This is a genomic window from Martinezella multihospitum (assembly GCF_900094585.1).
Classification (GTDB): Bacteria; Pseudomonadota; Alphaproteobacteria; order Rhizobiales; family Rhizobiaceae; genus Rhizobium; species Rhizobium multihospitium.
The window spans coordinates 1-56,282 of sequence record NZ_FMAG01000007.1; the positions used below are offsets into that span (position 1 = coordinate 1).

The following is a 56,282-nucleotide window of genomic DNA, read 5'->3' on the forward strand; positions in this document are numbered from 1 at the left end:
CTAGAGCGTTTCTGATTTTGTTTGAATCGTGGATTCCCTTTTGGTGTCGAATGTGATTCAAGATGCTGGCTGAGAGGAGGTCAGCATTGATGGTCGCACCTCTTTCGAATGATCTGCGTGAACGTGTGGTTGGTGCTGTTGTGGCGGGAGAGAGCTGCCGCTCGGTGGCGGCGCGGTTTGGTGTCTCGGTCTCATCTGTTGTGAAGTGGTCGCAGCGGTATCGCCGCAGCGGTTCCGTCGCGCCCGGTCAGATGGGAGGGCATCGCAAACGCCTTTTGGAACCGCATCGCGCTTTCATTGCCGAGCGGATTGCACAGACCCCGCAGATCAGCCTGCACGGCCTCAAGGACGAACTGGCGGTGAGAGGCGTCATCGTCTCACATGACGCCGTTTGGCGTTTCCTGCGCCGCGAGGGACTGCGCTTCAAAAAAAACGATGTTTGCCCTTGAGCAGGCGCGCACTGACATCGTCCGTCGGCGCAAGCGCTGGCAGTCATGGCAGACGCGACTTGATCCTCGAAGGCTCGTGTTCATCGACGAAACCTGGATTAAAACCAATATGGCTCCGCTGTACGGCTGGGGTGTTAAGGGTAAGCGCCTGCGTGGTTTTGCTCCGCATGGCCATTGGCGCACATTGACCTTCGTCGGCGCGCTACGGGCCGATTGTCTCACCGCACCCTGCGTCTTCGACGGCCCGATCAATGGCCAATGCTTCAAGGCCTATGTCGAGCAACAACTCGTCCCGACGCTGCGACCAGGCGACATCGTCATCATGGACAATCTGGGCAGCCACAAATCCAGGCAGATACGCCAGTTGATCAAGGCCGCCGGCGCAAGGCTCTGGTTTCTGCCGCCCTATTCACCAGACCTCAATCCAATCGAACAGGCTTTCGCCAAGATCAAACATTGGATGCGAAAAGCACAAACACGCACCATCGAAGACACCTGGCGATATCTCGGCTCACTCGTCCAGACAATCGGTCCACACGAGTGCGCCAGTTACATTGTCAATGCTGGATACGCTTCAAACAAAATATGAAACGCTCTAGATCGCCGTGCATGCTGGCCTTGTGGCATCCGCGTCGCATCCTCACTCGTGATTCAAAGGAAGTGCTTTATTCGATAGGGGCGCTTGTGCGTGGATCCTCGGGTCAAGCCCGAGGATGACGGCGTGTGTGAGAAGTGAGGAGGCCCAAGCGAGTCAAGTCCGGGCCGAAGATCGTCGCCACCCTCCGGCCCCAAACCAGACGACCTTGTAGATCACACCCTCTCCACAAACCCATCCAGCACGCGCTTCTGCCCGGCGCGGTCGAATTCGATCGTCAGCTTGTTGCCCTCGATCTCTGAAACATTGCCGTTGCCGAACTTGATGTGGAAGACGCGGTCGCCGACCATGAATTTCGAGGGTTCGGAGGAGGTGGATTTGGCCACCAGCTCGCCGTCGATGGTGCGCACTTTCGGACCGCTTTCGCCATAGCCGATGCGCTCGACGGCGTGGCCGGAGCGGCTGCCCCAGTTGTCGCGGGTCGCGTCATTACGGTTGGCCTGCGCGCGCTTCCAGCCCGGTGTGGAATAGCTGTTGGCGAAGGGATCGGCCTTGTCGAAGCGGGACTGGCCGTAGCCGCCGCGGCCATACCCGCCATAGGATTGCTCGACTTCGGCGACCTGGACGTGCGTTTCCGGCAGTTCGTCGAGGAAGCGGGAGGGAATGGTGGATTGCCAGAGGCCGTGGATGCGGCGGTTGGAAACGAACCAGATGTGGCAGCGGCGCTTGGCGCGGGTGATGCCGACATAGGCGAGGCGGCGCTCTTCTTCGAGACCGGCGCGGCCGCTTTCATCGAGCGAGCGCTGGTGCGGAAACAGGCCTTCCTCCCAGCCGGGCAGGAACACGGTGTCGAATTCCAGACCCTTGGCGGAATGCAGCGTCATGATGGAGACGGCGTCGAGATTTTCGTTCTGCTCGGCATCCATGACAAGCGACACGTGCTCGAGAAAGCCGCGCATGGATTCGAAACTGTCCATGGAGCGGATCAGTTCCTTCAGGTTTTCCAGGCGTCCCGGCGCTTCGGCCGATTTGTCGTTCTTCCACATGTCCGTATAGCCGGACTCTTCGAGGATCTGCTCGGCAAGTTCGGTATGCGGCGTGTTTTCGAGCAGGCCCTGCCAGCGGCGGAAGGACTGCACGACGTCGAACAGCGCCTTGCGCGCCTTCGGCTTCATCTCGTCCGTCTCGATGATGTCGCCCGCCGCCGCCAGCATCGGGATGTCGCGGGCGCGGGCATAATCATGAAGCGCGCGCACGGTGGTATCGCCGAGACCGCGCTTCGGGGTGTTGACGATGCGTTCGAAGGCGAGATCGTCGGCCGGCTGGCAGACGAGGCGGAAATAGGCCATGGCATCGCGAATTTCGAGGCGCTCGTAGAAGCGCGGGCCGCCGACGACACGGTAGTTGAGGCCGAGCGTGACGAAACGATCTTCGAATTCGCGCATCTGGAAGGAAGCGCGCACGAGGATGGCGATGTCGTTGAGATTGTGCTTGCTGCGCTGAAGCTGCTCGATCTCTTCGCCGATCGCGCGGGCTTCCTCCTCGGAATCCCAGGAAGCGTGCACCTGCACCTTGATGTCGTCGGGGTCGGAGCGGTCGGTGAACAGCGTCTTGCCGAGCCGGCCCTCATTATGGGCGATCAGATGCGCGGCGGCACCGAGAATATGCTCGGTGGAGCGGTAGTTGCGCTCGAGCTTGATGACCTTGGCGCCCGGAAAATCCTTTTCGAAGCGCAGGATGTTGTCCACCTCGGCGCCACGCCAGCCGTAGATCGACTGGTCGTCGTCGCCGACGCAGCAGACATTCTGCAGCTCGCCCTTCGGTCGCTGCGCCAGCAGGCGAAGCCACATGTATTGCGCCGTGTTGGTGTCCTGATACTCGTCGACCAGAATGTAGCGGAAGCGCTGGTGATAATCCTTGAGGATATCAGGATTCTGCCGGAACATATTGATCGGATGCATCAAAAGATCGCCGAAGTCGCAAGCGTTCAGCGTCTTCAGGCGGTTCTGATAGGCGGCATAGAGCTCGCGGCCCTTGCCGTTGGCAAAGGCGCGGGCGTCGCCTTCCGGAATCTCGGAGGGGCTCAGGCCCTTGTTCTTCCAGGTGTCGATCATTCCGGCGAACTGCTTGGCCGGCCAGCGCTTGTCGTCGAGCCCTTCGGCCTGGATCAGCTGCTTGATCAGGCGGATGACATCGTCGGTGTCGAGAATGGTGAAGCTGGAGGTCAGGCCGACCAGCTCGGCATGACGGCGCAGCAGTTTGACGCCGATCGAGTGGAAGGTGCCGAGCCAGGGCATGCCTTCGACCGCACCGCCGACGAGCAGCGCGATACGTTCCTTCATCTCGCGGGCCGCCTTGTTGGTGAAGGTGACGGCAAGGATCTGGCTGGGGAAGGCGCGGTTTGTGGACAGGATATGCGCGATGCGGGTCGTCAGCACGCGCGTCTTGCCGGTGCCGGCGCCCGCGAGCACCAGTACGGGGCCGTCGAGCGTTTCCACTGCTTCCGCCTGCTCGGCGTTGAGGCCGGAGAGATAGTCGGGCCGACGGCCGCTGTCGCGCGCCGCCATGGCGCGGGCGGCAATGCCGCCGCCGTTGCTGCCGGCAGCCGGCGCAGAACGGCGCGGCGCCGTGTGCTCCGGCTCCTCATCAAAGAAGGGAATATCGTCATGTCCAATGGTCATGCGGCCCAATGTAATGATTCTACCCTGAAAGGCAAAAGAAACGGGCCGAAAATAGAACAAAAAGTGCACATTCACAGGCAGGAAAGACGGCAGAAGGAGCCGTTTCATATCTCGAACCTTCCTGTTTGCGGCTCTATGAAACGTCTCGTTGTCCGCGCCAAGATTACAACTTTGTCATAATCTGTGGCAAAACTTGCCGCATATGCTCAAAAACACGATATTGCAGCAAATCGGGCACAATCTTGCTTTATAGAGCCGTCCGAGCCGAATTTGGCCCCCTGTAAGTGCGCTGGGTGTGTAAGGGGCCGTACGAAATCAACGACGCGATTTCATCGCCTCTGACAACGAGCCGGAGACGTGCATGACCGCCTGGAAGCAGCTTTCCTTGTCTTTTCTTTTGCTGGCAGCCGGCATTGCCGCTGTCGTGGCCTTCGTGCCCAGTGCGGCGGGCCTGCTGCAGAAGGTCGGTGTTCCCGAGACCGTCGTGGCCTGGATTGCTCCGCGCGATGACGCGGCGGACGGAAAGGCGGAGACAAAGACAAGCTCTGGCGGACGGCGTGGCCAGAACATACCGCTTGTCGTCACGGAACCGGTGGTCAGCGGCATCGTCAATGATCGCCTCAGCGCCATCGGCACCGGCGATGCGATCCGCTCAGTCGTTGTCATGCCGCAGGCGGCGGGCACGATCCGCGAAATTCTCATCAAGTCTGGCGACAGGGTCAAGCAGGGTCAGGTGCTGGCGCGTCTCGATGACGACGAGCAGATCATCGCTCGCGGCCAGGCGGAAGTGGCGCTGAAGAGCGCTGTCGAAAAATCGCAGCTCTACCGCAATATCAAATCCACCGTCTCGCGCATGGATGTGTTCGATGCCGAGATCGTCGAGCAGGGCACCAAGCTGGCGTTGCAATCGGCGGAACTGGCGCTGAAGCGCCGTGACATCGTCGCGCCCATCGACGGCATCGTCGGCATCGTTCCGGTCGTTATCGGCGACAATGTCACGACGACGACGAATATCGTCATGCTGGACGACCGCTCTGAAATCCTGGTGGATTACTGGGTACCGGAGCGCTTTGCCAACACCGTCAAGGTAGACCAGCCGGTGGAGGCGACCTCGGTGGCGCTGCCGGGACGCGCATTTACAGGTGCAGTCGAGGCGGTCGATAATCGTGTCGATGGTGCGAGCCGGACCTTGCGCGTGCGTGCCCGCATCGACAACGCCTCGGATGTGCTGCGTGCCGGCATGTCCTTCAATGTCGGCATGCGCTTTGCCGGCGAATCCTACCCCTCTGTCGATCCGCTTGCGGTGCAATGGGATGGGGCAGGCGCGCATGTCTGGCGCATCGTCGACGGCAAGTCGTCGAAGGTGCGCATCAGCGTCGTGCAGCGCAATCCGGATGCGGTTCTTGTCAGGGGCGATCTCCATAATGGCGATCTCATCGTCGTCGAGGGATTGCAGCGCGTGACGGAAGGCGGTGAGGTTCGCTTCGCCCGTGATGTCGCTCAATCCAAGGAGGTCATCACCCAATGACACCTCATGGTGATGACGCGACGGAAGCCAGCTCGGCTGCGGCCAAGCAATCCTTTACGGCGCTTTTCGTCCGCCGGCCGATCCTGGCTCTTGTTTTCAATACGCTGCTGGTCGTGGCCGGCCTTGCCGCCTATTTCGGCGTCGAAGTGCGTGAGTTGCCAGACGTCGACCGTCCGGTTGTCACTGTGAGGACCGTATTCGATGGCGCATCGCCGCAGACGGTGGATCAGGAGCTGACGAAGATCATCGAAGGGGCGGTCGCCCGCGTCAGCGGCCTGAAATCTGTTTCCTCCAGCTCGTCTTTCGGGCAGAGCCGGGTGACGCTGGAGTTTTCGGATGCGACCGACCTTTCGGTTGCCGCCAACGATGTCCGCGACGCCATTGGCCGTATCACCGAGCAATTGCCCGATCAGGCGGATGCCCCGCAGATCGTCAAGGCGGATTCGGATTCGCAGCCGATCATGCGCCTTGCCGTCACGTCGAACACGCTGACGATGGACGACCTCACTCAGCTCGTCGACAAGGAAATCACCGATCGGCTGGCCTCGGTTGAAGGCGTCGCCGATGTCGAGCTCTATGGCGACCAGGAAAAGATCTTCCGCATCGACGTCGATCAGGCCGCGCTTGCGGGCAGGGGGCTGACGATCGGCGATCTGACGACGGCGCTTGCGACCGCTGCGCTCGACGTGCCGGCCGGATCGTTGAAGAGCGCGCGCCAGGATATCGTCGTGCGCGCCACGGCTGCCTTGCAGACGCCAGAGGATTTTTCCCGCCTGATCATTAAGGATCGCGTGCGGCTCTCCGATGTCGCGACCGTGACGCTCGGGCCGAGGGACGGCACGACCGCGTTGCGTTCGAATGGCGTGCAGGGCGTCGGCCTCGGCATTATCCGTCAGGCTCAGTCGAACACGCTGAATATTTCCGATGGCGTGAAGGCTGTGGTCGCACAGCTTTCGAAATCGCTGCCCGAAGGCACGCGCATCGCTATTACCAGCGACGACGCCGTGTTCATTCAGGGCGCCATCCATGAGGTCGTGCTGGCACTGGTGCTTTCGGCGTTGATCGTTACCGTCGTCATCTATCTTTTTCTGCGCGACTGGCGGGCGACGCTGATACCGGTCGTCACCATGCCGGTAGCGCTCATCGGCACGCTTGCCGCGCTCTACATGGTCGGCTTCTCGGTCAATATCCTGACGCTGCTGGCGATCGTGCTGGCAACCGGCCTCGTGGTCGACGACGCCATCGTCGTGCTTGAGAATATCGTTCGTCGTCGGGCCGAGAAGATCGGGCCGCGGGCAGCCGCCGTGCTCGGTACGCGCGAAGTCTTCTTCGCCGTCATTGCGACGACGGCAACACTTGCCGCTGTGTTCATTCCGCTCTCCTTCCTGCCGGGGCAGGTGGGTGGCCTGTTCCGTGAGTTCGGTTTCGTGCTTGCCTTCTCCGTCGGCCTGTCGTCGATCGTGGCGCTGACACTCTGCCCGATGCTCGCTTCTCGCATGCTGACTAAGGAGATGCGTGAGGAACACGGAGCGCTCGGCCGTTTCGGCGAGCTTTTTTCCGGCGTCTATCGCCGCACGCTAAGGGCCTGTCTCAACGCGCCTTTCGTCGTCATCGTCTTCTGCGTCATGTTTGCGGCCGCTGCGGTCTTCGCTTTCACGAACGTCAGAAGCGAACTGACGCCGAACGAAGACCGCGCCATGGTCATGCTGCGTCTCACGACGCCGCAAGGCGCCGGCCTCGACTATACCAAGGATCAATTGCAGCGCGTGGAAGAACGGTTGCAGCCGCTGATTGATAGCGGCGACATAAGAAATATCTACGCGATTTCGGGCATGAACAGCCAGAAGAACAGCGGCTTCATGGTGCTGACGCTGGCGCCCTGGGGCGAGCGTCATCGCACGCAGCAGGAGATCGTCACCGATATCAACCGCGCCATGGCCGGCGTGCCGGCTCTGCGCGGCAATGTCATCCAGGCCAACAGCCTGCGTATCCGTGGCGCCGGCAGTGGCGTGCAGATGGCTCTCATCGGCAACAATCACGAGGCGCTGACCGAGGCCGCACTGAAGCTCGTGCAGGAACTTGACAAGACGGGCCGGTTCGACACGCCGCGGCTGAACAATGAGCCGACGCAGGCCCAGGTCTCCGTCACCATCGACCGCGAGCGCGCTTCCGATCTCGGCGTCGATATATCAGGTCTTTCGGTCGCGCTGCAGTCGTTGCTGGAAGGACGTTCGGTCGTCGACGTGTTCGTCGCAGGCGAATCCTATCCGGTGCTGCTGACCTCGACGATGCGGCCGATCGACGATCCGACAGATCTCGAAAACGTCTTCCTGAAGACCGGCGACGGCAAGATCGTGCCGATGTCGGTGATCGCTTCCCTGAAGGAGAATGCGGTCGCGCCGCAGCTGACCCGCGAGCAGCAGCTCGCTTCGGTCGCGATCACCGCAGGCCTCAAGAGCGGCATGTCGCTCGGGCAGGCGGTCGAGGAAGTGACGCGAATCGCAACGCCGCTATTGCCGTCGGGGTCGAGGTTGATGCCCCTCACCGAAGCGGCGACACTTGAGGAAAATTCCAGCGGCATGATGCTCACCTTCGGCTTCGCCATCGTCATCATCTTCCTGGTGCTGGCTGCGCAGTTCGAAAGCGTGCTGTCGTCTGTTATCATCATGTCCACGGTGCCGCTCGGCCTTGCCTGCGCCGTCTTTGCGCTCGTCATCACCGGGTCGAGCCTGAATATCTACAGCCAGATCGGCCTGGTGCTGCTTGTCGGTGTCATGGCGAAGAACGGCATTCTGATCGTCGAGTTCGCCAATCAGCTTCGCGACAAGGGCGAAAGCGTGCGCGAGGCGATCGAAAAGGCCTGCGCACTGCGTCTGCGTCCGGTCATGATGACGATGATCGCGACCATCCTTGGCGGCGTGCCACTTGTCTTTGCCCAGGGGGCCGGCGCAGAAGCGCGCATCGCGCTCGGTTGGGTGATCGTCGGCGGTCTCGGTTTCGCGACCCTGGTGACACTTTACATCACGCCGGTCGCCTATCTGCTGATTGCGCGTTTCGCGAAGCCGCAGACGCATGAGGAGCAGCGGTTGCATGGCGAGATGTCGGATGCGGCGCTGCGAGCGAAGCTCGTCAATCTTCGGGCGGCGGAGTAGGGCGGGCACGGTTGAGTTGAGTTCGCCACATGCCCTGCGCTTATTTATGGTGAATCATGCGTTGATCTTAGCGCTTTCTTAAGCATGTTTGCTAATCATAGCGGTATGTAACCGCTGGAGTGCAGGCGTTGTTTTGCCTCGCTCCCCGTTCGCCGACACGCTCGGCCCGCGCGCATGAGCGCCCGCGGCAAGGTTTCAATGTCTCCTTGTATTTGTTGCGTATTGTTGCGTCCGGAGTTCATGTGCCGTGAGTATTTTTTCGACCTTCATCAGGGTCAGTCCCTCTGTGAATACAGCGCTGGAAGTGCTGAGGGACACTCAGACCAAACTGGGCAATGCCGAACGACAGATGTCGTCGGGCCTGCGGGTTCAGTCGGCCAGAGACAATGCCACCTACTGGAAAATCTCGACTTTGACGCATACGGACATCGGCGCGATTTCGTCGGTTCAGGATGCGCTTGGTCTCGCCGCCTCGACCGTCAGCACCGCTTCCACGGGTGTCAGCAGCGCGATCGACGTCGTGACCGAGATCAGGACGAAGCTCGTCAGCGCCTATGAGACCAGCATCGACAAAACGAAGCTCAATGACGAGATCACGGAGCTCAAGCAGCAGCTGCGCAGCGTCGGGGAGTCGGCGACGTTCAACGGGGTCAACTGGACCGTGCTGCAAGACGGCGCGGACCCGACTGACCCCCATGAGATTCCCGGCTCCCTTATCCGGGGCACCAACGGCACCGTGACGATCGGTATGCTGAGTTATGCAGGCGTCAGCTCGACGACAGGCCCAATCACCTCGGCCGATGCCCGCTATCTGATAGACGATCAGTCGAGCGGCACCGGCGGATATGGCGTGCTGACGTCGACATCTTTCGCCACCGAAGCCGGAGCGGCCAAGAATTATGTGCTGGTCAGCAGCCAGAACGGCAATACGAGCGGCCAAGTGGAGATCTCACTCGACGCGAATACGACCCAGGGCGCCATTGTCGACATGGTCAATACCGTAACGGGAATGCTGAACCAGCTCAAGACGATCGGATCCGCCTTCGGCTCCCTCGAATCGCGCATCAATCTTCAGACCGAGTTCGCCAAGACTCTCAACGATTCGCTGACCAGCGGCGTCGGCAAACTCGTGGATGCCGATATGGAGCAGCAGTCGAGCAAGGTTCTGGCGCTGCAGGCTCAGCAACAACTCGGGCTGCAATCTCTGTCGATTGCCAATGCGAGCTACAATACGGTTCTGCAACTCTTCCAGAACCACTGATTGTAGCGGGCGGCTGAAATTAATAGGGCCGGCGGCTGGATGGCTCCGTACGTCCGCATAAGCCGGCTTCGGCAAAGCTTTGCCGACGCTCTGTGCACAGGGGACAAAGGGCTAGATAAGATTTCTCTTCATGATATTGCCGCAATGCTTCATATCTGCTGCGGCCATCGAACCGGAGAGCGACGATTCTATGATCAAGAAAATTGCCATTTTTGCCCTAGCGACAGCCTTTTTGAACGCATGCACCACCACTGATCCTTATACGGGTGAGCAGAAGGTATCCAATACCGCCGGCGGCGCAGCTATCGGTGCCGGCGTCGGTGCCGTTGCCGGTCTTCTGATCGGTCATTCGCCGGCCTCGCGCCGCAATGCCGCGTTGATCGGCGCCGGCGTCGGTGCGCTCGCGGGTGCGGGCATCGGCAACTACATGGACCAGCAGGAATCCGAGCTGCGTGCGCAGCTGCAGGGCACCGGCGTTTCGGTGACCCGCGTCGGCGACCGCATCATCCTCAACATGCCGTCGGCGATCACCTTCGATATCGACCAGGATGCGATCAAGCCAGAATTCTTCCCGACGCTGAATTCGGTCGCGATCGTTTTGCGCAAGTTCAACCGCACGCTGATCGACGTCAATGGTCATACGGATTCGACCGGCAGCCTGCAGCATAACCAGGATCTGTCCGAACGCCGCGCCGGATCGGTTGCCTCCTACCTCGGCAGCCAGGGCATCGATCAGCGCCGCATGTCGGCCATCGGTTTCGGCCCGTCGCAGCCGGTTGCAACGAATGCGAACGAGGCTGGCCGCGCCCAGAACCGTCGCGTCGAAATCCAGATCGCACCGATCACGCAGAACGGCTAAGCCTTTTCAACAAAAACGGCCGGGTCTCATCATCCGGCCGTTTTCTTTGCGCATCCGATCACGCATGCATGCTCGCGCCCTTGGTGATCTTGTCGACGATCTTCTTGTCTGCGCGCAAGGCGATGCCGACGACCTTGGCATCTTCGGGTGCGAATTCTGAGAAGACGGCGCGATTTGCGACGTCATGGCCGGTCGCAAACATTTCCTCGATGAAGATGGAAGACGTGACGCCGCGCTCCAGCGAGCGACGATGAATGGCGGCGATATTGTCCTGATCGGCGGATAGAACGATAACCGGCTGGATCGACAATGCGTTGTAGACGTTGCCGGCGCGATCGCGATAGGGTTCGCCGATGATGTCGGGATGCTGCCCGGCAATGCCTGTCGACAAGAAGGCAGTTACGTTCAGCTTTTGCCAGGATTGAAGGTCGCTTCGCAAAACGATCGCGATTTTGGTATCGAACATCGATGGTCACTTTCATGCAGTCTGGGAATGGGACATTGCACGACGATGTAGCCGGACAGATCTTCGAGGGTCTTGAACGTTTGTGCGTGACGCCGGATGCCAACCGCATTCTGTCGGCGCCGGCCTATCCGGGCATCGAGCGCATCCAGGCGCAGTTCCGGGGCGATGCCTTCGATCTGCACCGGCACGATACCTACGCGCTCGGCGTCACCATGCGCGGCGTTCAGACATTCCGCTATCGCGGCGAGCAGCGCTACAGCCTGCCGGGGCGGGTGATCATCCTGCATCCGGACGAGCTGCATGATGGCGGAGCGGCGACGGAGGACGGGCTTGTCTATCGCATGCTCTATCTGGAGCCATCGGTCATGTTTCAATGCCTTGAGGCGGCGCGTGTCGGCCTGCCTTTCGTCGATGATCCCGTGGTGGAAGACAATCGTCTCGCCCGCTTGTTGCTGGCGGCGCTCGGCGAGCTCGATCGCGAGCTGGATGAGCTCTTCGTCGACGACTTCGTCTCGCGGCTCACCGACGGTCTCGTCCAGCATGCCCGTTTGCCGCAACGGCCCCTGGGCGCCATTGCCTGGGGGCAGGTGAAGACTGCGCGGGATTATCTCGAGGCGCATGTCACGCGGGGTGTGCGCTCGCAGGAACTGGAACGCGTCACCGGTCTCGATCGTTTTGCGCTGGCGCGGCATTTCCGCGCCGCCTTTGCGACAAGCCCGCATCGGTTCCTGCTGATGCGGCGGCTGCAACAGGCAAAGGCGATGATCGGCGCGGGAGAGCCGATAGCGGAGGTGGCTGCAGCAACCGGATTTGCCGATCAGAGCCATCTGAGCCGGCATTTCAAGAAGGCGTTCGGCATTGCTCCAGGTGCCTGGAACAATATGGTTCAGAGAGCCGGTTAGCGGGGCCTGCCGGCTCTCAATGAAGGCCGAGGAACTGCTTGAGCTCCGGCGTTTGCGGATTGGCAAAGACCTCGCCCGGCGGTCCGATTTCATGCACGCGGCCCTGGTGCATGAAGACGACACGGGAGCAGACGTCCCGGGCGAATTTCATCTCGTGAGTCACCATCAGCAATGTCATGCCTTCGCTTGCCAGTTCGCGGACGACAGCGAGAACCTCGGCGACGAGCTCAGGATCGAGGGCCGAGGTGATTTCATCGCAGAGCAGCGCGATCGGCTGCATGGCGAGCGCCCTGGCTATAGCGACGCGCTGCTGCTGGCCGCCGGAGAGTTCATCCGGATAGGCGTCGAACTTGTGGCCGAGGCCGACACGGTCGAGCATCCGTCGTGCCATGGCCTCGGCTTCGGCCTTGGCGGTCTTCTTGACGACCATCTGTGAGAGCATGACGTTACGTCCCGCGCTCAGGTGCGGGAAGAGATTGAACTGCTGGAAGATCATGCCGACCTTCAGCCGCAGCGCCTTCAAATGCAGGTCGTCAGGCAAAAGCTGCGCGCCGGCGACGGAGATCGAACCGTCATTGATCGTTTCCAGCCCGTTGATGCAGCGTAGCAGCGTTGACTTTCCAGAGCCGCTCTTGCCGATGATGGCGATGACCTCGCCGGGTTCGACATCGAGGTTGATGCCCTTCAGGACTTCGTTAGTGCCGAAGCTCTTGCGGACTTCAGTGATTTCGATGAGCGACATTGAGCTTCCTCTCCAGGATCTGGCTGCTTTTCGACAGCGGCCAGCACAGGGCAAAATAGATGAGCGCGACGAAGCCGTAGACGGTGAAGGGCTGGAAGGTCGCATTGGTGATAACGGTGCCGGCCTTCGAAAGCTCGACAAAACCGATGATGGAGGTGAGGGCCGTGCCTTTGACCACTTGCACGGAAAAACCGACGGTCGGCGGCACGGCGATGCGCAGCGCCTGTGGCAGGATCACATGGCGCATCTGCTGGATATAGCCCATGCCAAGGCTGGCCGAAGCCTCCCATTGCCCCTTGGCGACGGCCTCGACGCAGCCGCGCCAGATTTCCGTCAGGAAGGCAGCCGACCAGAGCGTCAGCGCAACGCCGGCGGCCAGCCAGGCCGGTACGTCGATGCCGAACAAGCCCAGACCGAAGAAGGCCAGGAAGAGCTGCATCAGCAGCGGCGTGCCCTGAAACAGCTCGACGAAATATCTGACGGCGATGCGGCCGGCTTTGGCCTTGCCGATGCGCAGGAACAGCAGGATTGCGCCGACGATGGCGCCACCGACAAAGGAGACTAGGGAGAGGAGGATCGTCCAACGCGCTGCCAGCAACAGGCCGCGCAGAATATCCCAGGTGGTGAACTGGATCATTGGCGCACCCTGCGTGGAAAGATCAGCACGCCCACGGCCGCGAGCGCTTGCCGGAGCAGGATCGCCAGCGCGAGATAGATCGCCGTGGAAACGAAATAGGCTTCGAAGGCGCGGAACGAGCGCGACTGGATGAAGTTTGCCGCGAAGGTCAGATCTTCGGCGGCGATCTGCGAGACGACCGAGGAGCCGAGCATGACGATAACGACCTGTGACGAAAGCGCCGGCCAGATGCGTTGCAGGGATGGCACGAGAACGACATGCCGGAAGGTCTCGAACCGGGTCATGGCAAGGCTGGCGCCGGCTTCGAACTGGCCGCGCGGCGTCGCCTGGATGCCGGCGCGGATGATCTCGCAGCTATAGGCGCCGAGATTGATGACCATGGCGAGATTGGCGGCGGTCATCTCGTTCATCTGAACGCCAATGCCGGGCAGGCCGAAGAAAATGAAGAAGAGCTGGATCAGAAACGGCGTGTTGCGGATCAGCTCGACATAGATGGCGACGAAGGGCTTGAGCCAGACCGGACCGAGCGCGCGCGCCCAGGCGCAGGCGATGCCTAGGATGATGCCAAGCACAGCGCCGATAAGGGTCAGCTCCACCGTGACGAGAACGCCCTTGACCAGCGTGGGATAGTAATCGGCCAGCCAGCCGAAGTCGAAATGATAGCGCATGGATGGAGCCTCGCTCTGACCGATCACGCCGCCGGATGACGGCGCGATCGGTCGTGCGTTGATTAGAAGCCTGCCGGCAGGTCGGCGCCCAGCCACTTCTGCGACATCTTGTTCAGAGTCCCATCTGCCTTGGCGGCAGTAATGATCTCATCGACCTTCTTCTGCAGTGCCTGCTCGTTCTTGTTGAGCCCGATGTAGCAGGGGGAGTTGGTGATGAGGAATTTCATCTCCGGCTTCTTCGGCGGGTTCTTGGCGAGAATGGCGGCGGCGACAACGTTGCCGGTCGCGACCAGCTGGACCTGTCCGGACAGGAAGGCAGAGATGGTGCCGTTGTTGTCTTCGTAGCGCTTGATCGTCGCATCCTGGGGCGCGACCTTGGTCAATGCCAGATCCTCGATCGCGCCGCGCGTGACGCCGATCGTTTTTCCGGACAGGTCTTCCGGCTTTGCGGCACTGACGTCGCCAGGTCCGAAAACGCCGTTGAAGAAGGGTGCGTAAGCGTCGGAGAAATCGATGACCTTTTCACGATCCGGATTCTTGCCAAGGCTCGAGATCACCAGATCGACCTTGTTCGTCTGCAGGTAGGGAATGCGGTTGGCGCTGGTGACAGGGACAAGCTCCGTCTTCACGCCGAGTTTCTCGCCGATCAGATTGGCCATGTCGATGTCGTAGCCCATCGGCGCCATATCCGTGCCAACGCTGCCAAAGGGCGGGAAGTCCTGCGGAACGGCGACGCGGAGCGTGCCGCGGGAAGCTATGTCGCCCAGAGCATCCGCCCGAGCTGCGTCAGGGGCGGAAACCGACCCCATCGCGAGCATCGCAATTCCGAGTGCCATGAGCATTTGTCTGCGCTTCATCGAATATCCTTCCAATTGGGCTGTGTGAAAGCTGGAAGGCAAAAAGCAAGACCCGTGCCAGTCGCTGGAGCAATGCCGACGTTCCGTCGATTGCAGATCCAGACCTCCAGGTTGTTTGTTCCCGATGACCGGTTTGCGTCGCGTCCTGCTGAAAAAATGGGCAGTTTCTGTTCGCGAGTTTATTGAGGTTCTTGTCCGGCTATGTCGCTCAAGTCGATCCAGATCAAAGATTGAGAGGTGGGAGGGTGCGACAGTTGTGGTTGATTTTCATCACTGGACAGCGCCGCGCCGATGTCCCATAGAACCGATAAAAGGGTTAACGCCCTTCGATGATCGCGATGGGAGATTCGGATTATGGTTCTGGCTGATGCGAAGGCGGGAGCACGTAACGAGGCGGGCATAACGGCTGTTCTCGGCATTCTCAAACAGGCTTTCGGAGAGCGCTTCCAGACTGGTGAAAGTTTTCGCGCCCAGCACGCTCACACCACGACCTATATCCCATCGCAGCTCCCGGACGGTGTGGTTTTTGCCGAAACGCGGGAAGACGTGCAGACCGTCGTCAAGGCATGCGCCGAGCATAAGGTTCCGGTCATTCCCTTCGGGACGGGATCTTCGCTTGAGGGCCAGGTGAATGCGCCGCAAGGCGGTATTTCCATCGATTTCAGCCGCATGAGCCGTATTCTCGAAGTCAATGCCGAGGATCTGGATTGCACGGTCGAGCCCGGCGTCACCCGCGAGCAACTCAACACTTATCTGCGCGACACCGGTCTGTTCTTTCCGATCGATCCGGGTGCCAATGCCTCGATCGGCGGCATGGCATCGACGCGCGCATCGGGCACGAATGCCGTACGTTATGGCACGATGAAGGACAATGTGCTGTCCGTGACCGTGGTGACCGCCAATGGCGAGGAAATCCGCACCGCTCGGCGCGCGAAGAAATCATCCGCCGGCTACGATCTGACGCGACTTTTCGTCGGTGCCGAGGGCACGCTCGGCGTACTGACTTCTATCACGCTCCGCCTGCAGGGTATTCCGCAGAAGATCGCCGGGGGCGCCTGCGCCTTTCCGGATATCAAGGCGGCTTGCGATGCCGTCATCATGACGATCCAGATGGGTATTCCTGTCGCGCGTATCGAGCTGCTCGATGCCATGCAGATGCGGGCCTGCAACCGTTATTCCGGCCTGACCTATGATGAGAAGCCGACGCTTTTCCTTGAATTCCACGGCACCGACGAGACCGTTGCACTGCAATCGGCACAATTTGCCGAGATTGCGGCCGAATGCGGTGGCGGCGAATTCCTTTGGACAAGCAACGCAGAAGAACGCAACAAGCTCTGGAAGGCCCGTCATGACGCGTATTGGGCCTGCCGGGCACTAGCACCCGAGTTGGCCGCCCTGTCGACGGATGTCTGCGTGCCGATCTCGCGCCTTGCCGAATGCGTCGCGGAAACCCAGGCCGATATCGAGGCGCATGGCCTGCTGGCACCGATCGTCGGCCATGCCGGTGATGGCAATTTCCATGTGCTCGTCCTGTTCGACGATAAGACGCCGGAGGGTATCGCTGTCGTCGAAGATTTCGTCGCGCGCCTCAATGCGCGCGCGCTCGCCATGGACGGCACATGCACGGGCGAACATGGGATAGGGCAGGGGAAGATGGCGTTTCTCGAGCAGGAACTCGGCGATGCGGTCGATCTGATGCGCCAGATCAAGGAGTCGCTCGATCCGGATGCCATTTTCAATCCAGGGAAGATATTCCGCAGGCACTGAAAGATGGAATATTTTCATGATCTTGGCTTGCTACAGGCTGGAATGACGCTAGGCTGCAGCCGCACTTTTCCGGTTTTTGTCATGAAAAGCCACATGTAGGTGCTAGATGGGTGGCATACCTCTTAAAAAGAGCTGCTGTGGCAGGCAGGGATCGGGTAGAACTGTGCATATTCTAGGTTATGCCGTGTATGCGCTCTGATAAGCGACGCCTGCATATGTTGGGAATGAAGATTGGAGACGATACGCGTTGTTAGGTAGGGTCCTGGTTTTTCTGGGTGGATTGCTTGTGGTGGTGCTGTTCGTGGCGCTGCTCGCTCCGCTCTTCATAGACTGGACCGATTTTCGCAAGAATTTCGAGGATCAGGCGAGCCGCATCATCGGCAAGAAGGTGACCGTTCATGGCACCGTGGATGCCCGCCTCCTGCCGTTCCCATCGGTGACGCTGCATGATGTCCGCGTTGGTCAGGAGGCCGACGGCACGCCGCTGGTACAGATTGCCGAATTCTCCATGGATGCGGAACTTGCGCCTTTCCTGTCCGGCGAAGCGCTGATCTTCGACATGCGGGTGTCCAAGCCCAAGGTACGGCTGCGGCTGCTGAAGGATGGCACGCTCGACTGGATGCGCGGCAGCCAACCGGAAATTCCTGCGAAGTCCGTGGTGCTCGAAAGCGTTCACGTCGAAGACGGCGATATTCTCTTCATCGACGAGCAAACGGGCAGAACCCGGCATGTCACGGGCCTGAACGCCCAGATGTCGGCGCGGTCGCTGGCCGGGCCATGGCGCATCGAAGGCGATGCGGCGCTCGACAACGAGCATGGCAATTTTACGATTTCCAGCAGCCAGCCTGACGATAACGGCGTCTTGCGCGTCCGCACCCGGCTGATGCCGGACCGCCATCCGTTGAACGTCGATCTCGACGGCGAGCTGAAGCTGGTCAACAGCAAGCCCGATTACATGGGTTCCTTCACGGCCGGCGTGAACGACAAGCAGGCCCGTGATTCAGCCGATCAGAAGGTGCAGCCCCGCATCAAGGGCCGTTTCGAGCTGACGAATGATCGCATTCGCGTCCCTGAGTACCGGCTCGAAGTCGGCGCCGATGACGACCCTTATGTCGTTACCGGCGAGGCGACGCTGGATACGGGTTCCAAGCCGGAATTCCTGCTGACGGCCGATGGCCAGCAGATCGACGTCAATCGTCTCGGCAGCAACAAGGGCACCAACGGCAAGACCAATCGCAACCCGGCGATCTCGGCGCGGCAGCGCCTGAACAGCCTGATTGCGATCGCCGCCGAAGTCCCTGTGCCGCAGGTCCCCGGCAAGGCGACCTTCCGGTTGCCGGCGATTGTGGCGGGCGACACCACCATACGCGACGTGCAACTCGATCTTGAGCCGGCGGGAACGGGATGGAAGATAGATCATGCGATCGGCATGATGCCTGGACGCACGCAGGTCGAGGCGCGGGGCAATCTTATGCTGCGGGGCGAGCCGAATTTCATCGGCAATCTGGTCGTCGCGTCCAACCAGCCCTCAGGATTGGCATCATGGCTTGTGGGGTCCGTCGATCCGTCGATCCGGCAGCTGCGCCAGGCCGGCTTCTCTGCCGATGTCAGCCTGCAGCATGACGAGCAGCGCTTCGAAAACCTAGAGATCGCAATCGGTTCGGCCACGCTGAAAGGCCGGATCGATCGCCAGAGCGGGACAGACAAGGTCCCGCCAAAGCTTGCCGTCGACCTGACCGGCGATGCCCTCGACCTTGACGCGCTAAGGGCGCTGACCGGGCTCTTTACTGGCCAGGATACGGGGGAATCCCTCTTCGATCATCGGATCACGGCGCATCTGCAGGCCGGAAAATTCATGGCTTTCGGCGTGCCTGCCGATAATGTCGATACCTCATTTTCCGTGGCCGACGGCGCTCTGACGCTCGACAAGCTTTCGGTGCGCAATGTTGCCGGCGCCGAAATCACCGCAACTGGCCGTGCTGACGGTTCGCCTTCCGACTACAAGGGATCGGGCGAGATCACCTTCAAGGCCGCCGATCCGGGGCCGTTTTTCGAAATGCTGCGCCAGCATCTGCCGCATCATCCCGTCATGGACCGGTTGGTGCGCAACGCCGCATGGTATGGAAACACTGCTCTTCGCGGCGCAGTGACGCTCGGCGGGGATCAGGACAACGCACTGACGGTGACGCTTGCCGGCGTTTCCAACGGCAGCCGCGTCAATTTCGATTATCGCATGTCCGATCTCTCGGCTTTCACGGGCAAGGGCACCACGACACTAGAGGGAACGCTGGAAAATTCGGTGACGTCGATCCTGTTCGGCCAGGCGGGTCTCGATCCGTTGCCTGTTGAAGCCGATGCCAATGGTCGTCTGACGCTGAAAGTGTCCGCAAGCGGTACCGATCCGGCGGATGCCGCACTCACCTTTGCGACCGACAAGACATCGTTTACCGCAAACGGCAAGGTGGATGTCCGTCCTGCTACCTTCCTCAACGGCAACGTAGCGCTATCGCTCGAAAGCGCCGACATCGATCCTTATTTCGTGATGAACGGCATCGGTATTCCGCAGATGGGCGCCGGTTTGCCGGTGAAGTTTCAGGCCAATGCCGCCCTAAACCCGGACAAGATCGTGTTTTCGGACATGAAGGGACTGTTTGCCGACAACAACATGTCCGGCACGCTGACCGTCGATCGGAAGGCGCTGAATCTCAGGGCGTCAGGTGAATTGTCGCTCGACAAGGCGGATCTCGATTGGCTGGCGGAAGCCATCTACGGGCCGATGAGCGATCCGAAAACGGGCGCTCTCAACCAGGATAAGCTCGGCCTGCCTGCCTTCAGCGGGATGGATATCGGCGTCAAGCTTTCCGCAAAGCAGGTTTGGCCCGGCATATTCGGTCCGATTTCGAATTTCACCGCCAATGCGAGCTACAAGGGCGAAGAATTGCGGCTTAACGATCTGACGGGCGGCTGGAATGGCGGCACGTTGACCGGAAGCGCGATGCTTGCCAATTCCGACGGTACCGGTCTGCTGCAGACGAAGCTCAGCCTGGCCAACGGCGATCTCGCTGTTGTCGCCTGGCAACGCGACGGAGCACCGCTTGCCACCGGTCGCTTCGGCCTTGCGATGAATGCCGAGGCGAGTGGCAAGAGCATTGCCGACCTTGCGGCCAATGCCAGCGGCTCGGGCGAAATTAAGCTCGGCGAAACGCATGTGCGTGGTCTCAATCTCTCCGTCCTGCCGCCGCTCCTTTCGGCGACGGACCAGATCCAGGGCGATATCACCGCCGCCAAGGTGCTGCCGATCGTCCAGACGCTGCTCAACAATGGCGAGGCTGTTCTCCCGGCGACGAGCATCCCTTTCAACATTTCCGCGGGCGTGGCGCGGGCGACCAATATTGCCGCCAGCAATGATCTGGCAAAGCTTTCGGGCAATGCCGAAATCAGTCTGCCGGATGAGCGTATGCGCGGCTCTCTCGGCATCGATTTCAACGCTGGCACCGAAGCACAGAGCGGCGCGGAACCGGCCTTGCGCCTCGATTTCGCCGGACCGCTGGCCTCACCTGGCCGGACAATGGATGTGACTGATGTGACCAGCTTCCTGTCGGTCCGGGCATTCGAGCGCGAACGCCGCCGTGTCGAGCGCCTCCAGGCCAATGTGCTTGAAAAGCAGAGGCTGCGGCGCGAGGTCGCGCTGTACAAGTATGTGGCAGGCGCGCGCGAGGCTCAGCGCCAGCGCGATGCCGCCATAGAGCAGCAGCGCCGTGCCGAAGAGGAGCGGCTGCGCGATCTAGCCCGGCAGGCGGCTGCGCAAAAGCAGGCGGAGGAAGAGGCGCGTGCCAAGCAGGCAGCCGAAGAGGAGGCCAAGGCCAGGGCGGCGGCCGACGCGCGAGCCAAGGCCGAAACTCAGCATCCGCCGGCGCCGCAAACGACCGCACCGTTGAACTTCAATGAATTGCCGGGGGTTGCCCAATAGGCTGGGCAATTGCAAACCGATCTACGCCGGGCGGCTGAAGCACGCTCACGGCATTGTCGCAAGTTTCCCGCAGCCGTCAGTTGCGGTCCTTCAGCCATCTGAGGACATAGAGGCGAAGTGCCGAGGAGAGATTGCTGCCGGCTTCGCGCCCGTCGTCGATCTCGGAGATCAGCGCCGCGAGCGACGTGCCGCGCGCGCTGGCGATAGCCTTCAGTTCTGTCCAGAAGGCATCCTCAAGGGAAAAGCTTGTGCGATGGCCATGCAGCGTCGCGGAATGTTTACGGATCATCAGCGGATCGATCAAAAATCGGAAATGGCGGGATATTTTTGAAAGTGATTCAAAATGCGGAAGTAAGCAACTGATTTCTGAAGTTTTTTATCTCGGGGTCTAAACTAGTCTTCGGTCTTCTTGGTTTCGATTCGCCCGGCCTCGTGCGTCTTTGCGGCCTTTTCGTTAAGCGTCGTCGTCAGCTTCTTCTCGGCCTTGGTTCGCCCAAAGGCGATGCGGTTCTGCTCCGCCTGCTTTTCCTTGTCCGAGCGGGCCTGCTTCTTGCGAAATTGGCGCAGATTGACGATTTCGGCGCTCATCGATCTCTTCCGTTACCGATATGAAAAAGGGGAAGCGGATGCTTCCCCTGCAATGCCTACTGCTTCTTGCGGAATGCGTCGAGAGAGACGACCGATCCCGGCTTCTTTTCTTCGCCTTCCTTGGCTGCCGCCGCCGGCGCTTCCTCACCTTCGACCGGCACCGGATAGGCAGTGATTTCGCTGGAGGAAGTCTCTTCTTCGTCGTCGGCCAACGGGACGTCGAACTCCAGCTCGAAATTGACGGAAGGGTCGTAGAATCCGCGGATGGCGTTGAAGGGGACGACCAGCTTTTCCGGAACATCGGAGAAGGAGAGGCCGATCTCGAACTGGCTCTCGGTGATTTTCAGGTCCCAGAACTGATGCTGGATGACGATGGTCATCTGCTCCGGATACTTCGACTTCAGGTGCTGCGAAATGCGCACGCCGGGAGCACCGGTCAGAAAAGTGATGAAGAAATGGTGGTCACCGGGCAGGCGGCCTGTAGCGCCGACCTCGGTCAGCACCTTGCGGATCACTCCACGCAGGGCGTCCTGTGCCAAAATGTCGTAGCGGATATGATCCTGCCCCATGCTTTCCTGTCTTTCGTTGGCCATGTTTTTTATAGGCTTATGCCACGCTGAACGCCGCCGGAAAAGCCCTATGCGCGAGTCACCGCCTGTCGATCTATAATATAGCACTGGAGAAGAAGGTGAAGGCTTCTGTTGCCAGGTGCCTTCGAACCCCGCCTAAGAGTGCGACCCCTTAGGACTTTATTTGAAGTGTCACACCGCGATTAAGCAGCGAGACGAGCTTCCGCATAGTTGTCGTTTGCAACTACAATTTTAGCCCGATAACGGCGGTACAATGCCGAGCGAAAAGTCGATCTTTACACCCTTGTCGATCCTGTTTCGCCCCCATCAAAAGCCGGTCTGACGCCAGTCTTGCCGGCCGGTTTTTGGTGGAGGCGCCGGGTACCGCCCCCGGGTCCAATAGGTTTATTACACCGCTCATTTATCGCCATAGCCGGCCCGAAGACCGGCAAGGGTGATATAGTGTTTTCCGCGGGCGAAGGGAAGGGCAATTGTCATATTAACGTCGCGGAAACATCGGTTTGCCTGCGCGGCTCGGTGATTTGCCTGTATTACGTTTCCTAGTGGTTGGTTTCGCCGCGGCTTGTCATTAAAATTGCGAAAAAGGAATCGGCAGGCTGTCGCCCAGGCATCCCTATGGCCGGAAATTTCAAGCGATTTCGGAGCGGAAGATGGCTCGTCACCCAGAGTATCAATATCTCGACCTGATGGCGCACCTGCTCGAACATGGTGATCGCCGCATCGATCGAACCGGCGTCGGCACCTTGAGCGGGCTTGGCGCTATGATGCGTTTCGATCTTTCGAAGGGGCAGATCCCGATCTTCACGACGAAGCGCGTCTACTGGAAGCTCGCCGTCAAGGAAATGCTGTGGTTCCTGACCGGCGACACCAATATCCGCAATCTCCTGAAAGAGAACGTTCGGATCTGGACCGACTGGCCGCTAGCGAAATATCGCAAGGCGACGGGCGAGGATATCGATCAGCTTGCCTTCGAGAAGCGTGTCCTCGAGGATGAGGCTTTCGCTCTCCAGTGGGGCGATCTCGGCCCTGTCTATGGCAAGCAGTGGCGGCAGTGGCGCGATGCCGAGGGCCGGGTGCATGACCAGCTCGCGTCGGTCATCAAGGATCTCAAAACTAATCCAAGCAGCCGCCGCATGATCTTCCATGCATGGAATGTCGGAGAGCTTGCCGACATGGCGCTGCATCCCTGCCATATGGTCTATCAATTCCATGTGTCGAACATCTCGGGCGAGGGGGGCAAGCGGCCGCGTCTCAGCCTGATGGTGTTCCAGCGCTCCTGCGACCTCTTCCTCGGCAATCCCTTCAACATCTGCCAGCAGGCGGCCCTGCTCGCCATGGTCGCGCAGCAGGTCGATATGGATATGGGAGAGCTGGTCTGGTCGGGCGGTGACGTCCACCTCTATCTCAACCATCTGGATGCGATCCGCGAGCAGCTCAGCCGCGAGCCGAAGCCGTTCCCGACCTTGCGACTGCTGCGCCGGCCCGACAGCATCGACGATTATCGCATCGAGGATTTCGAGGTTCTGGGCTATGAGCCGCATGCCGCGATTGCGGCCGAAGTCGCGGTTTAGGCGTTTCGACCAGCAACGAGAACGGCGCCGCTGACGAGCAGCAATGCTCCGACAAGCTGCCATGCGCTGAAGCCGGCCATCGTCTTTCCGGAGATGGCGGCGTCGAATGCCAGGCCGGTCAGGAGCTGGCTTGCGACGAGCACGGCGATGGTGGGGGCCGCGCCAAGCCGTTGATATCCGAGGATGCCGGCAAAGACGAAGAACGAGCCGAGCAGGCCCGGCAGCAAGGCCCACGGCCTGACGGCGCCGGCCGCTTCCGCAAGGCCGGCGAGGCCGTTGCGGGAAATCAGGATCGCAAGCAATGCGGTCAGCCCGACCGAGGAGTTGATGACCAGCGTGATCAGCACGGTCGATACCGACTGGGTGATCCGCACCATCAGCGCGTTCTGCACAACCAGCGATATGCCGGCGAGAATGAGCGTTGCCACCGTAATCGGCATGATGTTTGAGCCTCAGACTGTTGGCTTGCTGTCCGGTTCTGTGCGCTGATCGAGCAGGAGCTGGAGAAATGCCAGATCCAGCCAGCGTCCGAACTTGGTGCCGACTTGCGGCAGAAGGCCGACCTGCTGGAAGCCGAGCTTTTCGTGCAGCCGGATCGAAGCCTCATTGCCCGCCTCGATGCCCGCAACCATCGCATGTTTGCCGATCGCCCGGGCGCGCTCGATCAATTCGATCATCAGCGCCTTGCCGATGCCGCCGCGATATTGATCGTTGCGGACGTAGACGGAGTGCTCGACCGTATGCCGGTAGCCGTCGAAGGCGCGCCAGTCGCCGAACGAGGCATAGCCAATGACGTCGCCGCGATCGTCTGTGGCCACCAGCACGGGATAGCCGAGCTTATGCCGATCCTGCAGCCACTGCCGGCGGTTGGCGATATCGACCAGCGTTTCGTTCCAGATCGCGGCGGTATTAGCGACTGCATCATTGTAGATCGCGGTTATCCCCGCGAGATCCTCGTCTCTCGCATCGCGAATTTGCATTGGTTGGCTCCGTAGGGCATCCACTAAATTGGATGAATATGTGTTTTGTTGCTCTATCCTGTCATACACCGATTTCCATATCTGTCTACTATATTATTACGAAAATCCAGGAAAACAAAACGCTGCCGATGGTTTGTATCTCGGCAACTGCAATAAAATATGCAGAATTTTCAATAGCCAAGTTACTCTTTGAGTGAAGCTGCACTTCTTTTCCATGCTGTCGAGACCTGTGCGAGGCGATCTTTCGAAGGTGCGGGGCATCGATTGTCATCTCAGCCGAAGTCCACTATAGTAAAACGCATGTCTCAACTTGATGATATCGACAGGCGCATCGGCGCACGCATTCGCATCGAACGGGAAAGCCGTGGCTGGTCGCTGACGGAGCTGGCCGAACGCTCGACCGTATCCCGTGCCATGATCCACAAGATCGAGCGTGGCGAAAGCAGCCCGACAGCGACGCTGCTCGGCAAGCTTTCCGGTGCCTTCAGCCTGAGCATGTCGACCTTGATGGCACGTGCGGAGATGCAGCAGGGCCGATTTCTCCGAAAGGAAGAGCAGCCCATCTGGGTCGATCCGCAGACGGGCTATGAGCGCCGGCACGTTTCCCCGAAGTCGGACCTGCCGCTCGATCTCGTCCGCATCGAATTGCCCGCGGGGGCGGAAGTTCCGATGCCTGCATCGGCCTATGCCTTCATGCGACAGCTCATCTGGGTGCTGGAGGGACGGCTGACCTTTATCGAGGGAGACGCCAGGCATCTGATGTCGGCGGGCGATTGCCTGGAGCTTGGTCCGCCGACGGATTGCATCTTCCAGAATGAAAGCGAGGAGCCGTGCATTTACGCCGTCCTCGTGCTTCGCAACGCTTGACGGTCGGCGCTAAACTTAGCGTTACCGCAAGGCATTGCGCTCGTCCGGCCGGACGATAGGCGATATGCTGCCGTCTTCCTCGATCGGAGAAGGAGATTGGCCGTGGAGATCGCAGTCATCGGAGCCGGCGCCATGGGAAGTGCCATTGGCCGGCGTTTGGTCGAAAACGGGGCGAGGGTGCTCACCTATCTCGAAGGACGCTCGGCTTCGACTATCGAGCGGGCGAAAGCAGCTGGCATGGAGCCGGTCGGATTGGACGCTATCGCCGCGTCGCGTCTTATTCTTTCCATCGTTCCGCCCTCTGAGGCGATTGCCGTCGCTGAGCAGATTGCTGGCGAGATGCGGCGCAGCGGAAGCAAGGCAACATATATGGATTGCAATGCGATCTCGCCGAAGACCATGGCGGAGGTTGCGGCGATCTTCGGCGGCGATTGCGGCGCGGTTCTGGATGGCTCGATTATCGGCGGTCCGCCGAAGCCTGGCCAGAAGGGGCCGAAGCTCTATGTAAGCGACGATGCGGCCAACGACAGCGGCGTACTTGTCGAGTACGGACTTCAGGTCCGCCGCATCGATGGAGCGATCGGCGCGGCCTCGGCACTGAAGATGTGCTACGCCGGCATCAACAAGGGCGTGACGGGCCTCGGCACCGCCATGCTGCTTGCCGCGATCCGTTCGGGCGCCGATGTTGCCCTGAAACGCGAACTTCAGGAAAGCCTGCCGGACCTTGATGCGAAATTCGTCCACGGCATTCCGGACATGTATCCGAAAGCCTATCGCTGGGTCGCGGAGATGGAGGAGATTTCCGAGTTCCTCGGCGAGGGTGATCCAGCCGCCTTGATCTTCAAAGGCATGGCTGGGCTCTATCGGAAGATGGCGAGGGATCGTGAAGAGGGAGGCATTTTGGCCGGTCAGCTCGATAAATTGAACAGCGGCGCCTGATACTAGGCCGTGACAGGTGCGTTCTATCTGCCGTTGCGGCCATCATGATGTAAAGTCGCCGGACCGACTCGCATTGGCGTCGGTGAGGCAGACTGAGGGAGACGTATGACCCAGCCGATCAAAACCATCGTCGTTGCCGTATCGCGCAACGGCATCATTGGGCGCGAGGGCGATATGCCCTGGCGGCTGTCGTCCGATCTCAAGCGCTTCAAGGCGATGACGCTCGGCAAACCCGTGATCATGGGGCGGAAGACCTTCCAGTCGATCGGCAGGCCCTTGCCTGGCCGGCCCAATGTCATCATCACCCGTGACGCCGATTTTTCGGCGGAAGGGGTTGTCGTTGCGCATTCGCTCGACGAAGCGATCGAGGCCGCATCCCGTTTGGCCAAAGAGAGCAATGCGGACGAGATCTGCATTCTCGGCGGCGGCGAAATCTATCGGCAGGCGATCGGTCTGGCTGACCGGCTGCTGGTGACCCATGTGGAAGCGGATGTGGAGGGCGATACCCCCTTTCCGAAGATCGATCCCGGCATCTGGCAAGCCGATGGCGAGCTTGCCGTACCGGCCGGAGAAAAGGACACTTATCCGACGCGTTTCGTTCGCTATTTCAGGCGAAAAGCATAAAAGCAGCCCCCAAAAAGCAAATATTTTCCAACGAATCCGACGAACTTCCTGAAGTCGCGTTGAAAGCAGGTGCTTCGATACCTATAACGGGAAACAATCGCTGCCACCCGCGGATTTCGAGCTAAGAAATCCGTGGATGCGGCGCGATGCTGGGAGTCAACAAACAAAGAGGTTTTGATGCCTTGGAGCAATCAGAATGGCGGCGGCGGTGGCCCATGGGGCGGCGGTGGCGGCGGTGGAAATAATCAGGGACCTTGGGGGCAAGGACCGAACCGGCCGCGGGGAAGCGGCAACGGAGGGCCTCCGGATCTCGAGGATATTATTCGCCGCGGCCAGGACCGGTTGAAAGGTTTCGTGCCCGGTGGCTTCAACGCAGGCGTCGTTCTCATCATCATCGCAGTGATCGCCGTTTTCTGGCTGATCCAGTGCATTTATACCGTGCAGCCAGACGAGCGAGGCGTTGAACTGCGCTTTGGCAAGCCGCGCGAGGAAGTCTCGATGCCAGGCCTGCATTTCCATTTCTGGCCTATGGATCGTGTCGAATTCGTCAAGGTTACCGAGCAGCAGCGCAATATCGGCGGCCGCTCCTCGGCCGGCTCGACGGCGGGGCTGATGCTGACGGGCGATCAGAATATCGTCAATGTGCAGTTCTCGGTTCTCTATACCGTGACCAATCCACAATCCTATCTTTTCAACCTCGAAACGCCGGATGAAACGCTGCAGCAGGTCGCCGAAAGCGCTATGCGCGAGGTCGTCGGCCGCCGTCCGGCCCAGGATATTTATCGCGACAAGCGTCAGGAAATCGCGACCGAGGTCAGAAACATCATCCAGGACACGATCGATCGTTACTCTACCGGCATTTCCATCAATGCCGTGCCGATCGAGGATGTCTCGCCGCCGCGCGAAGTGGCGGATGCGTTCGACGAAGTGCAGCGCGCCGAGCAGAACGAAGACCAGCAGGTGGAAGAGGCCAATCAGTATGCCAACCAGCAGCTCGGTCAGGCCCGCGGTCGCGCCGCGCAGATTCGTGAAGAAGCGGCTGCCTACAAGGACCGCATCGTGAAGGAAGCTCAGGGTGAGGCCCAGCGCTTCGTCTCGATCTACAACGAATATGTCAAGGCACCGGAAGTAACCCGCAAGCGGTTGTTCCTCGAGACCATGGAGTCCGTCATCGGTAATTCCAACAGCATCATCATCGACGACAAGCAGGGCGTCGTGCCTTACCTGCCGCTCAACGAAATCGGCAAGCAATCCACGACACAGCCGGGCAGGCCCGGTGCTGCAACTCAGCCGGAGGCCAAATAATGACGTCCAGCCGTTTGCCAGCCATTCTCATCGCGCTCGCGGTAGTGCTGCTGCTCATCTATTCGTCGGTGTTCGTGGTCAATGCCAAGGAGCAGGCGATCGTCCTGCGCTTCGGCCAGATCCGTGCGGTCAAGACCGAGCCGGGCCTCTACTTCAAGTTGCCGTTCGCCTTCATGGATGCCGATCGCGTCCAGTACATTCAGCGGCAGGAACTTCGCTTCGATCTGGACAATATCCGCGTCCAGGTTTCCGGCGGCAAGTTCTATGAGGTGGATGCCTTCGTGGTTTATAAGATCATGGATGCGCGCAAGTTCCGCGAGACGGTATCGGGTGATCGCGACGCAGCGGAATCGCGTCTGAGAACCCGCCTCGATGCTGCTCTTCGCCGTGTCTACGGTCTGCGCAACTTCGAAGCCGCGCTTTCCAACGAACGTGCATCGATGATGACCGAAGTGCGCGACGATCTGCATCGCGATGCCGAGACCCTCGGTCTCAACATCGAGGATGTCCGCATCCGCCGCACCGACCTGACCCAGGAAGTGTCGCAGCAGACTTACGACCGTATGAAGGCCGAGCGTCTGGCGGAAGCCGAGCTGATCCGCGCTCGCGGTAACGAAGAAGGCCAACGCCGCCGCGCCGTCGCCGATCGTCAGGTCGTCGAAATCGTTGCCGATGCACAGAAGGATTCGGAAGTACTGCGCGGTGAGGGCGAAGCCGAACGCAACGGTATCTTCGCAGATGCCTCAAGCCGCGATCCGAAGTTCTATGAGTTCTATCGCTCGATGGCCGCCTACAACAAGGCACTGGCTGCGGGTACGGGCAGCAAGACGCTCGTGCTGCCGCCGAACAAGTCGGATTTCTTCAAATATTTCGACAGCCCGACGGGTTCGACGCCCAATTCCGGGGCGCCGGCGTCTGCCAATCCGGCGCCATCGGCCAATTGAGGCGTCAAATCAAGGAACGGAAGGGCTGCCTCGGGGCGGCCCTTTTTCTTTATGGCGGATTGCATCGCCTTGCCATGCCCGCTTCGGCAGTGAGGAGGTCCGGGGATTTCGCAAAAAGGTGATTTCACGCTTCATCATTCCGCCTTATGTTGATGCTTATACAAGTTTTCCCTTTCTCGATGAGGATGCCTGATGGCTTCGACCAATCGCCTGTCTTTCAGCCGTTCGTTTGCCTTGCTCGCGAGCATCGCGCTGATTGCCGGCCCCGTTGTGGGCGCTGCCGAACAGGCGCATGCGCAGGCTCAGAATAGCGGTGCTGCCGCGGGTGCTCAGGTGCCGGCCACCACCAATCAGACATCGCCGGCAGCAATGCCCACGGTCACCATGAACCCGGCAATGGGTGCTGGGCCGGCTTCGGTTGCCGATCTAGCCTCCGGATTGCTCGATGCGGTCGTCAACATTTCCACATCGCAGAAGGTCAAGGATGAGGGGAATGGGCCGGCAAGCCCGAAGGTGCCGGATAACTCGCCCTATCAGGATGAATTCAACGATTTCTTCAACAACAAGAAAGACGACGACAGCAATCGCAAGGTGAGCTCGCTCGGCTCCGGCTTCGTCATCGATCCGTCAGGCTATATTGTCACCAACAATCACGTCATCGAAGGCGCTGATGACATCGAGGTGATCTTTCCGAACGGCACGAAGCTAAAGGCCAAGCTGATCGGAACTGATACGAAGACCGATCTTTCGGTCCTGAAGGTCGAGCCGAAACATCCGCTGACATCAGTCAAATTCGGCGATTCCTCGAAGATGCGGATCGGCGATTGGGTGATGGCGATCGGCAACCCCTTCGGCCTCGGTGGCTCGGTGACCATCGGTATCGTCTCGGCGCGGGGCCGCAATATCAATGCTGGCCCTTATGATAATTTCATCCAGACGGATGCGGCGATCAACAAGGGCAATTCCGGCGGTCCGCTCTTCAACATGAAGGGTGAGGTCATCGGCATCAACACGGCCATCATCTCTCCGAGTGGCGGCTCGATCGGTATCGGCTTTGCCGTGCCGTCCGAACTGGCTGAAGGCGTCGTCAATCAGCTCCGGGACTTTGGCGAGACGCGCCGCGGCTGGCTCGGTGTGCGCATTCAGCCTGTCACGGACGATGTCGCCAATAGCCTGGGTCTTTCGGAAGCCAAGGGGGCGCTTGTGGCCGGCGTCATCAAGGGCGGCCCTGTCGATAACGGCTCGATCAAGGCGGGCGATGTTATCCTCAAATTCGACGGCAAGGATGTGGACGAGATGCGCGATCTGCCGCGTGTCGTCGCGGAAAGCCCCGTCGGCAAGGAAGTCGACGTCGTCATCTATCGCGACGGCAAGCAGCAAACCGTCAAGGTGACGCTCGGCCGCCTGGAGGACAGCGATCAGGTGGCAGCGGCAAGCACCGACAAGAACAAGAAGCCGCAGCTTGCGCCTGATGATAAGGGCAACAGCGATGGCGTCATCAATCCCGACCAGGGAGACGATGGCGACGATGACGGCATGGATGGGCAGGATCAGGGCGGCGATCCGCAGCAATCGCCGCAGGCTCAGCCGCCAGTTCAGGCAACCTCGAATATTCTCGGAATGAAGCTCTCGACGCTGACGGCTGAAAATCGCAAGAGCTTCGGCATTGCTGACAGCGTCGATGGCGTGGTCATCACCGAAGTGGCTCCAGGCTCGGCAGCTGCGGAAAAAGGGCTGAAGCCCGGCGACGTCATCGTTGAGGTTGCACAGGAATTCGTCCAGACCCCGAGCGCCGCCTCGGACAAGGTGGCATCGCTGAAGCGTGAAGGACGCCGCAACGCGCAGATGATGATCGCATCTCCAAGCGGTGACTTGCGTTTCATCGCCGTCGCGCTGGAGTAGAATTCAGCTCTCAATGTGTCTTGCGTGCTGCGCCCGCCATTCGGCGGCGCGCAGCCGATAGACGACGTGCCGCTTCAGATGCGGATGCGTCTCCGGAATTTGTGGATGGTCGAAATCGCACGCCGGATCGGGTTGCATGCCGATCCTGCGCATCACCGCCAGGACGCGCCTGTTATCATGCACGGCGACGGACAGGATTTCTTCGAGGTTCAGGACGGTGAAAGCATGACGCACAAGAGCCATGCCGGCTTCGGTTGCGTAGCCCTTGCCCCAATGAAGTGCTGATATCCGCCAGCCGATTTCCACGGCATCTCTGGGCAGAGGAGGATCAAGCCGCACTCTGGACAATCCCGAGAAGCCGATGGCCTCGCCGCTATGTTTCAAGACTAGGACCAGAAACTCGAAGCCGGGTTCGGAGATGACGTTCCGGATCATGGCGAAGATGGTGTCGGCATCCTCGCGGCTGCGGCTGAAGGGAAAGAATTCAAGTACGGCGGGATCGGAGCTCAGCTCATAAAACAGCTCGCGATCCTCTGGCAGGCATGGCCGCAGGATCAGCCGAGATGTTTCGAGTGTCGTCATCGCCCGGAGCGCCACTCGGCCGCGGTCAGCCGGTAGAGGACGTGACGCTGCAGATGAGGATGAGTGTCTGGCACATTGGGGTGATCGAAATCGCCGTCTTCGACGCGGTGCATACCGATCCGCTCCATCACGGCGGTCGATCTGACATTGTTATGCACGGCGAAGGAAACGATTGGATCCAGATCGAGCTTGTCGAAGCCGTGAGCAAGAAGCGCTCGCGCGGCTTCGCTGACCAATCCCTTGCCCCAGTGCCGCGCCACCAGCCGCCAGCCGATCTCGATCGTTCCGACCGGGACGAACGGCTCAAGGTGATCCGTCCGCATCAGCCCGCAATAACCGATTGCCTCGCCGCTTTCCTTCAGCTCCAGCACGTATAGGCCAAGCCCGGTTTCCGTAATCATCGACTGAACGCGATCGAAGAAGGCATCTGCTTCCGCCCGATTGCGGCGAAACGGAAAGAACTCCATGACAGTCTCGTCGGAGTTGATCTCATAGGCCAGATCGCGATCCGCCTCGCGCCAGTTGCGGATGATGAGGCGGTCGGTTTCGGTGATGATCATCTGCGGCCCCTGATTTCAGCGCTCTCTATGGTTTGACGAAGTCCGTCTTGCGATAGCCCTGGATATAGAGCAGGGCAGTCAGATCCCCGTGATCGATGCGCATCCTTGCCTGCGCGGAGACGGTCGGTTTGGCGTGGAGCGCGACGCCCGCACCGGCAAGCTGCAACATGCCGAGGTCATTGGCACCGTCGCCGACAGCCATGACGTCATCGGTGGAGATACCGAGCTTCTCGGCGATATCGTTCAGTGCGTCTACCTTGGCCTGCTTGCCGAGGATCGGCTCCTCGACGAGGCCAGTCAGGATGCCGTTTTCTTCCAGCAGGACATTCGCCCGGTTCTCGTCGAAGCCGAGGGTGGCGCCGATCCGGTTGGTGAAGACAGTGAAGCCGCCGGACACAAGGGCGGCGTAATAGCCCTTCGCCTTCATGGTGGCGATGAGTTCGGGGCCGCCCGGCGTGAGCGTGATGCGCTTGGCGATGACATCGTCGACGACGGAGAGCGGCAATCCCTTCAGAAGCGCGACTCGCTCGCGCAGGGCCGGCTCGAAGGCGATTTCGCCGTTCATGGCGCGGGCGGTGATATCGGCAACCTTCTCTTTGAGGCCGACCTCGGCGGCGAGTTCATCGATGCATTCCTGGCCGATCATGGTGGAGTCCATATCGGCGATGAGCAGCTTCTTGCGGCGGGTGTCGGCTTCCTGGATCACCAGATCGATCGGCGCGCTGCCGATCACGGCCAGTATATTGGCCTCTGCGGCCTCAACATCGGTGCCATCGCGAAGCACGATATCGCAGGCAATGCCGTCGGCAAGCCAATAGAGCCCGGACGCTTTGACAGCATCAGCCGCCTGTTCGGCGATGGCCGGAACGAGAACGGGGTTTGACGGATTGGCAATAAGCGTGGCAACGAAGGCCATGAGCAGAAACCCTATGAGCAATATCGACGCGATCCTGATAACCGGGCCGACCGCCAGCGGCAAGTCCGCACTGGCGGTAGAATTGGCGCGTTCGCATGATGGCGTCGTCATCAATGCAGATAGCATGCAGGTCTACGACACCTTGCGCGTGCTGACCGCGCGGCCTTCCGAGGCGGATATGGAAGGCATTCCGCACCATCTTTACGGCCACGTTCCGGCCGGCCAAGCCTATTCGACCGGCATCTGGCTGCGTGAGGCCGGCGCCTTGGTCGAGCGCTTGCGCCTCGAGCGCCGCATGCCTGTCTTCGTCGGCGGCACCGGGCTTTATTTCAAGGCGCTGACGGGCGGGCTCTCCGACATGCCCGAGATTCCGTCTGATATCCGCAATCGGCTTCGCAGTCGGTTGCTGACAGAGGGGCCGGAGGCGCTGCATCGTGAGCTTGCGGAACGCGACGCTGCCGTTGCGGAAACTCTGAATCCGCAGGACGGGCAGCGCATCGTTCGTGCTCTGGAGGTGGTCGAAGCGACAGGTCGGTCCATTGCCGCTTTTCAGGGCAAGAACGGGCCGATGATCGTCGATCCCGACCATGCACGAAAGATCGTCGTTCTACCCGAGCGCGCTATCCTGCACGAACGCATCAACAGCCGTTTCGAGACGATGCTGGCGATGGGAGCGCAAGACGAGGTGCGGGCTCTGCTGGCATTGGATCTTCCGCCGGAAATGCCCGTCATGAAGGCGATCGGGGTCGCGCAGATCGCCGCGATGCTGAAGGGGGAGATGACGCGTGCCGAGGTCATCGAAACCGGATCGGCGGCGACGCGGCAATATGCCAAGCGGCAGATGACCTGGTTCCGTAATCAGATGGATGCGAGCTGGGAACGCTTGAGCCCGTAGTTCGGGGCGTCAGTCCTTGTCGTAAAGGCTGCTCAAGGGTTTTTTCAAAATGCTGTCCCGCAAGGACAGGCCGGATTCGCGCCGCAGAGAAGGGGCGTGTTCCCTTTGCGGGGGTGAGCGAGCGCCTCCTTCATCGCTGCGGAATTCGCGGCGCAATTCCGCAAGCTTGCTGTCGATCGATGTTTGCGAGGGAACTGCGGGTTGCGGTGCGGCGGTGCGCGGCAGCATGTCCGGACGGTAGGGTTCGATCGACGGCAGGTTCGGTTCCGCCTGATGACGGATTGTCTGCTGGACGGGCACCTCGTCGAAATCATCTCCGATATCGGTCATCGGCGCAGCATTATAACTCTGCTGGAGAGGGCTGAGATCGGGGCCTGAAATCGAACGCATGCGGCTGATGATCGTACGCAAATCAACCGTATCCGGCGAATCCTCGCTGGTTTTCGTGACGCTTCCGCTGGCTTTTGGCAGCAAATGCCGCTCGACCTGGGAAAAGCGCATGCGCATCGGGACTGCGATGGCCTCGCCGAAGGCGATCGCTTCACCGTTGCCGATCGATGAAAGAAAGCTCGTCGTCGAGATCGAAGAGTTCGGGATGGCCGAGCGGATGATTTCCTGGTCGCGATCATTGGCCAGACGCATGGCAAAGAGCGTCGAGCATTGCGACAGGATCGTCTGGTCGAGCTCGCCCGGACGCTGGGTGATGATGCCGAGGGACACGCCGTATTTGCGTCCTTCCTTGGCGATACGGGCGATGGCCTGCCGCGTCGGGAAGAAGCCGAGCGTCGGGTCGGCGGGGATATAGCGATGCGCTTCCTCGCAGACGACGAGCATATGGATTGCCCCTTCGCTCCAGAGCGCCAGTTCGAAGGCCATGCGGCAAAGGACGGAGGCGACGGAATTGATAACTTCCGAGGGGATGCCGGCGAGCTGGAAGGTGCAGATCGGCTTACCGTCGCCCGGAATGCGGAAGATCTTGGCGATGGTCTCCATGATCGTATCGGTGATCGTATTGTTGGAGAACATGAAGTGATAGCGGGGATCGTTGATCGCCGAGATGATGCGCATCTTGAGCGAACGCAGATGCGGCTTCTCCTGGCGGCCTTCAAGGCGGCCGATGCGCTCGTCGATCAACGCCAGCAGATCGGCCATGCGGTAGGGCACCGGCGTATCCGCTGTCACCGAGGCCTTTTCTGTCTGGCGGCGCATCAGAGTGGAATCGCTGCCGCGAAAGGCGCGTCTCGCTTCGGGGATAAGGTCTCGCAGCGCGTCGAGTTCCTCGGGGATCGCCGGGCGGCCGCGGAAGACGACTTCGCTGAATTCTTCAAGCCGCATCAGCCAGAAGGGCAGGTCGAGCGTATCGGTGTCGATGACGACGGCATGCTTTGGAAAGGCAGCCGCGAATTCGTTGTGCGGATCGAGGATCAGCACACGCAATTTCGGATCGGCGCTGATGGCCTTGTGCAGCAGCAGCGAGACGGCGGTGGATTTGCCGACGCCGGTCGAGCCGACGACCGCGAAATGCTTCGCCAGCATCGAAGGGATGTGGATGGCGGCATCGATGCTTTCATCCTGCGTCAGCTTGCCGATGACGCAACTGCTACCCTTGCCGGCATCGAAAATGCGCATGAGGTCGGCGGCGCGGATACGGTGCGCGATCGCGCCCAGATAGGGATAGGCCGATATGCCGCTTGAAAACTCCTCGCGGCCATCCGGTTCGACGCGAACCTCACCCAGAAGCTCGACCTCGATGCGAAAGAGATTGTCCTGCCCTTCGCCCCAGCCGACGCTTTGCGTGTTCATCGCATAGACGAGGGCCGCGACGCGGTTCTTCCCGACACTGATGGAAATCAGCCGGCCGACCGACCAGAGTTCGGTCAGGTCCGTGCCGCCGGCCTCGGCCACGGCGGCGATTGTCGCGCGGGAACCGTTGCACGCGACGACGCGACCGAGGAAGCGATTTCCCGGTTTCAACTTGTCGCGGCGATCAAGATCTCCAGCGTTGCCTGATGTCTGCAGATCGTTATTCAGCAAACAGTTACCCCAATCATTCGTGGCTGGAGCATAGAGACGGTGGCTTAATAAAACCCTGTCGACCACCCGCGCTTTTTATAGGGTTTCCGCTGGTCCGCGATTTTTTATTGCTTCACGCGTTGACGCTTCGAAATTTTCTGTCTATCACTTCGCCCCATGAAAAACTCGATCATTCTTATCGTGGTGGGAAGGCGCATGGGCAGGATGGTGTAACCATCCGGCGATAGCCACCCATGCGCTAGATGACAGGCTCCCTAAGGGGCCTTTTTTTATGCCCGAAATCGAGATTTCATCTTTCCAGACCTCCAGCAGACAGCGGAACAAACGTATGACCGGCACAGATAATCAGGCGAGCGGCAATCGAATGACAGGCGCGGAGATCGTGTTGCAGGCGCTCAAGGACAACGGCGTCGAACACATCTTCGGTTATCCGGGCGGCGCGGTGCTTCCGATCTATGACGAGATCTTCCAGCAGGACGACATCAAGCACATTCTCGTCCGCCACGAGCAGGGCGCCGGCCATGCGGCCGAAGGCTACGCCCGCTCCACCGGCAAGGTCGGTGTCATGCTGGTCACCTCCGGTCCCGGTGCGACCAATGCGGTCACGCCGCTGCAGGATGCCTTGATGGACTCGATCCCGCTGGTCTGCCTGACCGGCCAGGTTCCGACATCGCTGATCGGCTCGGATGCTTTCCAGGAATGCGATACGGTCGGCATTACGAGGCCGTGCACCAAGCACAATTGGCTGGTCAAGGACGTCAACCAGCTCGCTGCCGTCATCCATGAAGCCTTCCGCATTGCGCAATCAGGCCGTCCAGGCCCGGTCGTTGTCGATATTCCAAAGGATGTTCAGTTCGCTACCGGCACCTATACGCCGCCGGAAGCGCATGACGCACAGAAGAGCTATCAGCCGAAGATCCAGGGCGATCTCAACAAGATTCACCAGGCGATCGAGCTGATGAAGAATGCCCGTCGTCCGGTCATCTATTCCGGCGGCGGCGTCGTCAACTCCGGGCCGGAAGCTTCCAAGCTGCTGCGCGAGCTGGTCGAGCTGACAAATTTCCCGATCACATCGACGCTGATGGGCCTCGGCGCCTACCCGGCATCGGGCAAGAGCTGGCTCGGCATGCTCGGCATGCACGGCTCCTACGAGGCCAATATGGCGATGCATGATTGCGACGTCATGGTCTGCATCGGTGCGCGCTTCGACGACCGCATTACCGGCCGTCTCAATGCCTTCTCGCCGAATTCGAAGAAGATCCATATCGATATCGACCCGTCCTCGATCAACAAGAACGTACACGTCGATATCGGCATTCTCGGCGATGTCGGCAATGTTCTGGAAGACATGGTTCGCCTGTGGCGCGCCCTGCCGCAAAAGCCTGCGGCGGACCGCCTCAGCGACTGGTGGGCCGATGTTGCGCGCTGGCGTGCGCGCAACTCGTTCGCATACAAGCCGAGTGACGATGTCATCATGCCGCAATATGCGATCCAGCGCCTTTATGAGCTGACCAAGCATCGCGATACCTACATCACGACCGAAGTCGGTCAGCATCAGATGTGGGCGGCGCAGTTCTACGGTTTCGAACAGCCGAACCGCTGGATGACCTCGGGCGGTCTCGGAACCATGGGCTATGGCCTGCCGGCCGCACTCGGCGTGCAGATCGCCCATCCGGAAAGCCTGGTTATCGACATTGCCGGTGATGCCTCGATCCAGATGTGCATCCAGGAAATGTCGGCGGCGATCCAGCACAATGCGCCAATCAAGATCTTCATCCTGAACAACCAGTACATGGGCATGGTTCGCCAGTGGCAGCAGCTGCTGCATGGCAACCGCCTGTCCAATTCCTATACGGAGGCGATGCCTGATTTCGTCAAGCTCGCGGAAGCCTACGGCGCCGTCGGCCTGCGTTGCGAAAAGCCTGGCGATCTCGATGCGATGATCCAGGAGATGATCGATGTCGACAAGCCGGTCATTTTCGATTGCCGTGTCGCCAATCTCGCCAACTGCTTCCCGATGATCCCCTCGGGCAAGGCGCACAACGAAATGCTGCTGCCTGATGAAGCGACTGACGAGGCCGTTGCCAACGCCATCGACGCCAAGGGTCGCCAGCTGGTTTGATCGTAAGACCGGGACGCGCTAAAGCCGCGTCTCGGCCCGATCTTACTGGCATAGCCAACAAGAACCGAGGAAACGGAACAAGGATAATGAACGCACACCTTCAACCCACCGGCTCCGCCTATTTCATTTCGCCGGAAACCGCGGCGGCTGAGAGCCATACGCTTTCGGTGCTTGTCGATAACGAGCCCGGCGTTCTCGCCCGCGTCATCGGCCTCTTTTCCGGCCGTGGCTACAACATCGAAAGCCTGACGGTTTCGGAGACGGAGCATCAGGCGCATCTGTCGCGCATCACCATCGTCACGCGCGGCACGCCGCAGGTGCTGGAGCAGATCAAGGCACAGCTCGAGCGCATCGTTCCCGTTCACCGCGTCGTCGATCTGACGGTGCGCGCCCGCGAACTCGGCCAGGAGCGGCCGATCGAGCGCGAAGTGGCGTTGCTGAAGGTGACTGGAAGTGGCGAAACCCGCGCCGAGACGTTGCGGCTGGCCGATGCCTTCCACGCCAAGGTGGTGGATGCAACCGTCGAGCATTTCATTCTGGAAATCACCGGCAAGTCTTCGAAGATCGATCAGTTCATCGCCATCATCAAGCCGCTCGGCCTGATCGAAGTCTGCCGCACCGGCATCGCTGCGATGAACCGCGGCTCGCAGGGAATGTAAGAGCCCGCGTCGCTAGCCGGTTCCATCCGGAATTGCGTGAAAAAACAGAGCGGTTCAGTGCTTCCGTGGAACGCTGAACCGCTCTATCTTTATCGCGGCCTGGCTTGGCCGATGAATTCAATTGCAGCGGGGAATTAGGGTGGCAATCCTTGCCGGCGAGACTTTGCCTGAGATCGGCGACAAGCCGTGGCATCCGCCCGCGGACATGCGTCTTGGTGCCGCGTTCTTCGTCCGTGGCGACTTTCCTTGGCTCGGACATTATTTCGGCTCGCAAAAGCTGGCCTCGATCCTTTCCCCAGGGATTGGCGGCATTGTCTCCTGGGGCGGTCGCGTGCCGGCCAAGGCGGCAGATGGGATTGCGCGGTTTCGCCGCTTGCCGCATTGGCATCTGGAGGACGGCTTTCTGCGGTCCATGGACCTCGGCAAATCCGGCGCCATTCCACTTTCCATCGTTATCGATGATCTCGGCTTGCCCGTCGATGCCAACAGAGCATCACGACTTGAGCGACTGATCGAGGGGGCGGGAGAGGTGGGGGAACTCGGCAGCGCCATTCGCGAGCAGATCGTTCTCAACAAGCTGTCGAAATACAATCATCTTCCGCATCGGCCGCCCCGCGTCGAGCGGACAACAAAGCGACGTATTCTGCTCGTCGATCAAGTCGTGGGCGATGTTTCCGTCGGCCGGGCGCTTGGCTCAAAAGCCTCTTTCGAGAAGATGCTCGCCGATGCACTCGCAAGCGATGCGCAATGCCTCATCCGCACCCATCCGGATGTGATGGCCGGACTTCGTAAGGGATATCTTACGGACGGCGCTTCTCCGGGAAATGCTGTGCTGCTTGATGACGCCGTCTCGGTGGCCTCGATCCTCGACATCGTGGATGAGGTCTGGACCGTCTCGAGCCAGTTCGGTTTCGATGCGCTGCTGCGCGGCATCCCGGTTCGGTGCTACGCCGCGCCCTTCTATGCTGGCTGGGGCGTGACGGAAGATTATTTTGGCGTCTACACTAAGGCAGCGCTCGCCGGACGCCGGACAAAACGGCGGACGGTCGATCAGATCGCCGCTGCCGCTCTTTTTCTTTATCCGACCTATCGCGATCCCTCTGATTGGCGAAAGATCGATGTCTTTCGGGCGATCGATCTGATCGTCGCGCAGCAGAAGGCCGTTGCCTAAACCTACAGCATGTCCAGCGACTTCTTCCGCGACGGCGGCGGGAAGGCGGCGTCGAGCACGGCCCAATCCTCATCCGTGATGTCTACATCGATCGAGTCGCGGTTCTCTTCGATGCGCTGCGCGTTCGAGGATTTCGGGATCGAGATAACGCCATCTCGCTCCAGCAAGAAGGCGAGGGCGATCTGCGCGGGTGTCGCTTGATAGGTCTTGGCGACGCGGATCAGTTCCGGATGATGCAACAGCCGGCCTTGCTCGATCGGCGAATAGGCCATGACCGGAATGCTGCGCTCCTGGCACCAGGGCAAAAGGTCGTATTCGATACCGCGCCGGGAGAGATTATAGAGAACCTGGTTGGCGGCGACATTGCCGCCATTCGGCACGGACAGCAGCTCGTCCATATCGTCAACGTCGAAGTTCGACACGCCCCAGGCCTCGATCTTGCCGGCGGCCTTGAGACCTTCGAAGGCTTCCACCGTTTCTTCGAGCGGATAATTGCCGCGCCAATGCAAGAGATAGAGGTCGATGCGATCGGTGTTCAGGCGCCTCAGGCTGCGTTCACACGCTTCGACCGCGCCCTTGCGGCTGGCATTGGCGGGATAGACCTTGCTGACGAGGAAAACCTCGTCGCGCCGCCCCTCGATCGCCTTGCCGACGATCTCTTCCGAGCCGCCATCGGCATACATTTCCGCCGTGTCGATCAGCGTCATACCGAGATCGAGGCCGGTCTTGAGGCTGGCGATTTCGTCCCTGGCGCTCGCGGCATTCTCGCCCATGTTCCACGTCCCCTGGCCAAGCGCCGGAACCAGGATGCCGGAGGGAAGGGTGACGGTGGGAATGGGTTCGCGCATGGTCTTTCCTCGCTAAAGAAAACCGAAGGATAGGGGCATTCGACCGGATTTCAATCAACATCCGTCATGTCACCGTGACAATCACCCTATGGCTTTCGTATGGCCGGCGAACTAATGTCGCACCGTCATGCGTCGTCACATTTTTGTGCGCGTGAGGAAGAATTTCGGATGCCGCCTTGTCACGATACGGTGTCCTAGGAGGCATCATGGCGCTGGATACATTTCTGGCTCTTTTACTTTTCGCGTTCACGACCTCGATCACGCCCGGACCGAACAACATGATGTTGTTTACCTCCGGCGTGAATTTCGGTTTCCGGCGCACCATCCCGCACATGCTCGGCATCGGCGTCGGCTTTTTCGTGCTGCTGATTGCCGTGGGATTGGGCTTGGGGGCGCTTCTGCATACGGTGCCATTACTCTACACCGTGCTGAAATTCGCCGGTGGCGCCTATCTTGTCTGGATCGCCTGGAAGATCGGGACATCGCGCAGTCTGAGCGAGGCGGAAAGCGATGCGCAGCCGATGAGCTTCGTCAGCGCTGCCGCGTTCCAATGGGTCAATCCCAAGGCCTGGGTGATGGCCGTCACCGCCATGGCGACTTACACCAATGAGCAGCTCTATCTCTTCACGGTTCTCCTCGTCGGCTTCGCGTTTGCCGCCGTGAACGTGCCGAGCGTATCGACCTGGGCCGGCTTCGGCTCCGTCCTGCGCGATTGGCTGTCCGATCCCAGCAGGCTCAAATGGTTCAACATAACCATGGCCGTCCTGCTGGTGCTCAGTCTCTGGCCGATGCTAAAGTAGCGTTCAAGAGACGGGAGACGGCTATGTCGCACGACCATTCGCATGATGACGACGATCATCACCATCACCACGACAACCACTATTCCGACATGCAGGCACGCGTGAAAGCGCTGGAAACGCTGTTGACGGAAAAGGGGTTGATCGATCCGGCGGCAATCGACCGCATCGTCGAGACTTATGAGACGAAGGTTGGACCACGCAACGGCGCGCAGGTGGTGGCGAAGGCCTGGAGCGATCCGGACTTTGCCGACTGGCTTCGGCGCGATGCAACCGCGGCAATCGCAAGCCTCGGCTTCACCGGCCGCCAGGGCGAGCATATGCGCGCGGTGTTCAATACGCCGAATACGCACAACCTGATCGTCTGCACACTCTGCTCCTGTTATCCCTGGGCCGTGCTGGGGCTGCCACCGGTATGGTACAAGGCGCCGGCCTATCGCTCGCGTGCAGTGATTGATCCGCGCGGCGTGCTCGCCGAATTCGGCCTGACATTGCCGCAGGAGACAAAGATCCGCGTCTGGGATTCCACGGCGGAGCTTCGCTATCTAGTGATCCCGGAACGGCCGGCCGGTTCTGAGGACATGGGCGAGGAAGCCCTGGCGGATCTCGTCAGCCGCGATGCGATGATCGGAACGGCGGTGGCCAGAACACCGGAGGCTGTATTATGAATGGGCCGCACGATCTCGGCGGCCAGATGGGGTTTGGTCCGGTCGCGCCCGAACAAAATGAGCCTTATTTCCATGCGGAATGGGAAAAGCGGGCGCTTGGCATCACGCTTTCCTGCGGTGCTTTCGGAGCCTGGACCATCGATGAAAGCCGGCACGCGCGCGAAAGCATTCCGCCGGCCGATTATCTTGCCGCCAGCTATTATGAAGTTTGGACGCGAGGCATCGACATGCTGCTGGAGCGGCATGGATTTGCAACGGTCGAGGAGTTGCGCGCCGGGCATTCGCTGGAACAGGGCAGGGCACCGAAGCGGGTGCTGAAAGCTGAAATGGTCGATGGCGTTTTGGCCAAGGGTGGCCCTTGCGACCGGCCGGTCGATACCGCACCGCTTTTTGCCATCGGCGATCGTGTGCGGACGAAGAACTTCAATCCGACCGGCCACACCAGATTGCCGCGCTATGCCCGTGCCAAGACGGGTGTCATCGAGGCCGTGCAGGGATCGTTCGTATTCCCCGATGACAACGCCCATGGCCGCGGTGAAAATCCGCAATGGGTCTATACCGTGGTCTTCGATGGTGCCGAGATCTGGGGCGAGGGGGCTGATCCTTCGCTGACGGTGTCGATCGATGCGTGGGAGAGCTATCTTGAGCGCGTGTGAGATCGCGTCACCTCTGGCGCAATCGCCCGGATTGCCAAAATCTACCGATGGCGAGCCGGTCTTTCCCGGGCCCTGGGCGGCAGAGGCTTTCGCCATGACCGTTCATCTACATGAGAAGGGCCTGTTTGCCTGGAGCGAATGGGCCGAGCGATTGTCGGCCGAAGTGCACAAGCCTGGTCGCGCGCCTGACGGCAGTGATTATTTCGATTGCTGGGTGGCGGCGCTTTCGGGCTTGTTGGTGGCTAAGGGCATTGCAGATGCCGATGTGATTCTGGCTTTGCAGCAAAGCTGGCAACGGGCGGCGGAGGCAACACCGCATGGCAAGCCGATCGTGCTGGGGAACGATCCGCAGCATTGAAAGGGCAGGCTATCCTTGGGGCCATCCTTGTCCTTCGAGGTTTCGGTCCTTTCGATAAGCTCAGGGAACCTTCGCGCCTCAGGATGAGGATGGAGCGCGTGCTGTAATTGTTGCAGCCTGATTTTACCGGAATGCACAAAAGACCAGCCCTCATGGTGAGGAGGCCCAAGGGGCCGTCTCGAACCACGAGGGCGGGTGCAGGCTTCCCTATCCTCGTGTCTCCGCAGACTAAGACGAGAACTGCCTGTAACATTCGTCCGCCACCTGCCGCAGCATGTCGCGAGAGATCTCGCCCGTGACGGCATAGCCGAGGTCGCCGTCGATCCAGTAGAAAGTCTCGACGGCCTTGTCGCTGGCGAAGCGGAAGCTGGTCGTGGTGTTGCCGCTGTTGCGGCCCACCAGCACTGTTAGGCGCTGGCCGCTGGCATTTTCATACATGAACAGAGCGCCTGGCGTGCCGTTGATCGGCAGCAGCCGGCCGCCGACGAGCTGGAATCCCAGTCTCTGCAGGCTCGGCACCTTGAGGCCGGCGACGTTCATGCGCTTGCCGAGCCAGGTAGCGAGATGCGCCTCCTGATCTGCGCCGACTTCGACGGGGTGGCGGACATCGCTGGCATAGACGACAAAGGCCGAGTGTGCCTGCTGCGGCAGGGCTTCGATCGATGTCAGCTGCAATTCGCGCGGCGCCAGGAGATCCGGGCCGAAATGGCCGGCTGCCGCACCGGCGATGAAGAGCGCCAGCGATGCGGCGAGCATCATCAGCTTGCGGCTTCTTTGTAACGGTAAAGGCGGTGTGTCGGGCGTGCTTTTGCTTTCGGAAATTAGGTTGGCGTCGCCATCCTTCGATATCGCATAGGGAAAGAACATGGCCCGGATTTCATCGTTCTGAGTCTGCCAAGCCGCCACGGAGGCAGCATCCTCGGGGTTTTCTGCCAGCCAAGCTTCCAATTCCGCCTGCTTTTCCGGCGGCAGAAGGCCATCGGCAAAGGCGTGAAGATCCGCTTCGGTCACGGTCGGTTGGCGTTCGTTCATCTTGGTCTCCGAAGCGTGACAACGTTGTCGGCATTCAACAGGCTGGTCATCTTCTGCCGTGCACGCGACAGGCGCGACATGACAGTGCCGATCGGGATCTCAAGCATGTCTGCGACATCCTGATAGCTGTAACCTTCGACGACGACGAGCATCAGCACGGCGCGATACTCTTCGCCGAGGCTGTTCAGCGCCGTTTCCAGGCGCGACCGCTGTAGCGGATCATTGTCCGTTTCGGCTGCCGGCAGATGGCTGTTGTCATCGATATCGACAAAACTGCGGCCGCCTTGCTGGCGCCGCCCGTTGCGATAGAGATTGGTCATGATGGTCAGGACCCAGCCGCGCAGGTTCAGCCCGCGCCATTGGCCGCGGCGGGTCAGAACCTTCTCGACGCAGTCCTGAAGCAAGTCCTCGCCATCGGCATCCGAGCGGGTGAGGCTGCGAGAATAGCGCCGCAACGAGGGGAGGAGCGCCAGCACCTCCGCCTCGAAGCTGTCAGGCGCGGGGGATGTTCCCGCCGCGCCATTTGGACGGTCAGGGCCGTGCGGCATCCCATACGCCCTTGAAACCGTCGCCGGCGACATCACCGGACTTTGCATCCTTGACGAAGAAATAGAGCGGCATGCCGTCCTTTGCCCACTGTTTCATCCCGTCCTTGCGGGTAATGATCGAATATGCACCTTCCGCCTTGGCCTTGTCATCGGCCATCAGCGGCGGCCAGGCTTTCTCGCAATCGCCGTTGCAATTGGACACGCCAGCCTTGTCGTTCTTGAAGGTGTAGAGCGTCTTGCCGTTTTCGCCGGCCAGCACCTTGCCCTTGGCGCTTTCGACCGTCTTGACCGGGGCTGCGGCAAGGGCGGCGGTGGCAAAGGCCGATGCCGCAGTGAGCGCGGCCAGGAATCTCAGGGTCTTCATGATATCTCTCCTCGGGTGGTGGACAATGATTGTCCAGGCTACGCATTTGCGTTGCCGGACATGAGACACCGGTGCTCCCGAATTTATTCCCGAGCTGCCAGGTATTTTTTACTGCTTGCGTCTCGCGGCCGAATCCTGCCAAGTCGGCCCATGCAATTCGCGCCGCAACAAGATGAAGCGCTCAAGGCCGTTGCCAAATGGCTGAAGGAGGGGCGCTCGCCGTTGTTCCGTCTGTTCGGCTATGCCGGCACGGGCAAGACGACGCTTGCGCGGCATTTTGCCGAGAACGTGGATGGCGAGGTGCTGTTTGCGGCCTTCACCGGCAAGGCGGCGCAGGTGCTGCGCTCGCGTGGCGCCTCCAATGCCAAGACCATCCATTCCTTGATTTACCGGCCGCGCGGCGAGGAAGCCGTCGAAGATGAAGAGACGGGCAAGACCTCGATCGCCCCGATGTTCACCATCAACCGCCAGAGCCCGGTCGCCAAGGCTGCTCTCATCATCGTCGATGAATGCTCTATGGTGGACGAGGCGCTCGGCAAGGATCTGATGAGTTTCGGAACGCCTATTCTGGTGCTCGGCGACCCCGGGCAGCTGCCGCCCGTTTCCGGCGGTGGTTTCTTCACCAACGAAGAGCCGGATTACCTGCTGACGGATATTCATCGTCAGGCCCGCGACAACCCGATCATCCAGCTCGCCATGCAGGTGCGCGAGGGCAAGGAGATCATGCATGGTGATTATGGCACTGCGCAGGTGATCTCTAAAAACGAGGTCACGCAGCCGCTGGTGCTGGAAGCCGATCAGGTCCTCGTCGGCACCAACAGGACGCGCCGGCGCTACAATCAGCGTCTGCGCGAGCTGAAAGGTTTTACAGCCGATTACCCGCAATCCGGCGACAAGCTGGTTTGCCTGCGCAACGATCCCGCCAAGGGGCTGCTGAACGGCTCGCTCTGGCAGGTCATGACGTCCTCTCGGGAAACGACGAAGCCGGGCATCAACCTACTGGTGCGGCCGGAAGATGACGACATGGATCGAGGTGCTGCCAAGATCAAGCTCTTGAAGCAGGCCTTCGAGGAAGTCGAGGGCGAGATCCCGTGGTCGACGCGCAAGCGCTACGACGAGTTCGACTACGGCTATGCGCTGACCGTGCACAAGGCGCAGGGTTCGCAGTGGAACAATGTCGTGCTGTTCGACGAGAGCTGGGCGTTTCGCGATACGCGCGAGCGCTGGCTTTATACCGCGATTACCCGCGCCGCCGAGACGCTGACGATCGTCCGATAGGCGAAGGCGGCGGCAACGAATATCCTAGGAATGGCCTGGCTTGCGGTGGTGTCACTGTACGGTGATGCCCGTACCGCACGCCCATCAAAGTTTTGCATGGGTTGATGTCTGAATCTCGTTGGTTTTGCTGGGCATAATGGCATAAAACGGCTCACATCATCCGCTTTGAAAATCAGGGATTTCGATCATGCCCGCCAAGCTTTCCGTGAACCTCAACGCCATCGCGATGCTGCGCAACCGGCGTGATCTTCCCTGGCCGAGCGTTACGGGCTTGGGACGCATCGCACTTGCTGCTGGTGCCAGCGGTCTGACGGTGCATCCGCGCCCCGATCAGCGGCATGTCCGCTTCTCTGATCTGCCCGATATCCGCGCGCTGATCGACGACGAGTTTCCGGAAGCCGAGTTCAACATTGAGGGCTATCCGAGCGACGAGTTCTTCGATCTCTGCGCCGCCGCTGAGCCCGAGCAGGTGACTCTGGTGCCTGACGATCCCGCGCAGGCGACATCGGATCACGGCTGGGACTTTCGCAAAAACCGCGAGCTGCTGGTCGACGTCGTTGCCAAGTACAAGACGATCGGCTGCCGCGTCTCGCTGTTTGCCGATGGCGACGGCGATGCCGACGCGGTGAAGATCGCCAGGGAAGTCGGCGCCGATCGCATCGAACTCTATACTGGCCCTTACGGTGGCTGCTATGACGATCCGCAGAAGGCCGCCGTCATCCTTGAAGCGCTCGGCAAGACTGCCGATGCCGCGTTTGCCAACGGGCTCGATGTGAATGCCGGCCACGACCTGACTGTTGCCAACCTGCCTGCGCTCTTGAAGCGCATTCCGAAGCTTGCGGAGACTTCGATCGGCCATGGGCTGACTGCCGATGCATTGGAGTACGGTATGGCCGAAACCGTGCGGCGTTTTCGCCGGGCCTGTGGGCAGGTGGTTTGAGCAAGAATAGGCTTGGCGCTCGTCAGGCGGTGGCGTCGCTGACGTGCCATTGTGCCTGGCCCCTCATCCTAGCCTTCTCCCCGCTTGCGGGGGGAAGGGACGACAGCGCCAAGTGGTGCTTATCTCATTCGATTTGAATTAATGCGTGAGGCATGAAAACTCCCTCTCCCCGCTGGCGGGGAGAGGGCTGGGGTGAGGGGCCAGACACAGAAGTGCGGCAATAGCGGATTAGCCCGACCTCCCAAAACTCAGCCGAGCAACGCGGCCTTATGTTCCTCGAAGAAGCTGCGCAGCGTCTGCGGCTCCTTGCCGGTGAGCTTGTTGAAGTCGTTGGTGAGGATGTCGAATTTGCCGGCGCGGGTGTTGGCGTTAGCGGAAACAAGCATGTCGACGACGAAGGGCGGCAGGCCCGCGCCGGCAAGACCGGCGGCGAACTGTTCGTCATTGACCTGCACGACTTCGAGCGGCCGGCCGGTGATCCTGCTGACGACGCTTGCAATGTCCTCGACGGTGACGGCTGTCGAGCCGGTCAGCGTATAGGTGGCGCTCTCAGCCGTCTCGGAAGCCAAGGCAGAGGCGATGGCAAGCGCGCAATCGTCACGGCTGATATTGCTGACGCGGCCGCCGCCGGTCGCGGTGTACCACTTGCCGGTTTCGAGGCTGTGCGGCAGGCCATGCAGATAATTGTCGAAATACCAGGCGTCGCGCAGGATCGTGTAGCCGATGCCGCTCGCCTTGATGGCGTTTTCCGTGCCGAGGTGATCGGGGGCGAAGCTGACGAGAGAGCCTTCCGGGGCAGGCATGGAGGTATAGAGAATATGCTTCACGCCGGCTTTCTTGGCGGCTTCCACAGCAGCCGTCTGCTGCGTCAGGCGCTGGCCGGGAACGGCGAGCGCATCGGTGCTGATGATCAGCAGACGGTCGACGCCGGCGAAGGCGGCGGCCAGCGTGGCAGCATCATCGAAATCGGCCGTGCGGGTAAGCACGCCCTTGGCGGCTAGACCAGCGAGCTTCTCCGGGCTGCGCGTAGCGGCGATGATACGGTCGGGAGCGACCTTGTATGTCTCCAGAAGGTGATGAATGACGCGCTGGCCAAGCTGACCCGCGGCGCCGGTGACGAGAAGAGTGCTGCTCATATGTTTTTCCTTGTTTGACCGCCGCGGATTTGCAGAGGCTTGTTGCTCTCAAAAAGAGACCAACTCTACATTGGGGTTTGACTTCGACCTGTAAAGGAGGCAGTTTTTTAGCTCTACGTTACCAAAAGGGAACCGCCTTGAGCACCAGTACTGTCGTCAATTTGCGCAACACGAAGGTACCGTTGCGAGCCGTCGATATCAGCAAGGTCACATTTACGGATTGCCCGGTGCGGGATCTGGTCTCGCAGATCGGCGGCAAGTGGTCGGTGCTGTTGCTGGAAGCTTTGGCGCAGCGGCCCTATCGCTTCGGCGAACTGCGCCGCATGGTGCCCGATATCTCCCAGCGCATGTTGACACAGACGCTGCGCGAGCTTCAACGCGACGGCTATATCGGTCGCGAGGTTTTCCCGACAAAGCCGCCGAGCGTCGAATATCGCATGACCGATCTTGGCTATTCGCTCTACGAACCGCTGGCGCAGCTTTTGAACTGGGCCGAGGCCAATCATGAAGCCGTGCGGGCGGCCCGTGTCCGTTTCGATCAATCGCCGGACTGAGCCTTATCGTGAAGCCCTTGAAGATCGCTATTGTCGGCGCCGGGCCTGCCGGTCTTGCCGCTTCTCTTTTTCTTACTCGTGCTGGCCACGCGACCGATATTATCGAAAGATTCGACAGCCCGGCCCCCGTCGGCTCGGCGCTGATGCTGCAGCCGACCGGATTGACCGTGCTGGAATCGCTGGGGCTCGGTCCTGCAATCCATGCCGCCGGCAATCGTATCGACCGCCTGTTCGGTACTGAAACCACCCGTGGTCGCATTGTCCTCGATGTGCGCTACAACGCGCTGCCGGGTGGGCGCTATGGGCTCGGCGTTCATCGTGCTGCGCTGTTCGATACGCTTTACGCTGAAGTCTCCGCACGGCGACATCCGATCCATACCGGGCAGAGGGTCGTCGGCGTGAGGGAGGAGGGTGGTGAGGGCTATCTTTCCGTCGAAGGAGGTGAACGCCTCGGGCCATACGATCTCGTCATCGATGCCAGCGGCGCGCGCTCGGAGCTGGTTGCAGCCTCGCCCGTTGCGCCGCGTGCCCAAAATCTCGTCTACGGCGCCTTCTGGGCGACGCTCGATTGTCCGGACGGATTGGTGGATCAGGCGGCATTGACGCAGCGCTACGACAGGGCGAGCGTGATGATCGGCGTCCTGCCGATCGGCAGCCGCAGGCCGCATTTGCCGAAACAGGCGGCCTTGTTCTGGAGCCTCAAGGTCGCTGACGCCGATGAGGTGCGCAGGCTCGGGCTCGAGTGCTGGAAGAACAGGATTCGCGGCTACTGGCCGGAATGCGAGCCGCTGCTAGAGCAGATCACCGATTGGGATCAGCTGACGCTGGCGCGTTATGCCCATCGTACCGTGAAAACACCCTATAGCGGACGGACTGTCTTCGTCGGCGACGCGGCACATTCCACCAGCCCGCAACTAGGGCAGGGTGCCAATATGGCGCTCCTCGATGTCGCGGCTCTGGCGCATGCGCTTGCGGGGCATGAAACCATCGAGGCTGCTCTTTCAGCCTATGCCAAGGCGCGGCGGATGCATGTGCGGCTGTTCCAGCTGCTGTCGCTGGCGTTCACGCCTTTCTACCAATCGGATTCGGCGGCGCTGGCCTGGATCAGGGACCGGCTGGTTGCCACCATTGCCAAGGTGCCTCCTGCGCCGCAGATCCTGGCGGGCATCGTTTCCGGTACGCTGATCGATCCGTTCCACGGCGCAGGCTTGCGGGAATGTGACTGGCTGCGGCTGGCTCTGCCGCAGCCGTCGTGATCATTTCTCCCGTTCGGTCAGGTAGGCAAGCAGCGCGATGACCGGGAAAGCGACGCCGATCCAGGAGGCCATGCTCCAGCCGCCGGTCGCATAGGCCCAGCCGCCAAGCGCCGAGCCGAGGGCGCCGCCGGCAAAGAAGGTCGCCATGTAGAGCCCGTTGAGGCGGCTGCGATGTTCGGCGCTGAGCGCGAAGATGGCGCGTTGGCCGAGCACGAGGTTCGTCTGGACGCCGAAGTCGAGCATGATGCCCGACAGTGTCAGCGTGATCAGCGCCAGCAACGAGCCGCTGCCGGAAAAATGGCCGATCAGGAAGGCGATGATGGCGAGCACCAGGGCAAAGGCCGTCGCAAGCTTCGTCCAGCCGCGATCGGCAAGGCGTCCGGCAATCGGCGAGGCGACGGCGCCGGCGGCGCCGGCAAGGGCGAAGAGGGCGATGCCGTTCTGCGTCAGACCAAAAGCCGGGCTCGCCAGCAAAAGCGGTGTCGTCGTCCAGAAGAGGCTGAAGGCGCCGAACATGCAGGCCTGATAGAGCGCACGTCGCTGCAGGACCGGCGTATGAAGCGCGAGGTGGCCCATGGAGGACAGCAGCTGCCCATAATGCAGCTTCGTATGGGGTACGCGGGTCGGCAGAACGAGGCGCAGGATAACGATCAGCGCGATCATGATACCGGCCGAGATAATATAGACCGCGTGCCACGACAGAAGCTCGGACAGGAAGCTCGCAGCCGGGCGGGCGAGCATGATGCCGACAAGCAGGCCGCTCATGACATTGCCGACGACAGTGCCGCGGCTGGCATCCGGTGCCATGTGGGCGGCGAAAGGAACCAGAACCTGCACGGCGACGGAGGCGAGGCCGATGCAGAGAGAGGCGAGGAGGAACAGCGACGGCGAGGAGGCAAAAGCGGCGCCTATGAGCGCGATGGCGGACAGCGCCACCAGCGTCAGTACCAGTTTCCGGTTTTCGAGAAGATCGCCGAGCGGCACGATCAGCAGCAGGCCGAGGCCGTACCCGATCTGCGTCAGTGTGACGATAAGGCCGGTTGCCGCGGGGCTGAAGCCGAGCGATTGGCTGATGGGGCCGGCGAGCGGCTGACCATAATAGAGATTGGCAGCCACCAGCCCGCAGGCGGCGGCGAACATGAATGTGAGAAGTGGCGAAATGGTCTTTTCGGGGAGCGGCGTGCTCTCCCGTCTGGCAGCGGCAGTTGCGGGCATGTCTCGTCCTCGATGCGGGCAGGGGAGCGCGCTCCCCCGAAATTTCGATGGAAATCAGTTCAGCAGTTTCATGGCCGCCTCGGCGACGGCGAGCATATCTTCGTGTTTACGTCCGGTCTTTCCGATCACGCGCATGCCTTTCGTGAGAGCAAGCAAGGCGCAGGCGGCGCTTTCGGGATCGACATGCTCCGCCACGGAGCCATCGGCTTGACCGAGACGGATGAGATCCAGGATGCGTCGTTCGTCGAAATCGAAGGCCACGGCGACGCGGTTGGCAACTTCCTCGTCGAAAAGAGCAAGCTCGGTCGCGCTGCCTACCACGAGACAGCCTCGACGGCCGATCTCGCCACAGGAGGCTTCGGCAAAAAATCTCACCAGCGCGCGCAGCTTCTCATATCCGTTCGGCGCCCTGGCAAGGACATCGTCGATCAGTTGCTGGCGCACCTGGCGATAGCGGCGGAAGGCGGCAAGAAAGACACCGCGCTTATCGCCGAATGCCTTGTAGACGCTGCCGGCCGTCAGGCCCATGGCCTCGGTCAATTCGCTGATCGAAGCGGCATAATAACCACGCTCGGAAAAGACCCGCAGCGCTTCGTCCAGCGCGGAATCCGCGTCGAATTCGCGCGGTCGACCGCGAAGCTTAGGGGTGGTGTTGAGAGTGTCCGTTGTCATGCGGATCTTTTAGGAAATGATCGTTTCCAAATCAAGTGAATTTTTTGCGATGCAGCAGGATGCTGCTGGTACTTGCAGCTATTGACGTCTCTAATCGTGGAAAAATGCCATAAGGATCGCGTCCTTGTAGCGTCCATCGATACGAACGGATCTACGCACGAGACCCTCGCGAACAAAGCCGACTTTCTCATAGAGCGCGATAGCCCTTGGATTGTCGGCGTGGACGCTGAGTTCGACGCGCTCAATGCCGCCATCACGGGCAGCTTGCAGAGTCGTTTCTATCAGCTGACGTCCCAATCCTCGGTCGCGATAGGGCGGGATGATGCCCATGCCAAGCCTGCCGGCATGGGCATGCGAGGGAAAGCTGTGGCGGATGATGTCGCACCAGCCGACCACCTGTCGATCTGCCACAGCGACGAATTGCGGATTGCCGCTTTCGATCATGCCGAGCACGAAAGTGCGGGTTTGCTCCAGCGGAAAGGCTTCCAGCAGCGACAGATATTCCCGTTCGCGGGCAACCGTATCAAGCGCCTTGTGAAAGCCTTCAACGTGTTCCGCCGATATGGGCAGTATCCGGATTTCGCTGTTTACGGTCATGGCAGATATCTCGATGCAAATCAGGGATGCAGCGAGGATAGGTTCCGAGCCGCAACCTGTCTATCCACATAGATTGTCGAGAACGCCTTACAGATCGAGCACCCAGGTCTGTCCATTCAGTTCCGGGCCGAACATGCGGTGCTTCTCTTCTGCGGCGAGTCTGAAGCCCGCCTTGATGTAGATGGCGCGCGCCGTGTCGAGGATGTCGTTGGTCCAGAGCGAGAGCGTCTGGTAGCCGGCGCCGCGGGAGAAGCGGATGCATTCGTCGACCAGCAGCTTGCCGAGGCCGAGGCCGCGTGCAGCCTTGTCGACATAGAGCAGCCGGAGCTTTGCCACGCCATTGCCGCCATCGGTGATCATGGCGGACCCGACGTTCAGGCCGCCGCGTTCGGCAATCCAGCAGCGATCCTTCTGCGGATTGAAATTGGAGAGGAATTTTCCAGCGACTTCGGCAATCAAGCCCTCAAAGCGATCGTCCCAGCCGAACTCTTCGGTATAGAAGCGCGCCTGGCTTTGAACGATCCAGCCGATATCGCCGGACCGGTGATTGCGGATAATGGCTGGGGCAGCGCTGGTCTCATCGACGCCGAGCGTGTCCTGGATCGTCCGCATGGCCGCAACGACGCGTTCGGGTTCGCCGATCGCGAGCTTTTCGAAATAGCCGGCGATCTGCGCGCGTGAGCGGCGGACGAATTCCTCGAACTGCGCCTGTCCCTTCTCGGTGACTTTTATGACCTGGCTGCGCGCATCGGTCGGATCGGGCGTCGTCTCGACCAACCCATCCTCGCGAAAGCGTTTGACGATACGGCTGAGATAGGCGGGATCAAGATGAAGGTCGCGCGTCAGCGCCGAGGCGGCAACACCGCCGCGGAAGCCGACTTCGAACAGCACGCGCACATCCGTCAGCGTGTAGGGGCTGTCGAGATAGGCCTTGTTCAGAACGCCAAGAAAATTGGTGTAGAAGCGATTGAAATCGCGGACGGCATCGATGGTGGTGAATTCGGCAGCGGGGGGCATGGCATCGTCTCCTCATTATAGAAGACGATGTCCATTATTTATTGGACTCAGTCAAGTAAATTGATTGCGATCAGGCAGCGCAGCTTTTGCCGATCTTTTCATTCGCAAGCGCGAAGTCGACAGCCGCTTCGGCGTGGATCGTCGTGGTGTCGAAACCCGGCAGGATCAGTGCCTTCGGATCGAGGATGAGGCAGATCTCGGTGCAGCCGAGAATGACACTGTCGGCGCCTTCGGCCTTGGCGCGCTCGATGATGGCGTTCAGCTTCCGGCGCGACTCGTCCTTGATGATGCCGGCACAGAGTTCGCTGAAGATGATGTCATGCGTGACGGTACGGTCTTCGGGGCCGGGGACCATGATCGAGACGCCGTTCTCAGCCATGCGCTCGGCATAGAAACCGTGTTCCATCGTGTAGCGGGTGGCGAGCAGCAGCGGCTTGACCCGGCCTGCGGCCTTTAGCGCCGCCGCAGTTTCATCGATGATATGGATGAGCGGAGCGGAAACACGCTCGGCAACCTGAGGTGCGATCAGATGCATGGTGTTGGTGCAGATGAGCACGCATTCGGCACCGGCGGACTGCAGGCGCTGTGCGGCATCACCGAGCCGATCGGCGGCATCGTTCCAGCGACCCGCTTTCTGCAGGGCGACGATCTCTTCGAAGTTGACGGAGTACATGACCATTTCGGCCGAAGAGAGGCCGCCGAGGCGCTCGCGGACCATTTCATTGATCAGGCGATAGTAGACTGCCGAACTCTCGAAACTCATGCCGCCGATCAGGCCAATGGTGCGCATAGTGCTGTTCTCCGCTCCTTAGTTGTGAATGGAGGAATAGTGTTGCGATTCATCCGCTATGTGTTTGCATTTTTCGAAGCTTATTGGGATTTCTCTGCAAGAGTTTGCGCATTTTTCAATTTGTGTGCAAAATATCGGCGCATTGACAGGGATTGCCGCACATGCTGGACGAACGCGACCGAAAGATTCTCGAAATTTTGCAGGCGGATGCCGGCATATCCGTGACGGAGCTGGCCGATCGTGTTGCCTTGTCGGTCTCGGCCTGCTCGCGCCGTATCCAGCGCCTTGAGGAAAGCGGCCATATCGCCCGACGCATCGTCGTGCTCGACCGCGAAAAGATGGGAGTGCCGACCACCGTCTATGCCCTGATCAAAACGGCGCATCACGCCGACGAGTGGATCGAATCCTTCCGCAAGGTCATCGGTGACATCCCCGAGATCGTCGAGGCGCATCGGCTTACCGGGAATTACGATTATATTCTCAAGATCGTACTGCCGCGCGTCGAGCATTACGATGTCATCTATAAGCAGCTTGTGCGCCGGGTCGAACTCTTCGACGTCTCCGCATCCATTTCGATGGAGGAGCTGAAGAGCGGCGCGTCGGTTCCGGTCGGGTATGCGCAATAAATGTTTCGCAATATAGTCACCATGCAGGGGTGCCATGCAGAAAAGATAGTTGCTGCTTATCCTTCTCAACCCTACGTTTTCCGCGAAACGTAGCCATGAGGTGTTGCCATGCAGGATCATCACATTGTTGTCGTCGGAGGCGGCTTTGGCGGATTGCAGCTTGTCAACGATCTGAAAGGTGCTCCCGTCCGCATCACGCTGATCGATCGGCGCAATCACCATCTGTTCCAGCCGCTTCTCTATCAGGTCGCGACCACTCTGCTTGCAACCTCCGAGATTGCCTGGCCGATCCGCAGCTTCTTCCGGGATCGGCCGGAAGTGACGACCTTGCTTGCGGAAGTCGTCGGCGTCGATAGTGATGCGCATGAGGTCCTTTTGAAGGATGGCCAGAAGATCGGTTACGATACGCTGGTGCTGGCGACAGGTGCGACCCATGCTTACTTCGGTCATGATGAATGGGAGCCCGTGGCGCCCGGTCTGAAGACGCTGGAGGATGCCACCACCATTCGCCGCCGCGTTCTCCTGGCTTTCGAGCAGGCGGAGCTTGAAACCGATCCGGCTGCCCGCGAAGCGCTGCTGACCTTCGTGATCGTCGGCGCAGGCCCAACAGGCGTCGAGCTTGCCGGTATCATCTCCGAGCTGGCAAGGACGACGCTGCCGAAGGAATTCCGCAATATCGATACCCGCAAGGCAAAGATCATCCTGGTCGAGGCCGGGCCGCGGGTATTGGCAGCCTTTGCCGAAGACCTTTCCGACTATGCTCGCAGGGAGCTGGAGACGCTGGGCGTCGAACTCCGCTTCGGCAAGCCGGTCACGTCCTGCAGCGCTGAAGGAGTGACGATCGGCGACAGCTTCGTGCCGTGCCGTACCATCGTCTGGGCGGCTGGCGTCGAGGCGTCGCCGGCGGCGAAATGGCTTGGCATTCCCGCCGACCGCGCCGGCCGAGCCATAGTCGATAAGGAGCTGAGGGCGCCGGGCAAGGACGATATCTTCATCATCGGCGATACGGCGTCGGTCTTGCGCGAAGATGGCAGTCCGGTGCCGGGCATCGCCCCGGCAGCCAAGCAGCAGGGAGATTATGTCGCCAAGGTGATCAGGGCGAAGCTGGCGGGTAAGCCGATGCCGGGGCCGTTCCGCTACAGGCATC

Annotated in this window: 54 protein-coding genes and 1 other RNA gene (1 of these 55 running past the window's edge); 29 read left to right on the forward strand and 26 right to left on the reverse strand. The window is 60.4% G+C overall.

What is annotated here, in order from left to right; all coding sequences use genetic code 11:
* Positions 1-89 precede the first annotated feature (89 nt).
* Positions 90-1,038 (forward strand): IS630 family transposase gene (locus GA0061103_RS24965; RefSeq protein WP_092711274.1). Its coding sequence is split into 2 segments (ribosomal slippage): positions 90-425 and positions 427-1,038, totalling 948 coding nucleotides; the frame shifts between segments, so codons are not numbered across the junction.
* Positions 1,039-1,259: 221 nt separating this feature from the next.
* Here the strand turns inward: GA0061103_RS24965 and GA0061103_RS24970 are convergent.
* Positions 1,260-3,725 carry an ATP-dependent helicase gene (locus tag GA0061103_RS24970; RefSeq protein WP_092716488.1) on the reverse strand — a complete coding sequence of 822 codons (2,466 nt, stop codon included), beginning with the start codon at positions 3,723-3,725 and terminating at the stop codon, positions 1,260-1,262.
* 361 nt (positions 3,726-4,086) lie between these two features.
* Here GA0061103_RS24970 and GA0061103_RS24975 point away from each other — a divergent pair, with 361 nt between their 5' ends.
* From GA0061103_RS24975 to GA0061103_RS24990, 4 genes are all read left to right on the forward strand, one after another.
* Positions 4,087-5,253 carry an efflux RND transporter periplasmic adaptor subunit gene (locus GA0061103_RS24975; RefSeq protein WP_092715932.1) on the forward strand — a complete coding sequence of 389 codons (1,167 nt, stop codon included), beginning with the start codon at positions 4,087-4,089 and terminating at the stop codon, positions 5,251-5,253.
* Entirely contained in the window at positions 5,250-8,405 is a 3,156-nt protein-coding gene (locus GA0061103_RS24980; RefSeq protein WP_092715934.1) for an efflux RND transporter permease subunit, read from the forward strand. Before GA0061103_RS24975 ends, GA0061103_RS24980 begins: the two co-directional genes overlap by 4 nt.
* Positions 8,406-8,652: 247 nt before the next feature.
* Positions 8,653-9,666, forward strand: coding sequence for a flagellin N-terminal helical domain-containing protein (locus GA0061103_RS24985; RefSeq protein WP_092715936.1), 1,014 nt, complete (start codon positions 8,653-8,655; stop codon positions 9,664-9,666).
* Positions 9,667-9,856: 190 nt separating this feature from the next.
* On the forward strand, positions 9,857-10,525 hold the full coding sequence (locus tag GA0061103_RS24990) for a YiaD family glycine zipper/OmpA-like lipoprotein (RefSeq protein WP_092716490.1): 669 nt from the start codon (positions 9,857-9,859) through the stop codon (positions 10,523-10,525).
* 58 nt (positions 10,526-10,583) lie between these two features.
* On the opposite strand, the gene GA0061103_RS24995 is transcribed toward GA0061103_RS24990, so the two are convergent.
* A complete protein-coding gene (locus GA0061103_RS24995) occupies positions 10,584-10,991 on the reverse strand; it encodes a DUF2000 family protein (RefSeq protein ID WP_092715938.1) in 408 nt (135 codons plus the stop codon).
* Between the two features lie 14 nt (positions 10,992-11,005).
* Between GA0061103_RS24995 and GA0061103_RS25000 the strand changes: the two genes are divergently transcribed.
* Positions 11,006-11,893, forward strand: coding sequence for an AraC family transcriptional regulator (locus GA0061103_RS25000; RefSeq protein WP_425349542.1), 888 nt, complete (start codon positions 11,006-11,008; stop codon positions 11,891-11,893).
* Positions 11,894-11,909: 16 nt separating this feature from the next.
* Here the strand turns inward: GA0061103_RS25000 and GA0061103_RS25005 are convergent, their stop codons facing one another.
* From GA0061103_RS25005 to GA0061103_RS25020, 4 genes are all read right to left on the reverse strand, one after another.
* Complete coding sequence (locus tag GA0061103_RS25005) at positions 11,910-12,635, reverse strand: amino acid ABC transporter ATP-binding protein (RefSeq protein ID WP_092715940.1); 726 nt, start codon at positions 12,633-12,635, stop codon at positions 11,910-11,912.
* The gene (locus GA0061103_RS25010; RefSeq protein WP_092715942.1) at positions 12,613-13,272 is read right to left on the reverse strand and encodes an amino acid ABC transporter permease; all 660 of its coding nucleotides are present in this window, start codon (positions 13,270-13,272) and stop codon (positions 12,613-12,615) included. The genes GA0061103_RS25005 and GA0061103_RS25010 overlap by 23 nt, the downstream gene beginning before the upstream one ends.
* Entirely contained in the window at positions 13,269-13,940 is a 672-nt protein-coding gene (locus tag GA0061103_RS25015) for an amino acid ABC transporter permease (RefSeq protein WP_092715944.1), read from the reverse strand. Before GA0061103_RS25015 ends, GA0061103_RS25010 begins: the two co-directional genes overlap by 4 nt.
* Before the next feature lie 62 nt (positions 13,941-14,002).
* Positions 14,003-14,782 carry a transporter substrate-binding domain-containing protein gene (locus GA0061103_RS25020; RefSeq protein WP_245304871.1) on the reverse strand — a complete coding sequence of 260 codons (780 nt, stop codon included), beginning with the start codon at positions 14,780-14,782 and terminating at the stop codon, positions 14,003-14,005.
* 369 nt (positions 14,783-15,151) lie between these two features.
* Between GA0061103_RS25020 and GA0061103_RS25025 the strand changes: the two genes are divergently transcribed.
* Both GA0061103_RS25025 and GA0061103_RS25030 read left to right on the forward strand, forming a co-directional pair.
* Entirely contained in the window at positions 15,152-16,564 is a 1,413-nt protein-coding gene (locus tag GA0061103_RS25025) for an FAD-binding oxidoreductase (protein WP_092715948.1), read from the forward strand.
* A gap of 247 nt (positions 16,565-16,811) precedes the next feature.
* Positions 16,812-20,534 carry an AsmA family protein gene (locus GA0061103_RS25030; RefSeq protein WP_092715950.1) on the forward strand — a complete coding sequence of 1,241 codons (3,723 nt, stop codon included), beginning with the start codon at positions 16,812-16,814 and terminating at the stop codon, positions 20,532-20,534.
* 76 nt (positions 20,535-20,610) lie between these two features.
* On the opposite strand, the gene GA0061103_RS25035 is transcribed toward GA0061103_RS25030, so the two are convergent.
* From GA0061103_RS25035 to ssrA, 4 genes are all read right to left on the reverse strand, one after another.
* The gene (locus GA0061103_RS25035) at positions 20,611-20,823 is read right to left on the reverse strand and encodes a ribbon-helix-helix domain-containing protein (protein WP_092716493.1); all 213 of its coding nucleotides are present in this window, start codon (positions 20,821-20,823) and stop codon (positions 20,611-20,613) included.
* Between the two features lie 104 nt (positions 20,824-20,927).
* Positions 20,928-21,122, reverse strand: coding sequence for a DUF4169 family protein (locus GA0061103_RS25040; protein ID WP_075850874.1), 195 nt, complete (start codon positions 21,120-21,122; stop codon positions 20,928-20,930).
* A 56-nt stretch (positions 21,123-21,178) separates the two neighbouring features.
* Positions 21,179-21,691: an SspB family protein gene (locus GA0061103_RS25045; RefSeq protein ID WP_092715952.1), complete on the reverse strand. Its 513-nt coding sequence runs from the start codon at positions 21,689-21,691 to the stop codon at positions 21,179-21,181.
* A gap of 118 nt (positions 21,692-21,809) precedes the next feature.
* Positions 21,810-22,180: a transfer-messenger RNA gene (ssrA, locus tag GA0061103_RS25050) on the reverse strand.
* 182 nt (positions 22,181-22,362) lie between these two features.
* Between ssrA and GA0061103_RS25055 the strand changes: the two genes are divergently transcribed.
* A complete protein-coding gene (locus GA0061103_RS25055) occupies positions 22,363-23,283 on the forward strand; it encodes a thymidylate synthase (protein ID WP_092715954.1) in 921 nt (306 codons plus the stop codon).
* Here GA0061103_RS25055 and GA0061103_RS25060 read toward each other — a convergent pair.
* Positions 23,280-23,723, reverse strand: a complete 444-nt coding sequence (locus tag GA0061103_RS25060; protein WP_092715956.1) for a DMT family transporter — start codon at positions 23,721-23,723, stop codon at positions 23,280-23,282. The two genes, GA0061103_RS25055 and GA0061103_RS25060, sit on opposite strands and share 4 nt — an antisense overlap.
* Positions 23,724-23,735: 12 nt before the next feature.
* Positions 23,736-24,263: a GNAT family N-acetyltransferase gene (locus tag GA0061103_RS25065; RefSeq protein WP_092715958.1), complete on the reverse strand. Its 528-nt coding sequence runs from the start codon at positions 24,261-24,263 to the stop codon at positions 23,736-23,738.
* Positions 24,264-24,563: 300 nt separating this feature from the next.
* Here GA0061103_RS25065 and GA0061103_RS25070 point away from each other — a divergent pair, with 300 nt between their 5' ends.
* From GA0061103_RS25070 to GA0061103_RS25095, 6 genes are all read left to right on the forward strand, one after another.
* Positions 24,564-25,130: a helix-turn-helix domain-containing protein gene (locus GA0061103_RS25070; protein ID WP_092715960.1), complete on the forward strand. Its 567-nt coding sequence runs from the start codon at positions 24,564-24,566 to the stop codon at positions 25,128-25,130.
* 102 nt (positions 25,131-25,232) lie between these two features.
* Positions 25,233-26,069, forward strand: coding sequence for an NAD(P)-dependent oxidoreductase (locus GA0061103_RS25075; protein ID WP_092715962.1), 837 nt, complete (start codon positions 25,233-25,235; stop codon positions 26,067-26,069).
* A 105-nt stretch (positions 26,070-26,174) separates the two neighbouring features.
* Complete coding sequence (locus GA0061103_RS25080) at positions 26,175-26,693, forward strand: dihydrofolate reductase (protein WP_092715964.1); 519 nt, start codon at positions 26,175-26,177, stop codon at positions 26,691-26,693.
* 177 nt (positions 26,694-26,870) lie between these two features.
* Positions 26,871-27,998 carry an FtsH protease activity modulator HflK gene (hflK, locus tag GA0061103_RS25085; RefSeq protein WP_092715966.1) on the forward strand — a complete coding sequence of 376 codons (1,128 nt, stop codon included), beginning with the start codon at positions 26,871-26,873 and terminating at the stop codon, positions 27,996-27,998.
* A complete protein-coding gene (gene hflC, locus GA0061103_RS25090; RefSeq protein ID WP_092715967.1) occupies positions 27,998-28,942 on the forward strand; it encodes a protease modulator HflC in 945 nt (314 codons plus the stop codon). Before hflK ends, hflC begins: the two co-directional genes overlap by 1 nt.
* 192 nt (positions 28,943-29,134) lie before the next feature.
* Entirely contained in the window at positions 29,135-30,844 is a 1,710-nt protein-coding gene (locus GA0061103_RS25095; protein WP_092715969.1) for a DegQ family serine endoprotease, read from the forward strand.
* 3 nt (positions 30,845-30,847) lie between these two features.
* On the opposite strand, the gene GA0061103_RS25100 is transcribed toward GA0061103_RS25095, so the two are convergent.
* From GA0061103_RS25100 to serB, 3 genes are read right to left on the reverse strand one after another with little or no spacing between them, the layout of a single operon-like run.
* Positions 30,848-31,426 carry a GNAT family N-acetyltransferase gene (locus GA0061103_RS25100; RefSeq protein WP_092715971.1) on the reverse strand — a complete coding sequence of 193 codons (579 nt, stop codon included), beginning with the start codon at positions 31,424-31,426 and terminating at the stop codon, positions 30,848-30,850.
* A complete protein-coding gene (locus GA0061103_RS25105) occupies positions 31,423-31,986 on the reverse strand; it encodes a GNAT family N-acetyltransferase (RefSeq protein WP_092715973.1) in 564 nt (187 codons plus the stop codon). Before GA0061103_RS25105 ends, GA0061103_RS25100 begins: the two co-directional genes overlap by 4 nt.
* Positions 31,987-32,011: 25 nt before the next feature.
* Complete coding sequence (serB, locus tag GA0061103_RS25110; RefSeq protein WP_092715975.1) at positions 32,012-32,902, reverse strand: phosphoserine phosphatase SerB; 891 nt, start codon at positions 32,900-32,902, stop codon at positions 32,012-32,014.
* Between the two features lie 13 nt (positions 32,903-32,915).
* Between serB and miaA the strand changes: the two genes are divergently transcribed.
* Positions 32,916-33,797 carry a tRNA (adenosine(37)-N6)-dimethylallyltransferase MiaA gene (gene miaA, locus GA0061103_RS25115; RefSeq protein WP_092715977.1) on the forward strand — a complete coding sequence of 294 codons (882 nt, stop codon included), beginning with the start codon at positions 32,916-32,918 and terminating at the stop codon, positions 33,795-33,797.
* Positions 33,798-33,806: 9 nt separating this feature from the next.
* Here miaA and GA0061103_RS25120 read toward each other — a convergent pair whose 3' ends face one another.
* The gene (locus tag GA0061103_RS25120) at positions 33,807-35,831 is read right to left on the reverse strand and encodes an ATP-binding protein (protein WP_092715979.1); all 2,025 of its coding nucleotides are present in this window, start codon (positions 35,829-35,831) and stop codon (positions 33,807-33,809) included.
* A 328-nt stretch (positions 35,832-36,159) separates the two neighbouring features.
* On the opposite strand from GA0061103_RS25120, the gene GA0061103_RS25125 reads away from it, so the two are divergent.
* The 3 genes from GA0061103_RS25125 (at position 36,160) to GA0061103_RS25135 (ending at position 39,783) form a co-directional block, all read left to right on the forward strand.
* On the forward strand, positions 36,160-37,953 hold the full coding sequence (locus GA0061103_RS25125) for an acetolactate synthase 3 large subunit (RefSeq protein ID WP_092715980.1): 1,794 nt from the start codon (positions 36,160-36,162) through the stop codon (positions 37,951-37,953).
* 86 nt (positions 37,954-38,039) lie between these two features.
* On the forward strand, positions 38,040-38,612 hold the full coding sequence (gene ilvN / locus GA0061103_RS25130; RefSeq protein ID WP_004115886.1) for an acetolactate synthase small subunit: 573 nt from the start codon (positions 38,040-38,042) through the stop codon (positions 38,610-38,612).
* Positions 38,613-38,751: 139 nt separating this feature from the next.
* Positions 38,752-39,783 (forward strand): capsular polysaccharide export protein, LipB/KpsS family, encoded by a 1,032-nt coding sequence (locus GA0061103_RS25135; protein WP_092715982.1) that lies wholly within the window; start codon positions 38,752-38,754, stop codon positions 39,781-39,783.
* A 2-nt stretch (positions 39,784-39,785) separates the two neighbouring features.
* Here the strand turns inward: GA0061103_RS25135 and GA0061103_RS25140 are convergent, their stop codons facing one another.
* Positions 39,786-40,631 (reverse strand): aldo/keto reductase, encoded by an 846-nt coding sequence (locus GA0061103_RS25140; RefSeq protein ID WP_092715984.1) that lies wholly within the window; start codon positions 40,629-40,631, stop codon positions 39,786-39,788.
* 206 nt (positions 40,632-40,837) lie between these two features.
* On the opposite strand from GA0061103_RS25140, the gene GA0061103_RS25145 reads away from it, so the two are divergent.
* From GA0061103_RS25145 to GA0061103_RS25160, 4 genes are read left to right on the forward strand one after another with little or no spacing between them, the layout of a single operon-like run.
* The gene (locus GA0061103_RS25145) at positions 40,838-41,431 is read left to right on the forward strand and encodes a LysE family translocator (RefSeq protein WP_092715986.1); all 594 of its coding nucleotides are present in this window, start codon (positions 40,838-40,840) and stop codon (positions 41,429-41,431) included.
* Between the two features lie 23 nt (positions 41,432-41,454).
* Positions 41,455-42,096, forward strand: coding sequence for a nitrile hydratase subunit alpha (gene nthA / locus GA0061103_RS25150; RefSeq protein WP_092715988.1), 642 nt, complete (start codon positions 41,455-41,457; stop codon positions 42,094-42,096).
* Complete coding sequence (nthB, locus tag GA0061103_RS25155; protein WP_092715989.1) at positions 42,093-42,752, forward strand: nitrile hydratase subunit beta; 660 nt, start codon at positions 42,093-42,095, stop codon at positions 42,750-42,752. Before nthA ends, nthB begins: the two co-directional genes overlap by 4 nt.
* Positions 42,739-43,110, forward strand: coding sequence for a nitrile hydratase accessory protein (locus tag GA0061103_RS25160; RefSeq protein WP_092715991.1), 372 nt, complete (start codon positions 42,739-42,741; stop codon positions 43,108-43,110). The genes nthB and GA0061103_RS25160 overlap by 14 nt, the downstream gene beginning before the upstream one ends.
* A gap of 228 nt (positions 43,111-43,338) precedes the next feature.
* On the opposite strand, the gene GA0061103_RS25165 is transcribed toward GA0061103_RS25160, so the two are convergent.
* From GA0061103_RS25165 to GA0061103_RS25175, 3 genes are read right to left on the reverse strand one after another with little or no spacing between them, the layout of a single operon-like run.
* Positions 43,339-44,142 (reverse strand): anti-sigma factor family protein, encoded by an 804-nt coding sequence (locus GA0061103_RS25165; protein WP_092715993.1) that lies wholly within the window; start codon positions 44,140-44,142, stop codon positions 43,339-43,341.
* The gene (locus tag GA0061103_RS25170; protein WP_092715995.1) at positions 44,139-44,690 is read right to left on the reverse strand and encodes an RNA polymerase sigma factor; all 552 of its coding nucleotides are present in this window, start codon (positions 44,688-44,690) and stop codon (positions 44,139-44,141) included. The genes GA0061103_RS25165 and GA0061103_RS25170 overlap by 4 nt, the downstream gene beginning before the upstream one ends.
* A complete protein-coding gene (locus GA0061103_RS25175) occupies positions 44,674-45,054 on the reverse strand; it encodes a COG4315 family predicted lipoprotein (protein ID WP_092715997.1) in 381 nt (126 codons plus the stop codon). Before GA0061103_RS25175 ends, GA0061103_RS25170 begins: the two co-directional genes overlap by 17 nt.
* Positions 45,055-45,204: 150 nt before the next feature.
* Between GA0061103_RS25175 and GA0061103_RS25180 the strand changes: the two genes are divergently transcribed.
* A complete protein-coding gene (locus tag GA0061103_RS25180; RefSeq protein ID WP_092715999.1) occupies positions 45,205-46,332 on the forward strand; it encodes an ATP-dependent DNA helicase in 1,128 nt (375 codons plus the stop codon).
* A gap of 187 nt (positions 46,333-46,519) precedes the next feature.
* Positions 46,520-47,272 carry a pyridoxine 5'-phosphate synthase gene (locus GA0061103_RS25185; RefSeq protein ID WP_092716001.1) on the forward strand — a complete coding sequence of 251 codons (753 nt, stop codon included), beginning with the start codon at positions 46,520-46,522 and terminating at the stop codon, positions 47,270-47,272.
* Between the two features lie 248 nt (positions 47,273-47,520).
* Here GA0061103_RS25185 and GA0061103_RS25190 read toward each other — a convergent pair whose 3' ends face one another.
* Complete coding sequence (locus GA0061103_RS25190) at positions 47,521-48,408, reverse strand: SDR family oxidoreductase (RefSeq protein ID WP_092716003.1); 888 nt, start codon at positions 48,406-48,408, stop codon at positions 47,521-47,523.
* A 137-nt stretch (positions 48,409-48,545) separates the two neighbouring features.
* On the opposite strand from GA0061103_RS25190, the gene GA0061103_RS25195 reads away from it, so the two are divergent.
* Positions 48,546-48,962: a winged helix-turn-helix transcriptional regulator gene (locus tag GA0061103_RS25195; RefSeq protein WP_092716005.1), complete on the forward strand. Its 417-nt coding sequence runs from the start codon at positions 48,546-48,548 to the stop codon at positions 48,960-48,962.
* 8 nt (positions 48,963-48,970) lie between these two features.
* The gene (locus tag GA0061103_RS25200) at positions 48,971-50,218 is read left to right on the forward strand and encodes an FAD-dependent oxidoreductase (protein ID WP_092716007.1); all 1,248 of its coding nucleotides are present in this window, start codon (positions 48,971-48,973) and stop codon (positions 50,216-50,218) included.
* Here GA0061103_RS25200 and GA0061103_RS25205 read toward each other — a convergent pair whose 3' ends face one another.
* From GA0061103_RS25205 to GA0061103_RS25225, 5 genes are all read right to left on the reverse strand, one after another.
* Positions 50,219-51,433, reverse strand: a complete 1,215-nt coding sequence (locus GA0061103_RS25205; RefSeq protein ID WP_092716009.1) for an MFS transporter — start codon at positions 51,431-51,433, stop codon at positions 50,219-50,221.
* A 54-nt stretch (positions 51,434-51,487) separates the two neighbouring features.
* Complete coding sequence (locus GA0061103_RS25210; RefSeq protein ID WP_092716011.1) at positions 51,488-52,105, reverse strand: TetR/AcrR family transcriptional regulator; 618 nt, start codon at positions 52,103-52,105, stop codon at positions 51,488-51,490.
* A 90-nt stretch (positions 52,106-52,195) separates the two neighbouring features.
* Positions 52,196-52,702, reverse strand: a complete 507-nt coding sequence (locus GA0061103_RS25215; protein ID WP_425349544.1) for a GNAT family N-acetyltransferase — start codon at positions 52,700-52,702, stop codon at positions 52,196-52,198.
* 87 nt (positions 52,703-52,789) lie between these two features.
* Entirely contained in the window at positions 52,790-53,719 is a 930-nt protein-coding gene (locus tag GA0061103_RS25220; RefSeq protein ID WP_092716015.1) for a bifunctional helix-turn-helix transcriptional regulator/GNAT family N-acetyltransferase, read from the reverse strand.
* A 70-nt stretch (positions 53,720-53,789) separates the two neighbouring features.
* Entirely contained in the window at positions 53,790-54,509 is a 720-nt protein-coding gene (locus tag GA0061103_RS25225; protein WP_092716017.1) for an aspartate/glutamate racemase family protein, read from the reverse strand.
* Between the two features lie 161 nt (positions 54,510-54,670).
* Here GA0061103_RS25225 and GA0061103_RS25230 point away from each other — a divergent pair, with 161 nt between their 5' ends.
* Both GA0061103_RS25230 and GA0061103_RS25235 read left to right on the forward strand, forming a co-directional pair.
* Positions 54,671-55,135, forward strand: a complete 465-nt coding sequence (locus GA0061103_RS25230) for an Lrp/AsnC family transcriptional regulator (protein ID WP_092716019.1) — start codon at positions 54,671-54,673, stop codon at positions 55,133-55,135.
* 108 nt (positions 55,136-55,243) lie between these two features.
* Positions 55,244-56,282, forward strand: partial view of an NAD(P)/FAD-dependent oxidoreductase gene (locus GA0061103_RS25235; RefSeq protein ID WP_092716020.1) — the 5' portion only. Its footprint extends 224 nt past the window's final position; the window shows 1,039 of its 1,263 coding nt (coding positions 1-1,039); its start codon is at positions 55,244-55,246; the stop codon falls past the right edge of the window.

Coding starts and splice junctions, on each gene's coding strand:
- GA0061103_RS24970 (WP_092716488.1), bottom strand. CDS start 3,725: ATGACCATTGGACATGACGATATTCCCTTCTTTGATGAGGAGCCGGAG.
- GA0061103_RS24975 (WP_092715932.1), top strand. CDS start 4,087: ATGACCGCCTGGAAGCAGCTTTCCTTGTCTTTTCTTTTGCTGGCAGCC.
- GA0061103_RS24980 (WP_092715934.1), top strand. CDS start 5,250: ATGACACCTCATGGTGATGACGCGACGGAAGCCAGCTCGGCTGCGGCC.
- GA0061103_RS24990 (WP_092716490.1), top strand. CDS start 9,857: ATGATCAAGAAAATTGCCATTTTTGCCCTAGCGACAGCCTTTTTGAAC.
- GA0061103_RS24995 (WP_092715938.1), bottom strand. CDS start 10,991: ATGTTCGATACCAAAATCGCGATCGTTTTGCGAAGCGACCTTCAATCC.
- GA0061103_RS25000 (WP_425349542.1), top strand. CDS start 11,006: ATGCAGTCTGGGAATGGGACATTGCACGACGATGTAGCCGGACAGATC.
- GA0061103_RS25005 (WP_092715940.1), bottom strand. CDS start 12,635: ATGTCGCTCATCGAAATCACTGAAGTCCGCAAGAGCTTCGGCACTAAC.
- GA0061103_RS25010 (WP_092715942.1), bottom strand. CDS start 13,272: ATGATCCAGTTCACCACCTGGGATATTCTGCGCGGCCTGTTGCTGGCA.
- GA0061103_RS25015 (WP_092715944.1), bottom strand. CDS start 13,940: ATGCGCTATCATTTCGACTTCGGCTGGCTGGCCGATTACTATCCCACG.
- GA0061103_RS25020 (WP_245304871.1), bottom strand. CDS start 14,782: ATGCTCATGGCACTCGGAATTGCGATGCTCGCGATGGGGTCGGTTTCC.
- GA0061103_RS25025 (WP_092715948.1), top strand. CDS start 15,152: ATGGTTCTGGCTGATGCGAAGGCGGGAGCACGTAACGAGGCGGGCATA.
- GA0061103_RS25035 (WP_092716493.1), bottom strand. CDS start 20,823: ATGATCCGTAAACATTCCGCGACGCTGCATGGCCATCGCACAAGCTTT.
- GA0061103_RS25040 (WP_075850874.1), bottom strand. CDS start 21,122: ATGAGCGCCGAAATCGTCAATCTGCGCCAATTTCGCAAGAAGCAGGCC.
- GA0061103_RS25045 (WP_092715952.1), bottom strand. CDS start 21,691: ATGGGGCAGGATCATATCCGCTACGACATTTTGGCACAGGACGCCCTG.
- GA0061103_RS25055 (WP_092715954.1), top strand. CDS start 22,363: ATGGCTCGTCACCCAGAGTATCAATATCTCGACCTGATGGCGCACCTG.
- GA0061103_RS25060 (WP_092715956.1), bottom strand. CDS start 23,723: ATGCCGATTACGGTGGCAACGCTCATTCTCGCCGGCATATCGCTGGTT.
- GA0061103_RS25065 (WP_092715958.1), bottom strand. CDS start 24,263: ATGCAAATTCGCGATGCGAGAGACGAGGATCTCGCGGGGATAACCGCG.
- GA0061103_RS25070 (WP_092715960.1), top strand. CDS start 24,564: ATGTCTCAACTTGATGATATCGACAGGCGCATCGGCGCACGCATTCGC.
- GA0061103_RS25080 (WP_092715964.1), top strand. CDS start 26,175: ATGACCCAGCCGATCAAAACCATCGTCGTTGCCGTATCGCGCAACGGC.
- hflK (WP_092715966.1), top strand. CDS start 26,871: ATGCCTTGGAGCAATCAGAATGGCGGCGGCGGTGGCCCATGGGGCGGC.
- hflC (WP_092715967.1), top strand. CDS start 27,998: ATGACGTCCAGCCGTTTGCCAGCCATTCTCATCGCGCTCGCGGTAGTG.
- GA0061103_RS25095 (WP_092715969.1), top strand. CDS start 29,135: ATGGCTTCGACCAATCGCCTGTCTTTCAGCCGTTCGTTTGCCTTGCTC.
- GA0061103_RS25100 (WP_092715971.1), bottom strand. CDS start 31,426: ATGACGACACTCGAAACATCTCGGCTGATCCTGCGGCCATGCCTGCCA.
- GA0061103_RS25105 (WP_092715973.1), bottom strand. CDS start 31,986: ATGATCATCACCGAAACCGACCGCCTCATCATCCGCAACTGGCGCGAG.
- serB (WP_092715975.1), bottom strand. CDS start 32,902: ATGGCCTTCGTTGCCACGCTTATTGCCAATCCGTCAAACCCCGTTCTC.
- miaA (WP_092715977.1), top strand. CDS start 32,916: ATGAGCAATATCGACGCGATCCTGATAACCGGGCCGACCGCCAGCGGC.
- GA0061103_RS25125 (WP_092715980.1), top strand. CDS start 36,160: ATGACCGGCACAGATAATCAGGCGAGCGGCAATCGAATGACAGGCGCG.
- ilvN (WP_004115886.1), top strand. CDS start 38,040: ATGAACGCACACCTTCAACCCACCGGCTCCGCCTATTTCATTTCGCCG.
- GA0061103_RS25140 (WP_092715984.1), bottom strand. CDS start 40,631: ATGCGCGAACCCATTCCCACCGTCACCCTTCCCTCCGGCATCCTGGTT.
- GA0061103_RS25145 (WP_092715986.1), top strand. CDS start 40,838: ATGGCGCTGGATACATTTCTGGCTCTTTTACTTTTCGCGTTCACGACC.
- nthA (WP_092715988.1), top strand. CDS start 41,455: ATGTCGCACGACCATTCGCATGATGACGACGATCATCACCATCACCAC.
- nthB (WP_092715989.1), top strand. CDS start 42,093: ATGAATGGGCCGCACGATCTCGGCGGCCAGATGGGGTTTGGTCCGGTC.
- GA0061103_RS25165 (WP_092715993.1), bottom strand. CDS start 44,142: ATGAACGAACGCCAACCGACCGTGACCGAAGCGGATCTTCACGCCTTT.
- GA0061103_RS25170 (WP_092715995.1), bottom strand. CDS start 44,690: ATGCCGCACGGCCCTGACCGTCCAAATGGCGCGGCGGGAACATCCCCC.
- GA0061103_RS25175 (WP_092715997.1), bottom strand. CDS start 45,054: ATGAAGACCCTGAGATTCCTGGCCGCGCTCACTGCGGCATCGGCCTTT.
- GA0061103_RS25180 (WP_092715999.1), top strand. CDS start 45,205: ATGCAATTCGCGCCGCAACAAGATGAAGCGCTCAAGGCCGTTGCCAAA.
- GA0061103_RS25185 (WP_092716001.1), top strand. CDS start 46,520: ATGCCCGCCAAGCTTTCCGTGAACCTCAACGCCATCGCGATGCTGCGC.
- GA0061103_RS25190 (WP_092716003.1), bottom strand. CDS start 48,408: ATGAGCAGCACTCTTCTCGTCACCGGCGCCGCGGGTCAGCTTGGCCAG.
- GA0061103_RS25205 (WP_092716009.1), bottom strand. CDS start 51,433: ATGCCCGCAACTGCCGCTGCCAGACGGGAGAGCACGCCGCTCCCCGAA.
- GA0061103_RS25210 (WP_092716011.1), bottom strand. CDS start 52,105: ATGACAACGGACACTCTCAACACCACCCCTAAGCTTCGCGGTCGACCG.
- GA0061103_RS25215 (WP_425349544.1), bottom strand. CDS start 52,702: ATGACCGTAAACAGCGAAATCCGGATACTGCCCATATCGGCGGAACAC.
- GA0061103_RS25220 (WP_092716015.1), bottom strand. CDS start 53,719: ATGCCCCCCGCTGCCGAATTCACCACCATCGATGCCGTCCGCGATTTC.
- GA0061103_RS25225 (WP_092716017.1), bottom strand. CDS start 54,509: ATGCGCACCATTGGCCTGATCGGCGGCATGAGTTTCGAGAGTTCGGCA.
- GA0061103_RS25230 (WP_092716019.1), top strand. CDS start 54,671: ATGCTGGACGAACGCGACCGAAAGATTCTCGAAATTTTGCAGGCGGAT.